Source organism: Pseudomonas putida (genome assembly GCA_041879295.1).
GTDB classification, from domain to species: domain Bacteria; phylum Pseudomonadota; class Gammaproteobacteria; order Pseudomonadales; family Pseudomonadaceae; genus Aquipseudomonas; species Aquipseudomonas putida_Y.
In genome coordinates, this window is the sequence record CP047152.1 from 3,322,275 (window position 1) to 3,379,945 (window position 57,671).

A 57,671-nucleotide genomic window follows, 5' to 3' on the forward strand; every position below is an offset into this window, starting at 1 on the left:
GGGTCCTGGGGCGAAGAAGTCCATGAGCCTGCACCTGCGCACCATTGTCGAGCTGATGGAAAACAACCTGGAGGAAACCCTCAGCCTCGACCAGTTGGCCGCCTACAGCGGGCGCTCGCGCCGGCAGATCGACCGCCTGTTCCAGGCCCAGCTGGGCACGTCGCCACGGCGCTATTACATGGAGCTGCGCATCACCAAGAGCCGCCGGCTGCTGCAGTATTCCGACCTGTCGGTGATGGAAGTGGCAGTGGCCTGCGGGTTTGTCTCGGTGTCGCACTTCAGCAAGTGCTATGCGGCGTATTTCGGCTACCCGCCGTCGCGCGAGCAACGGCTGGGCGAGTGACCGAGGCTCTTTGAGTCAGCCTAGGCGCTCGAGCAGTCTCACGTACGAGGTTCGAGCTGGATATACCGCAACACCGCATCACAGATCATGGCTTTGTGGCGCAGCTTTACCTGCTCATCAGACAGGTCGATCTGGAAGATCTCGCCAAAGGTATGGCGGTTCGACACCCGGTAGAAGCAGAACGAGCTCATCAGCATGTGCAGGTCGATGACCTCGATGCCGGCGCGGAACACGCCTTCCTGCACGCCGCGACGCAGGGTGTTGCCCAAGGCCTCCAACACCAGGCTGCTCATTTCGCGAATGGCCGGTGACTGCTTGACGTACTCGCCATAGTGGATGTTTTCGGTGCAGATGATGCGCACGAAATCGACGTTGCGGTCGTGGTGATCGAAGGTGAACTCCACCAGCCGACGAATCGCCTGCTCAGCCGGCAACGACTCCAGGTCCAGGCTCTGCTCGGTCTTGCGGATATCCCCGTACAACTTCACCAGGCACTCGCAATACAGCTGCTCTTTGCTGCCGAAGTAGTAGTAGATCATGCGCTTGGAAGTGGCGGTGCGTTCGGCAATGGCGTCGACGCGGGCGCCGGCCAGCCCTTGCTGAACGAACTCGTTGATGGCGGCCTGGAGGATGTCCTCGCGTGTTTTCTCAGGGTTGTTCTTGCGCGTTTTGCGCACCCCTTCGGTTTCAGGCTGGCCGAGGCCGACTACGGAATCACTCATACCCACTCACAGGCTGTTTATTGGAATGCCGGGATTATCCGTTAGCGCGACCATGCAGGGAAGCACGCTGTTGGTCGGGTAGCCATGATGCCTTGGGCTCGAGCAGCGCGGTCAGCCTGCGGGCACTGATCATCAGCCAGGCGCACAGTCAGTTACGCTGGGCAGTCGCGGGCGCCGGCGCGGGCGTCAGGCGCAGCACGCGGTTACGCCCACCTTCAGCGAGCAGATAACCCCCGATACCATCGGCGATGATCGCCTGGGGAGCCTTGAGGAAAGTCAGCACCGTTTGCTGGCTACCATCGGCATCGATGCGCAGCAGGCGCGCACGGTGTGTGTTGTCCTCGCTGATCCATAGGCCACGTTGATCACAATACAAGAACGTAGGGTTACGCAGACCGTCGATCACCACCGGGTCGCTGCCATCGTCGGACAGGGAGCGGACCCTGCCATTGGCCTTTTCGGTGTACAGCAGGCGGCCGTCGCTGCAGCGGGTCAGGCCTTCGGTTTCGGTCAGGCCGGACCGCAGTACATCCAGCTGACCGCTGCTCCAGTCATAGCGCATCAGGCGACCATTGCCCTTGCGGTCTTCGATGGCATAAAGATAGTTGCCTTCGTTCCAGAGGCCTTGCACGCTCTCGCCGTCGAACAGCCGGGTGACCTGGCCATCGAGGGACAGGCTGACAGGTGCCAGGCCACCTTCCTGGCTGAACACCCAGCCGCCCTGTGCCGCGACCATACCATCGGGCTTGGACAGGTTATCGATCAGCACGACGCGCTCGCCCGTAGCCGTGATCTTGAGGATGCTGCCCCGGCCGTCATCCAGTTCACGGCTGACCAGCAGGCTGCCATCCGCTTGCGGTAACAGCGAGGCGGCTTTGGTTACGCCGCGATGCAACACCTCAACATCCCAGCCGGTAGCGGCCTGGACCGGGTAGAAACTCTGCCACGCGAAGAAGCCCAAGGTGGCCGCGAGCAGCCCGGAGGTGGCAGTCATGGCGATGCGGGCGCTGCGCTTGCGCAGGATGTGCGGCATGAAGGGGCTCCTCGGAATCGTTGCGGATCCTAGCAAGCGAATGTGAAAAAAATGTCGAAAGCTGCACAAACGGGTGCTGCAGGACCCGCCGATCTCAGCCGATGGCGCCTCCAACAACGATAGGCACCCCGCTACTAAAAACAAAAGGATATAAAAATAACTAAACAATCTAACAAACTGGAATATATAAATTGAAAGCCAAACGCCACCTCCTTAGCCTGGGCAGATCGCCTCTCACCCGATTCAAGGAGCAATGCCCATGCCCAAACATGCCTTCTCCCCACTACGCCGTCTGCTGATCGGCGGTTTACTGGCCAGCGTCGCCAGCGCCCTGCTGCCCTGGTCCGAAGCCATTGCCGACGACGCCAGGACACTGCGCATCGGCTACCAGAAATTCAACAGCATCAACATCCTCAAAGGCAGCGGCGCCCTGGAGAAGGCCCTGGCACCGCAAGGTGTGAAGGTCAGCTGGCATGAGTTCGCCGCCGGCCCCCAGCTACTGGAGGCACTGAGCACCGGCGCCATCGACCTCGGCCACGCAGCCGATGCCCCCTCGGTGTTCGCCCAGGCCGCCGGCAAGCCTGTGGTCTACCTGGCCGCCGAACAACCCTACCCACGCGGCATTGGCCTGGTCGTGCGCGAGCAAGACCACCTGGCCAGTGTGCAGGACCTGAAAGGCAAGCGCGTGGCCACCGGCCGCGGCTGGAATGCCCAATACCTGCTGGCCGTAGCCCTGCAGCAGGCTGGCCTCAGTTACAAGGACATTACCCCCGCCTACGTCAACAATGCCGCCGATGCCGTGGCCGCCCTGCAATCGGGCAGTGTGCAGGCCGTGACCCTTTGGGACCCGTTCCTCGCCGCAGCAGAAAGCCAGCCAGGGTTGAGAAACCTGCGCGACGGCAGCGGCCTGTCCAACAACCGCACCTTCTACCTGTCCACAGCCCGCTATGCCGACGAGCACCGTGCACTGCTGAAAACCTTCTTTGCCGAGCTAGGCAAGGTCAGCCAGTGGGCCAACGCCAAGCCTGCCGAAGTTGCCGCGCTGCTGGCACCGCAGCTGGGGATCAGCACCCAGGTGCTGGAAGTGGCCAGCGAACGGCGCAACTACAACGCCGTCGCTATCACCCCGCAGATCGTTGCCGAACAACAGAAGCTGGCGGACACCTTTCAGGGCCTGGGCCTGATTCCACGCAAGCTACAGGTGGCCGAAGCGGTGTACCCGGCTTCCGTGTTGCCTTGAACGGAGCGCGCTGACCATGCCCCGCCCGATCCGCTTCAACGCCTTCAGCATGAACGCTGCCAGCCACCAGTCCCCTGGACTGTGGCGCCATCCGCGCAACACCAGTATGGCGTTCAACCGCCTGAGCTACTGGACCGACCTGGCCCGCCTGCTCGAACGCGGCCTGTTCGACGCCCTGTTCATCGCCGATGTGCTGGGTATCTACGACGTCTATCAAGGCAGCCCGCAAGCCGCTCTGCGCGGTGGCGTGCAGGTGCCGGTCAATGACCCGCTGCTGCTGGTGCCGGCAATGGCCGGGGTGACCGAGCACTTGGGTTTTGGTGTCACCTTTTCGCTGACCTACGAACACCCCTACCCCTTCGCCCGGCGCATGTCCACGCTCGACCACCTGAGCAATGGCCGGGTCGGCTGGAACATCGTCACCGGGTATCTGGACAGCGCTGCGCGCAACCTCGGCCTGGCGCATCAACTGGGCCACGACCAACGCTACGACCTGGCCGAGGAATACCTGCAGGTGCTGTACAAACTGTGGGAGAAAAGCTGGGACGACGACGCCGTGCTGCTGGAGCGTGAAAGCGGGCGCTATATCGAACCCTCGCGGGTACACCCGATCAACCATGTGGGCGAGCACTTCCAGGTGCCCGGCATGCACCTGTGCCAGCCGTCGCCGCAACGCACCCCGGTGTTGTTCCAGGCCGGTGCGTCGGCACGCGGTCAGCAGTTTGCCGCACGGCATGCCGAATGCGTGTTCATCAGCGGGCCAACGCCGCCGGTGCTGCGCCGCTACGCCGACGGCATCCGCCAGGCCTGCGAAGCGGCCGGGCGTGGCCGTGACGAAGTGCTGATCTACGCCCAGGCGCTGTTGATCGTCGCCCCCACGCGGGAAGAGGCCGAGGCCCGCTTTAACGACTATCGCCGCTATGTTGACCTGGACGCTGCCCTGGCGCTGCTGTCAGGCTGGACCGGTATCGACTTCGCCGGCCTCGACCCCGATGCACCGATCGAGTACGTCGAGAACGATGCTGGCCGTGCCGCCCTCGCAGCCTTTACCGCCGCCGACCCAACTCGCCGCTGGACCGTACGCGAAGCCGCCGAATTCGTTGGCCTGGGCGGCCGCGGCCCCGTGCTGATCGGCACTGTCAGCGAAGTGGCCGACCAGCTGGAAACCTGGCTGGACCATACCGGCATCGACGGTTTCAACCTGACCTACGCCGTGCAACCGGACGACCTGGCCAATGTAGTCGACCTGCTGGTGCCCGAGCTGCAACGGCGTGGCCGCTACCCGCTGAGCTACATCGAGGGTCCCCTGCGCCACAAGCTGTTCGGCCGCGGTAGCCAGCTGCCCGAACGGCACGTTGGGCGTCAGGTCAGTATTCAGCGATCAAATACCGGGTATTCCAACATTTAATTTGTGGATGGCACGCACTCGACCCTATTCTGTGGCCACATCCCCTGCGCCGCACCGGCCGGTGCGGTTCAAGGCATGGGGAGAGAACAACAAGTCGAGATCGTCCATGTCGAACCATTCGTACTTCGCCCCACACGGTGGGCACCCGGCTCAAACCGAGCTGCTGACTGACCGTGCCATGTTCACTGAAGCCTATGCCGTCATCCCTAAAGGCGTGATGCGTGACATCGTCACCAGCCACCTGCCCTTTTGGGACAAGATGCGCATGTGGGTCATCGCCCGCCCGCTGACCGGTTTTGCCGAAACCTTCTCCCAGTACATCGTCGAACTGGCCCCGGAAGGCGGCAGCGAGCGCCCTGAGCTGGACGCTGATGCGGAAGCCGTGGTGTTCATCGTCGAAGGCGAACTGGACATCACCGTCGAAGGCAAGCACCACACCCTGGTACCTGGCGGCTACGCCTTCCTGGCCCCGGGCGCCGAGTGGAGCCTGCGTAACAACAGCAAGTCCAACGTCACCTTCCACTGGCTGCGCAAGCACTATCAGAAGGTTGAAGGCCTGGATGTACCGGAATCCTTCGTCACCCACCGCGACAACGCCACCGTCATCGAAATGCCGGGCACCGAAGGCCGCTGGAAAACCACCCGCTTTGTCGACATGGCCGACATGCGCCACGACATGCACGTGAACATCGTCACCTTCCAGCCGGGCGGTGTGATTCCGTTCGCAGAAACCCACGTGATGGAACACGGCCTGTACGTGCTGGAAGGCAAGGCAGTGTACCGTCTGAACCAGGACTGGGTCGAAGTGGAAGCCGGCGACTTCATGTGGCTGCGCGCCTTCTGCCCGCAAGCCTGCTACGCTGGCGGCCCAGGCAACTTCAGCTACCTGCTGTACAAGGACGTGAACCGTCACGTACACCTGACGCTGAACCCTAAACGCTAAGCCCAGGCTGATGCCCGCAAGCCCGCCAACCTGGCGGGCTTTCTGTTTGCCGCGCATACTGAAACACCCACCCCTGCAGGGTACGGCCATGAACCGCTACCTGCTGATCGCGACCTTGCTGCTGTGCACCTCTGCCCTGGCCACCGATGGCTGGAAACTCGCCTACGACCGCGAAGGCATTCGCGTGTACCTGAAAGACCCAAGCGCCTCGCCCTACCCGCAGTTTCGTGGTGTCAGCACCATGAAAGCCAGCGTGCGCACGCTTACTGACCTGCAGGATAACCTGCGCGTAGCCTGCAAGTGGCTGTACGCCTGTGACCAGCTGCGGCTGCTGGATGTGGAAGGTGATAGCACCTGGGTATACCTGACCACCAACCCACCATGGCCGACGAGGCCGCGAGACATGGTGCTGAAAGTGACCAGCGAACGCCTGGCCGACGGTACCCTGGTGCGCCACCTGAGCGCCGAGCCCGACAGAATCCCCAAGGTTGACGGACTGATCCGGGTACGGCACCTGAGTGGCAAGTGGCGGATGAAGCCGCTGGGTGAGCGGGTGACCGAGGTGACCTACCAGTTGCAGGCCGCCCCTGCCGGGGATGTGCCGAGCTGGCTGGCCAACCGGCTAATGGTGGATATAGCGGTGGTGACGCTGCGTACCTTGCGAGCGGTGGCTGAGCGCCAACCTTGAGTATGCTGGTCGCCGCCATCCGCCGGGCTTCGCTCTGGAAGATCACGCCGTACCACGGTACGTACTACAGAAAATAAAAAACGCGGGATGTGCGCAAGGATCGAGACCTTGAATCAGGTCCGGCGAACAGGGAGCGTGACGGGTGTGGGAGCGGGCTTGCCCGCGATGCAGGCTGCGCGATGGAAGGCAAAGGGCTTCACCTGTATTCGCCGGACAACCTCACAGTGATCGTGCTGGCTTTGAGTGCTGTGCAAGAGCATCTTCCACAGATCGTCAGATCCCACCGCCCGCCAGCAACTGCGCCATCACCTCAGCCAACGCCTTGACCATTGCATCCGCGGTCGGCCGGTGCACGATGACGATCTCATAACTGTCGACCTCCGGCAGCCCTTGCCCGGCCCCCAACACCCTGTGCTCGCCGGTGGCCGCCCTTGGCGGCAGCAGGCTGATACCCATGCCATCGGCGACCGCGGCCTGGATGCCACTGAGGCTGGAACTGGTAAAGCTGATGCGCCAGCGCCGGCCCATGCCTTCGATGGCGTTGATCATGTCCTCGCGATACAGGCCACGTGGCGGAAAGGTGACCAACGGGATCGGGTCCAACTCGAAGGCAGGCGTGCGCGCGCTGTCGATCCACTGCAGACGCTCTGGCCAACAGGCCACGCCCTCACGGCTGTTGCGTCGTTGCTTGAGCAGCACCAGGTCAAGCTCGCCATTGTCGTAGGCCTGGCTCAGGTCGCGGCACAAGCCGCTGGTCACTTCGAGCTTCACCTGTGGGTGCAGCCGGCTGAATGCCGACAGCGCATTGGTGGTACGCCCGCCAACGAAGTCCTCGGGCACGCCAAGCCGTACCGTGGTGCCTACCATCGCCCCGGCCAGGGCTTCAAGCATCTGATCGTTCAGGGCAAGCATGTGTCGGGCATAGCCGAGCAAGGTCTGCCCGGCGTCGGTCGGCAGCACATCACGGTTGCCCCGCACCAACAGGCGGTGGCCGACCATGTCTTCCAGGCGGCGTACCTTCTGGCTGATCGTCGACTGGGTCGAATGCAAACGCGCAGCAGCGGTAGTGAAGCTGCCGCAGTCGGCTACTACGACAATAGCGCGCAGCAGATCGAGGTCGAACAAGGCTCTATTCGATTTCACGCTGATGGACATCTGGATATTCAACTAATGAATGGCAAGTCTGCGTTCTATCACGGCTAGTCACCGAGGGCCACTCCTTCCCGCCGAGGATCGGCACCGCCTGACCAACCCTCGCCGCTGCGCTGGATGATCTGCATGCCGCTGGTCATGGTCATCGGCGTCACCTCATGGCCCCAGGCTGCCAACTGGCGGATCAGCGCCGGGCTGCTCAGCCCTGCTTCCACTTCGGTGCCGGCATTGCGACTGCCGAAGTTGGGCAGGCCAGCGGCCTGTTGCGGGTCGAGCTGCCAATCCAGCAGGCCGACCAGTGCCTTGTTCACGTAACCGATGATCTGCGAACCACCCGGCGAACCTAGGCTCGCGACAAACTCGCTCGTGGCACGCGAGAACACCAATGTCGGCGCCATGGCCGACAGCGGCCGTTTGCCCGGCTGCACCCGATTGGCCACAGGTTTGCCGTGCTCGTCGGGGATGAACGAGAAATCGGTCAGCTGATTGTTGAGCAGGAAGCCCTTGACCATCAGGTGCGAGCCAAATGCGGCCTCCACCGAGGTGGTCATGGCCAGGGCCTGGCCGCTGTCATCCACCGCACTGAGGTGAGAGGTGGAGATACGCAGTGGCGAGCGGTCGGGCGCAAGTGCCAGGTCCGCTCCTTGCGGGTGGCCCGGACGGGCGCGCTTCATGCTGTGCTCGCCGATCAGCGCCGCGCGGCTGGCCAGATAAGCAGAGTCGGTCAGGGCCTTGACCGGGACGGGCACGTAGTCGCTGTCGGCCAGGTACTGAGCGCGGTCGGCGTAGGCCAGGCGCTCGGCCTCGGCGATCAGGTGCACGGCCAAGGGCGGGGCTTCCAGGCGGGCCGGGGACGAAGTGGCCAGCGGTCGCAGCGCTGCCAGGTCGCGTTGCGGCGCGGTGCGCTGCACGGCTTCGAGCAGGCCCAAGGTTTGCAGGACGGTCACCCCACCCGATGAAGGTGGCGGCATGCCGCAGATCTGCCAGGCCTTGTAGGGACCGCACAACGGCTCGCGCTCCTTGGCCTGGTACCGCTGCAAGTCCTGCAACGACAGATAACCGGCATTGGCGTGGCTACGCACCTTGGCGACGATGGCTTCGGCAATTTCACCGCTGTAGAACACCTCGGGCCCCTGTGCGGCGATCTGCTCGAAGGTATGAGCCAACTCAGGGTTGCGCAGGATCGTTCCCACCGCCAGCGGCGTGCCCTGTTCATCGAGGAAGTAACGGGCCATGGCGGGTGAGCGTGCAATATAGGGATCCCCGGCCAGTAGCGTGTGCAGGCGCTCGGAAACCGCGAAGCCGTTGCGTGCCAGGGCGATGGCCGGGGTGAACAGGGCGTGCCAGGGCAACTTGCCATGCTGCTCGTGGACCTGTTTCAGGGCACGCAGCACCCCGGGCACGCCCACCGAACGCCCTCCGATCTGCGCCACCCGGAACGGCATGGGTGTGCCATCGGCTTGCAGGAACAGTTTTTCCGTCACCGCCGCAGGTGCTGCCTCCCGCCCGTCGAATGCCTGCACGCGCTTGCCATCCCAGTACAGGATGAACGCCCCGCCACCGATCCCACTGGACTGCGGCTCGACCAGTGTCAGCACCATTTGCATGGCGATGGCGGCGTCAATCGCACTGCCGCCGGCACGCAGCATCGCCCGCCCCGCTTCACTGGCCAGCGGGTTGGCTGCGGCGACCATGTGCCGGCTGGCGTGCACCGGCTGCAAACCGCTACGGTAGCCAGAGGCCAGTTCCGGTGGTGCGGGCAATACCTGGTCGGCCCCGGCCCAGTCACTGGCAGCCAGCAGGCACAGAACGCAGATCAGCGGGGTGGGATATTTCATCGTCAAGCGTCCTGCCTTCACCTATTCAGCGAAGTACTGTCGGTCATAGGCAGTCTCGACTTCAAGCCTTGGTGCAATTACCGGCAAGCCATTCGCTGACCAATACAGCCTTTGCTCTCTGCGTGAGTGCCAGGTTTGCGCAATGACAGATCAGGTCACTTCTTCGAACGGCAGCCCCACATAGTTCTCGGCAATGTTCACCAGCCCCGCCGGCGAGCTCAGGAAGTACTCGCGGTCAGCTTCCTGCATCTTCTGGTCCCAGGCGTCCTTGTGGCTACCGAAGTCATGCAGCAGTTGGGTCATGAACCAGCTGAAGCGCTCGCCCTTCCACACGCGGCGCAGTGCCAGCGGCGAGTATTGCGCCAGCAGGTCGACGCGCCCTTCGTGGTACACCTTGACCAGAATACGGTACAGGTAGTTGACGTCCGAGGCCGCCAGGTTAAGGCCTTTGGCACCGGTAGGGGGGACGATGTGCGCAGCGTCACCCACCAGGAACAGGTGACCATACTGCATGGGTTCGACCACCAGGCTGCGCAGCGGCGCAATACTTTTTTCCAGGGCTGGGCCGGTAACCAGGTCAGCCGCCACGTCGGCGGGCAAACGGGCTTTCAGTTCGTCCCAGAAACGCTCGTCAGACCATTCCTCAACCCGGTCTTGCAAAGGTACCTGCAGGTAGTAGCGGCTGCGTGTTTGCGAGCGTTGGCTACACAACGCAAAACCGCGCTCATGGTGGGCGTAGATCAGCTCGTGATTGACCGGTGGCGTGTCCGACAGCAGGCCCAACCAGCCAAACGGGTAAACTCGCTCATACTGTTTCAGCACGCCCTCCGGGATGCTCTGCCGCGAGATGCCGTGGAAGCCGTCGCAGCCGGCGATATAGTCGCAGTCAACCCGCTGCACCCGGCCATCCTTTTCGAACGTCAGGTAGGGCTTCTGGCCTTTCAGTTCATGCGGCTGGACATTGCTGGCGGAATAAATGATCGGCGCACCACTGGCTTCACGGGCCTGCATCAGGTCACGGGTGACTTCGGTCTGGCCGTACACCATCACCGTCTTGCCCCCGGTCAGGGCCTTGAGATCCAGACGTTGACGGCGCCCGCCAACCAGCAGTTCGACACCCTCGTGCACCAGGCCTTCACGGTCCATGCGCTCGGCCACGCCGGCCTCACGCAGCAGGTCGACCGTACCTTGCTCCAGCACCCCGGCACGAATGCGGCCCAGTACATATTCTGGGGTCTGGCGTTCGACGATGACGTTATCGATACCGGCCTTGTGCAGCAGCTGGCCCAGCAGCAGGCCAGACGGACCTGCACCAATAATTGCAACCTGAGTTTTCATTGTTGTTGTCTCTGTTCGGACGATACCGGCCCGGAACTGGCAGCGGGGCGGCATCTGCTGTTAGGGTTTGCCATTGCATTTTTAATGGCAAAAAATGCCGCTTAAGTGTGCTATTCCATAAAAAAACTGCACTTTTACGAAAAGCGTTCGATTAACGGACAGGTCAGCCCAGATGAAATCCACCCTCCCCGGCGTCCCGTTGTTCAAGCTGTACGGCGAAAATCAGGCCTGGCCCGGCACCGACCTGCTGCACTGCGAATCAATCCCGGCGCGCAGCCGCCTGCATCACTGGGAGATCAAGCCGCACCAGCATGCCGAGCTGTTCCAGCTGCTGTATGTACAGCGTGGCCAGGCCCAGGTGGAGATCGAGGGGGTGCGCAGTGCCATCGGCGAAGCGGCGATCCAGGTAGTGCCGCCGATGACCGTGCATGGTTTTCGCTTCAGCGCCGATATCCAGGGCTATGTCCTGACCTTTGGTACTGCCCTTGTAGCGAACCTGGAACAGCGCCTGGGCGCGCCACTGACGGTGCTGGCACAACCTGCGTGTTACCCGCTGGGCCATGACCGCGTGCACCTGCGCAGCCTGGTCGACACCTTGCAGCAGGAGTACCAGGGCAATGCCCCGGCTCGCGCAGCGATGCTCGAAGCGTTGGTGACCGCGCTGATGGTGTGGATCAGCCGCCGCCAGCAGCAAGGGCTGGCGCCGCGCAACCGCGATGAACGTGACCGGCTGTTGCTGGGGCAGTACTTGCGCCTGGTCGAAGCGCATTACCGCGAGCATCTATCGGTTGAAGATTATGCCGCGCGGCTGAATGTTCCGAGCTTGCAGCTGAACCAGCTGTGCCGGACGCTGAGTGGCCAGACTGCGTTGCAGGTGGTGCACCAGCGGTTGTTGCTGGAGGCGCGACGCAACCTGATCTACACGCGGATGAGCATCGGGCAGTTGTCGGACAGCCTGGGGTTTACCGACCCGACCTACTTCGCCCGGTGGTTCAAGCGCTTGAGTGGGCAGACACCCAATGGGTATCGCAGATCGGGGCTGTCTGAATAATCCATGCCGGCCTCATCTTGACGTATACGTCAACCTGCCCTCAGGATATCCGCATACCCTACGTCGAGCCCGAGCATGAGCACTCAGACCTACAGCATCTCCGACCTGTCCCGCGAGCTGGACATCACCACCCGCGCAATACGCTTCTATGAAGAACAGGGACTGCTCAGCCCTGAGCGTCGTGGCCTGGAACGTATCTACTCACCGCGCGACAAGGTCAGCCTGAAGCTCATCCTGCGCGGCAAGCGCATCGGCTTTTCCCTGGCCGAGTGCCGTGAGCTGATCGAACTGTACGACCCCACCAGCGGCAACCTCAAGCAGCTCAACAGCATGCTGGCGAAAATCGCCGAGCGCCGTGCCCAGCTGGAGCAGCAGATGCTGGACATTCACCAGATGCAACTGGAACTGGACACCGCCCAGGAGCGCTGCGAACAAGCCCTGGCCGCCACCCTGAACAACAAAGACAACCGCTGAACGCCACAGGAAACCCGCCATGTCCTTGCCCAAACACGTCCGCCTGGTCGAAGTCGGCCCCCGCGACGGCCTGCAGAACGAAGCCCAGCCCATCAGCGTCGCCGACAAGGTACGCCTGGTCAACGACCTCACCGAAGCGGGCCTGGCCTATATAGAAGTGGGCAGTTTCGTGTCCCCCAAGTGGGTGCCACAAATGGCCGGCTCTGCCGAGGTTTTCGCCGGCATCCAGCAGCGCCCCGGTGTGACGTATGCCGCACTGGCGCCGAACCTGCGTGGTTTCGAGGACGCCCTGGCTGCCGGGGTGAAGGAAGTGGCGGTCTTCGCTGCCGCCTCCGAAGCGTTTTCGCAGCGCAACATCAATTGCTCGATCAGCGAAAGCCTCAAGCGTTTCGAACCCATCATGGACGCTGCGCGCAGCCACGGCGTGCGCGTGCGCGGGTATGTGTCTTGCGTGCTGGGCTGCCCTTATGAGGGCAAGGTCAGCGCCGAGCAGGTGGCCCCGGTGGCCCGCGCCCTGCACGACATGGGCTGCTATGAGGTCTCGCTGGGTGACACCATCGGCACCGGAACCGCAGGCGACACCCGGCGCCTGTTCGAGGTGGTGTCGGCCCAGGTACCGCGCGAGCAGCTGGCCGGACACTTCCATGACACTTACGGCCAGGCCCTGGCCAACGTCTATGCCAGCCTGCTTGAAGGCATCAGCGTGTTCGACAGCTCAGTAGCCGGGCTGGGCGGCTGCCCTTACGCCAAGGGTGCTACCGGCAATATCGCCAGTGAAGACGTCGTGTACCTGCTGCAAGGGCTTGGCATTGAAACCGGCATCGACCTGGGCCGGCTGATAGCCGCCGGCCAGCGCATCAGCAGCGTGCTGGGCCGCGAAAACGGGTCGCGGGTAGCACGGGCCTGCAGCGCTCAATAGGTCACACGGGTGTCACATTGGTGTGGGTGAAGTGTTACCTCCCGCACATTTCACAGCAAAAAATCGGGTAACAGGGAAACAAATCGGCAGAATTTCAGGCTGGGCGGTGTCGACCAAAATTCTTAACTCATTGATTTTAAAGGGTTTTCAAAAGTTGGCACGCACCCTGCTATATCTCTGGTACAACAACAAAAAAAACGCGATACCCAATAAAAACAACAGGTAACGGCTCTGACATAACAAGAACAACACGGCAGAGGCGTAGCAAGCAGATTTTTTTGGAGTCGACACGCTTTTCAGGGGTTCGCCCCGCGGTCTGGCACAGAACAATAAAACTACCTCAAGGTAGCGGCAGCCAGGTTCGGATCAGCGATGATGACAGCAGGTCAGCGCTCAAAAAAATACGTTTGCTCTTGACCCCGCATGGGGGTCGCCCGCAGCACCAGGACAAGCCGACAAAAACAACAATAGGCCGGTCCCAATAATAAAAAAAGAGCAGGCAACAACGCTTTGAGGGGAGCTTCGGCTCCCCTCAGTGCTTCCTGCCCTCTTCCTCCTTCTGCTTCTCCTCATCCTTTCCTTCGACCTTCTCCACCAGCAACGGCATCGTGCCCAGTACCAGCAGGGCCAGTACCGTGCTGATCAGCGCCGTGGCTTCGCGTCCCATGCCAGCCGCCATACCGATGGCAGCCGTCATCCATAGCCCGGCAGCGGTCGTCAGCCCCTTCACATGGCTGGTGTTCTGGCCGTTACCCTTCAGAATGGTACCCGCACCGAGAAACCCGATACCGGCAACGATGCCTTGGATCACCCGGCTTAGCGCCTGGTCATCGGCCCCCGCCATGCTGGGTGACAGCATGAACAGGGCAGCGCCCAGCGAGACCAGCATGTGGGTACGCACCCCGGCAGACTTGCCCCTGTGTTCACGCTCGAAGCCCAGTATTGCGCCAAGCACAGCAGCCATCAGCAAGCGCACAAGGATTTGCGTGACCTCGCGCTCATCGGTGACATCGGCGAATTCGGCCTGGATTGCTTGCCAGATGACATCCATCGCGGTGCTCCCCTGCCTGAGCATATGGTTTCAGGGTTGACCTCTTCACGCAGTGCAAAGTGCCGCTCAGCCTACCGATGCAGCAACTGGCCCCTGACCGCGGTCCACCCTGTAACCACCCCAGGAGGATCCCACCATGCCCATTGAAATCGACGAAACCACCCGCCGCTGCACGCTGATTGGCGAAGGCTTGCGCATCGAGGGCGAAGGCCCGGACATCGAGATCATCACCGACGAGCAGTTGCGCATGTCGGTGGCCATTCTGGCCGGCCAACGCGTGCCGATCACGGAAACCGAAGCCGATACACTGACCGTGGCGGGTGCGGTGGATAGCCGCAGGCATCTGAAGGCCAGCGCGCCAGGCTCGGTGATATGAGGCCTGGCGGGGCTATGCGGCAAATCTGATATGGTTTTTATCGTAAAATCTGAACCTGTGCTGATAACAGCTTCAGCGCCATAGTGCTCATGCCTGATCGAGGCCTGATGAGCAGCGAACCATGAACGATAGAATCCCTTTTACAGAGATCGCCACCGCCCCAGCCAGCATCCAAGCGCGACGCACCGACAGCGGCATCCATACCCGCAGCTTTACCGGGCTTTACCGTAACCTGCGCATCGGCTTTGCCGGCGCCCTGTTCGTGCTGTTCTTCGGCACGGCCTGGCTGAACTGGAACGGCCGCCAGGCCGTACTGTGGGACCTGGGGAACAGCAAGTTCCACATCTTCGGCGCCACCTTCTGGCCACAGGACTTCATCCTGCTGTCGGCGCTGCTGATCATCTGTGCCTTTGGCCTCTTCGCCATCACCGTCTACGCCGGGCGTGTCTGGTGCGGTTACAGTTGCCCGCAAAGTACCTGGACCTGGCTGTTCATGTGGTGCGAAAAGGTTACCGAGGGCGACCGCAACCAGCGCATCAAGCTGGCCGCGGCGCCCTGGAGCATGAACAAACTGGCCCGTCGCACGCTCAAGCACAGCCTGTGGTTGGCCATTGGCGTGCTCACGGGGCTGACCTTCGTCGGCTACTTCACCCCGATCCGGCCACTGGCCGCAGAATTGCTCACCTTGCAACTGGGCGGTGTGGCACTGTTCTGGGTGCTGTTCTTCACGGCCGCTACCTACATCAATGCCGGCCTGCTGCGTGAAGCGGTGTGCCTGCACATGTGCCCGTATGCGCGCTTCCAGAGCGTGATGTTCGACAAGGACACCCTGGCGGTCGCTTACGACCCGCGTCGTGGCGAAGCCCGTGGTCCGCGCAAGAAAGGCAGTGATGTCGGTGCCCAGGGACTGGGCGACTGCATCGATTGCACCCTGTGCGTGCAGGTGTGCCCCACCGGCATCGACATCCGTGATGGCTTGCAAATGGCTTGCATCGGCTGTGCCGCGTGCATCGACGCCTGTGATGGGGTAATGGACAAGATGGGTTACGCCCGCGGCCTGATTGGCTACAAGTCCGAGCACAGCCTGCAAGGCGGTACCACGCACTGGCTGCGCCCGCGCCTGTTGGGCTACGCTGCCGCACTGCTGGTCATGATCGGGGCACTGGTGGTGGCCCTGCAGATGCGCCCGATGGTATCGCTGGATGTGATCAAGGACCGCGGCCTGTTCCGTGAAAACGCCCAAGGCCAGATCGAGAACATTTACCTGCTCAAGGTCATCAACAAGACCGAACGTACCCAGCACTATCAATTGCGCCTGCTGGACGCTGACGGTTTCACCCTGCAGGGCAGTAGCGCACTGGTCATCCCTGCTGGCGAAATGAGCGAACTGCCGGTGTCGGTGGCGATGCTCGCCGAGCGCCCGACCAGCAGCTCGCAGACGCTGAGCTTTGAAATCAGCGAGCGTGACGACCCCGCTATCCGCAGCGTGGCGCACAGTCGCTTCGTCGCCCCCATGAACCGCTGATCCCTTACACTCACCCCACCTTGCCTGCCAGGCTGGACAGAAGGCCAGAATGAAACGCTACGAACGCTTCGCCGATGACATTGCCGAACTGATCCGCTCCGGGGTGCTGGGCCCCGGCCAGCGCGTGCCGTCCGTACGCTACGCCAGCCAGACCCACGGGGTCAGCCCGTCTACCGTGTTCCAGGCCTATTACCTGCTGGAACGCCGCGGGCTGATCCGCGCCCGGCCGCGCTCCGGGTATTTCGTCAACGCCCACGTGCCGCGTCAGTTCTGCGAGCCGCAAGCGCTGCAGCCGGTGAGCGAGTCTACCGATGTCGACGTCAGCGCCTTGGTATTTTCGATCCTCGACTCGATCAAGGACCCCAACACCATTGCCTTCGGCTCAGCCTTTCCCAGCCCTGAGCTGTTCCCGCTGCAACGCCTGTCGCGCTCACTGGCCAGTGCCAGCCGCAGCATGGACCCGCGCATGGTGGTGACCGATCTGTCCCCCGGCAACCCGCAGCTGCGCCGGCAGATCGCCCTGCGCTACATGGTCGGTGGGCTGATGCTGCCGATGGAAGAGCTGCTGATCACCAACGGCGCACTGGAGGCCCTGAACCTGTGCCTGCAGGCCGTGACCCAGCCGGGCGACCTGGTCGCCATCGAGGCCCCGGCCTTCTATGCCTGCCTGCAGGTGCTGGAGCGGCTCAAGCTCAAGGCCGTGGAAATCCCCGTGCACCCGCGCGAGGGCATGGACCTGGGGGTGCTGGCGCAGACCCTGGAAAAGCACCCGGTAAAGGCCGTGTGGTGCATGACCAACTTCCAGAACCCGGTGGGTGCAAGCATGCCGGAGGCCAAGAAACAGGCCCTGGTGGAGTTGCTGGCGCGCCATCAGGTGCCGTTGATCGAAGACGACGTGTACGCCGAGCTGTACTACTCGCAACAGGCGCCCAAACCCGCCAAGGCCTTCGACACTCAGGGCCTGGTCATGCACTGCGGTTCGTTCGCCAAAAGCCTGGCACCGGGCTATCGCATTGGCTGGGTGGCCGCCGGGCGCTTTGCGCAGAAGATCGAGCGGTTGAAACTGATGACCTCCCTTTGTGCCTCCATGCCGGCCCAGGCGGCCATCGCTGACTACCTGCAACACGGCGGCTACGACCGCCACCTGCGCAAGCTGCGCTACGCGCTGGAGGGCCAGCAGGCCAACATGCTGGCAGCCATCGCCCGCCACTTCCCGGCGCAGACTCGGGTCAGCCAGCCCTCCGGCGGCTACTTCCTGTGGCTGGAACTGCCCGAGCAGATGGATGCCCTCAAGCTGTTCCACATGGCCCTGGCCCAAGGCATCAGCATCGCCCCTGGGCCGATCTTTTCGCCCACCCGACGCTTTGGCAATTGCATCCGCCTGAACTACGGCAGCCCCTGGCATGACGGCGCCGAACAGGCGATGGAGACCCTCGGGCGGATCATTCGCTCGTTCTGATAGCGAGGGGCCAGAGGGACGACTATAGTTGCTCGGTCCGACCATCAGGCCCTCGTCATGCAGCCAGATACGTCCTTTGCCCGATTGCAAGCGCGTGTCGCAGAACTGGAAGCACGCCTGGCAGAACGCGAAGACAGCGCTCAGGCGCATGACAGGCTGCTTGGAGAACTGCTCGACAACAGCCCGGCCAACGTGTTTGCTGCCGACCGCAGGATGCGCCTGTTGGCCATCAACCGCACGGCGCGCGAAACCTTCGAGCGTTACCGAGGCTTCGTGCCGCAGATTGGTGACTACGTACCCCAGTTCCTGACCGGTCAACCCGACATCATGGGCCGCCTGGCCCCGATATGGCCGCGCATACTGGCAGGGGAAGCGTTCATCGACACCGTCACCTTCGGGCCGGACGACGCACCACGCCACTACGAAATTCGCTATCACCCGTTACTCGATGCTCAGCAGCGAATTCAGGGCGGCTACCTGTTCGCCTATGACATCACGCAGCGCGTGACCGAACAGGAACGCCTGCAGCAGGCCGAAGAAGCACTGCGCCAGGCGCAGAAAATGGAGGCGGTCGGCCAGTTGACCGGCGGGATTGCCCATGATTTCAACAACCTGCTGGCCAGCATCCTTGGCGCCCTGGAACTGGCCGGGCAGCGTCTGGTGCAGCAACGCGTGGCGGACACCGCGCAGCTGCTTGAACTCAGCCGGCACAATGCCCAACGCGCCGCAGCCTTGGTGCAGCGCTTGCTGGCATTCTCACGGCAGCAGACGCTGGTCCCGCACCGGGTCGATGTGCAGCAACTGGCGGCCGGTATGCACGACCTGATCAGCAGCTCCACCGGCCCCTATGTCGACTACCACGACCAGACACATGCCGGGCTATGGCCCATCCGAATAGACGCACAGCAACTGGAAAATGCGCTGCTCAACCTGTGCATCAACGCCCGTGACGCCATGCCGCTTGGCGGCACCTTGAGCATCGGTTGCGCCAATGTCGAAGTGCAAGGCGCCGAAGCCAGACAGCTGGGCCTGGCCGCTGGCCAGTTTCTGCGTATACGCGTTGAAGACACTGGCATGGGCATGTCCAAAGCAGTGATGCAGCGCGCCCCTGAGCCCTTCTTCACCACCAAGCCGCTCGGCCAGGGCACTGGCCTTGGGCTCTCCATGGTCTACGGCTTTGTGCGGCAATCCGGGGGCCAGCTGGTCATCGATAGCACCCCTGGCCAGGGTACGGCCATCAACCTGTATCTGCCCCGCGATGAAAGCGTCGCCGCCGCTTCACCCAGCCCCCACGTCGAGGGGCCTGCGCCTGCGGCCTCGCTTCAGCAGCGCGTATGCAAGGTGATGCTGGTGGAAGACGAGCCGGCCCTGCGCCTGGTCATGCTGGAGGTATTGCTGGACCAGGGCTATGAAGTTCAGGCATTCGAAGATGGCCGCCAGGCATACAAGGCCTTGCAGGAAGCCCCAGCGCCGGACTTGCTGATTACCGATGTCGGCCTGCCCGGGGGAATCGATGGCTACCAACTCGCGGACGCCTGTCGAGCTATTGCGCCGCATGCAGCGGTGCTGCTGATCACAGGGCATGACCCTGCGCACAGTATGGCAAATGCGCGGCCCGACCGGCGCACCGAACTGCTGGCCAAGCCATTCGATCTTCAGGCACTTGCCCAGGCGCTTGAACGGCTGCTGGGGAGCACCGCCCAGTCGCACTGAGCGGCTATTCGCCTACAGGTGAACACGTTAAAGTCAGGACTTTTCATTTGCCGGACGCAGGCATGCCTTCTCGTGATCTGAACTCACTGCGCCAACAAGTCGAAGACCTCCAGCGACAGAACACACTGCTGGAGCAACGGCTTGCAAGCCTCCAGGCGCACGACCAGGACTTCTATCGCTCACTGTTCGACACCATGGACGAAGGCTTCTGCATTATCGAATTCTTCGATGGCCCCCATGGCCCGCTGAGTGACTACGTGCATGTGCTGGCCAACGCAGCCTATACCAAACACGCCGGCATCCCCAACGTGGTCGGGCAAAAACTGCGCGAGATGGTGCCTGATGAGGCAGATGACTGGGTGGCCCGCTATGGCGCGGTGCTTCGCACCGGTGAACCGCTGCACTTCGAGCAGGAACTGGTTGCTACCGGCCGTGTGCTGTCAGTGACCACTTTTCGCATAGAGCCTGCCGAGAAACGCCAGGTAGCGGTATTGTTCAAGGATGTGACCGAACGCCGGCGTGCAGAGCAGGCCCTGCAGCGTCTGAACGAAGAGCTCGAACAACGGGTGAGTGCCGCACTGGCGGAGCGACGCTTGTTTGCCGAGCTTGTCGATCACAGTGTGGTCAATGTGCATGTGGTCGACAAGGACCTGCGCTGGCTGGCTGTCAATCGCCAGGCCAGGCATGACTTCCACCTGCTGTACGGGAGGACACCCGAAATCGGCGACTACCTGCCCGGGTTGTTCGACGATGGCACCGCCGGCCAGACGCCTATTCTGCCGATGTGGCAGCGCGCCCTGGCAGGCGAGCAGTTCATCGAGATCGGTACCTTCGGCAAGCCCCCCGCGCTGCGCCATTACGAGTTGCGGTTCAACGCCTTGCGCGACCCCAAAGGCGAGGTACAGGGCGCGTTTCTGTTCGCCTATGACATCAGTGAACGGGTGCAGGAGCAGGAACGCTTGGCCAAGGCCGAAGCGGCGCTGCGCCAGGCACAGAAAATGGAGGCAGTAGGCCAGCTCAGTGGCGGCATTGCCCATGACTTCAACAATTTGCTGGGCGGCATCCTTGGTGCTCAGGAGCTGATGCGTCAACGCCTGGACCAGTCACGCTTCGACGCCCTGGCACCCTTGCTGGAGCTGTCCAGCAGCGCGGCGCAGCGGGCCTCGTCGCTGGTGCACCGGCTGCTGGCGTTCTCCCGCCAGCAGACCCTGCAACCCTGCTCCACGCAGGTGGCCACTTTGGTGGCTGGCATGGAAGACCTGCTTCGCCGCACCATCGGCCCGGCGATTACCCTGAGCAGCCGCTTCGCCAACCAGCTGTGGCCAACCTTCATCGACCCTCCCCAACTGGAAAGCGCCTTGCTCAACTTGTGCATCAACGCGCGCGATGCCATGCCGGCCGGTGGTGTGATCGAGATCATTGGCGACAACCTGCGGCTTGACGACAAGCAGGCCCTGGCACTGGCACTGCCGGCCAGCGAGTACGTGCGGCTGAGCATCGTCGACAACGGTAGCGGCATGTCGGCTGAAGTCGTTGAGCGCGCAGTCGAGCCGTTCTTCACCACCAAGCCGATGGGCCAGGGCACCGGCCTGGGTCTGTCCATGACCTATGGCTTCGTGCGCCAGTCGGGTGGGCAATTACGGGTGCTGTCGGTGCCTGGCGAGGGTACCCGCATCGAGCTGCTGTTACCCCGCCACCACGCGCAAGCCCAGGCGCCAATCAGCAAACCGCAGCGCGCGCCTTTGCGAAGAAGCAGCGAGACTGCAAAACGCATTCTGTTGGTTGAAGACCAGACCGCCTTGCGCCTGGTGATAGGTGAAGTGCTGGAAGAGCTGGGCTATCGGGTGGACGCCTTCGAGAACGGTCCGTCTGCCCTCACCCACCTGCAAAGTGGCGAACGGCCGGACTTGCTGCTGAGCGATGTCGGCCTGCCTGGCGGCCTGAATGGCCGCCAGGTAGCCGAACGCTGCCGTGAGCGTTACCCGGACCTCAAGGTACTGTTGATGACTGGGTACGATGAGAGCGCGGCGTTCAGCGACGGCCAACCGCTGCAAGGTACGCTGGTGTTGACCAAGCCGTTCGAACTGGACGCACTGGCGGAGCGGGTTCGTGAGCTGCTGGAAACTTGACGGGCGCGTTCAGCGCCCGCCGCCCAGGTCGATGAAGCTGCCGGTGGCATAGGAGGCTTTGTCCGAAAGCAGCCAGAGGATGGCCTCGGCCACTTCCTCGGGACGCCCCCCTCGGCCCATGGGCAAGCCAGGTTCGAGCTTGCTGACGCGGTTTGGGTCACCCGACAGCGCATGGAAACCGGTATGGATATAGCCCGGCCGGACGCCATTGACGCGCACGCCCTCGCCTGCCACTTCTTTGGCCAGGCCGATGGTGAAGGTGTCGAGCGCGCCCTTGGAGGCGGCATAGTCGACATATTCGTTGGGCGAACCCAGGCGTGCGGCTACCGATGATACGTTGACGATGGCCCCGCCTTGCCCGCCATGTCGGCGCGCCATGCGCAGCAGGGCGTGCTTGGCGCAGAGCATGGGGCCGACGACGTTGGTTTTCATGACGTTCAGCAGCCGGAACTCGGACATGTCCTCGACCCTGCTTTGCTGGCCGATGGTGCCGGCGTTGTTGACCAGTGCGGTGACCGGGCCGAGCTCATCGTCGACGCGCAGGAACAGTTGGATGATTTCATCCTCGACGCTGACGTCGGCGCGCACCGCGATGGCCTCGGCGCCCAGGGCGCGGACCTGGCTGAGGATGGTTTCGGCGGCCTGGTCATCGGCGTGATAGTTGATGCAGATGCGGTAGCCCTGGCGGGCGGCCAACAGCGCAGTGGCGGCGCCGATGCCGCGGCTGCCGCCGGTGATGACGATGACGTTCTCCATGGGTTTGCCAATGGTTTTGGGAAGGGAGCATCGACAATAGGCGAAATGGCGCTGCGTTGGAATGACAAAGATCAGCACAGCCAACCCTCTGCTGTTGATGTGGCTGTTGATGTGGCTGTTGATCTGGCTTTTGATCTGGCTTTTGATCTGGCTTTTGATCTTGATCTTCGCGACTTCAGGAGGCCGAACGCAGGCCTTGCGGAGGCAGGTGACGGGCATGGATGCCCGTCAAGCGCTGAGGCCCCAGGATGGGGCCTTCGGCGCGGTCCTGCCGGGAGCAAGGCCGGAGTGAGGGAACCCCGGAGCGCAGCGCAGGGGCCGGATGATGGGAGCGCAGCGTTTTTTGGTTACTTTTTGTCGCGTTTGACAAAAAGTGACTCGCCGTAAGGGCGAAAAGGTGAGTCCGTGTCGCCATCGCGAATGGACTGTTCGCTGAGTCAAAACAGACGAATTTGCTTCTTGCTTCTTGCTTCTTGCTTCTTGCTTCTTGCTTCTTGCTTCTTGCTTCTTGCTTCTTGGATGTGGGCATCCACATCGAGTAGGTATTCATTCGCGCAGGTGGCGCATCATCACCTTTCCGCCCTTACGGCGGGTCACTTTTTGTCAAACGCGACAAAAAGTAACCAAAAAACGCTGCGCTCCTATCATCCGGCCCCTGCGCTACGCTCCGGGGTTCCCTCGCTCCGGCCTTGCTCCCGGGAGGACCGCGCTGCAGGCCCCATCCTGGGGCCCAGCGCTTGACGGGCATCCATGCCCGTCACCTCCCTTCGCAAGCCCTGCGCTCGGCCTCCTGAAGTCGCAATCCGCAGCGCCTGGGCTATCGCGCGCTTAGAAGCAAAATCAAAAGCCGAAGCGAGAGCGAGAGCGAGAGCGAGAGCGAGAGCGAGAGCATCGAGATCTTGCCTTGTGTTTAGATCAACTCTGCTGTTGATCTTGATCTTGATCTTGATCTTGATCTTGATCTTCGCGACTTCAGGAGGCCGAACGCAGGCCTTGCGGAGGCAGGTGACGGGCATGGATGCCCGTCAAGCGCTGAGGCCCCAGGATGGGGCCTTCGGCGCGGTCCTGCCGGGAGCAAGGCCGGAGTGAGGGGACCCCGGAGCGCAGCGCAGGGGCCGGATGATGGGAGCGCAGCGTTTTTTGGTTACTTTTTGTCGCGTTTGACAAAAAGTGACTCGCCGTAAGGGCGAAAAGGTGAGTCAGCGTCGCCATCGCGAATGGACTGTTCGCTGAGTCAAAACAGACGAATTTGCTTCTTGCTTCTTGCTTCTTGCTTCTTGGATGTGGGCATTCACATCGAGTAGGTATTCATTCACGAAGGTGGCGCATAGTCACCTTTCCGCCCTTACGGCGGGTCACTTTTTGTCAAACGCGACAAAAAGTAACCAAAAAACGCTGTGCTCCCATCATCCGGCCCCTGCGCTACGCTCCGGGGTCCCCTCGCTCCGGCCTTGCTCCCGGGAGGACCGCGCTGCAGGCCCCATCCTGGGGCCCAGCGCTTGACGGGCATCCATGCCCGTCACCTCCCTTCGCAAGCCCTGCGCTCGGCCTCCTGAAGTCGCAATCCGCGGCGCCTGGACTATCGCGCGCTTAGAAGCAAGATCAAAAGCCGAAGCAAGACCGAGACCGAGACCGAGACCGAGACCGAGAGCATCGGGATCTTGCCTTGTTTAGCTCAATGCCCCGCCGATGCCGGGCCCGCCTTGGCGGTAAAGGGCGGCTTGGCGAACCACACCAGCAGAATCAACCCGGCAAACACCCAGCTCATCAACGTGAAGTAATCCACCGTCGACATCATGTAAGCCTGCCCGTTGAGTATCTGCTCCAACTGCGCATAACTCTGCGGGCTGGCGCCGCCCAACTGCTCAAGGGTATACCGCGTCGCCGGGTCGAACTGGCTGATGTGCTCGCTCAGATAGGCATGGTGCTGGTCCGCCCGACGAATCCAGATCCAGGTGGTCAACGAAGCCGCAAAACTCCCGCCCAAGGTTCGCAGGAAAGTCGCCAGCCCCGAACCGTCGGCAATCTGGTGCGGCGGCAGATCAGACAGAAGAATGCTCAACGTCGGCATGAAGAACAACGCCACGCCAATCCCCATGAACAACTGCACCAAAGCCACGTGCTGGAAGTCCACCTCGCTGGTGAAACCAGCACGCATGTAGCAACTGGTACCGATCGCCAGGAACGCCAACCCAGCCAGCACCCGCAAGTCGAACCGGTGCGCATATTTACCCACGAACGGCGACATGATCACCGGCAGCAAGCCGATCGGCGCAACCGCCAGGCCTGCCCAAGTCGCGGTATAGCCCATCTGCGTCTGCAACCACTGCGGCAGGATCAGGTTGATACCGAAGAACCCGGCATACCCCCCGACCAGCACAATGGTGCCAATGCGGAAGTTGCGGTGCACGAACAGACGCAAGTTGACCACCGGGTGCCGGTCGGTCAGCTCCCAGATCACGAACACCGCCAGGAACACCACCGAGATCAGGCTGCCGACAATGATGAACGACGATTCGAACCAGTCCAGATCGTTGCCTTTGTCCAGCACTACCTGCAAGGCACCGACGCCGATAATCAGGGTCAGCAGGCCAATGTAATCCATCGGCTGGCGGCTGGTGACCACCGGGCGCGTGCGCATCTGCTGGCGCACCACGGCAGCAGCGAACAGGCCGATGGGCACATTGATGAAGAAGATCCATGGCCAGCTGTAGCTATCGGTAATCCAGCCCCCAAGAATCGGCCCGGCAATCGGCGCCACCACCGTGACCATCGCCAGCAGCGCCAGTGCCATCCCCCGTTTTGCCGGGGGGTAGACAGCAATCAGCAGGGTTTGGGTCATCGGGTAAAGCGGCCCGGCGACCACGCCCTGCAAGACACGAAACCCCACCAGCTCGGGCATCGACTGGGCAATACCACACAGGAACGACGCCAGCACGAACAGCAGCGTGGCCCAAATGAACAGCTTCACTTCACCAAAGCGCCGGCTCAGCCAGCCGGTCAGCGGCAAGGCGATAGCGTTGCTCACCGCGAACGAGGTGATGACCCAGGTACCTTGCTCGTAACTCACCCCCAGGTTGCCGGAAATGGTCGGCAAGGCCACGTTGGCGATGGTGGTGTCCAGCACCTGCATGAACGTCGCGAGCGACAGGCCGATGGTGGTCAGCAGCAGACTCGGCGGCGTGAACTGGGCAGCGGCGTTGTTGCTCATCGTTGCGCCGTCTTGCCGGTTGCGCTGTTCTCGTGAATCAGCCGGGCGATCAGGTTGTCGGCTTCGACCAGCTGGTGGTCATACACCTGGGTGGTGTAGCTGGCCTTCTGCGGAGGCTGCTGGGCCAAAGCCGGGCCGCTCTGGTCATGCAGGTCGACTTCAACCACGGTGGACAGGCCGATACGGAGGGGGTGGTCCTTGAGCTGGTCGGGGCTGAGGTGGATGCGCACGGGTACTCGCTGGACAATCTTGATCCAGTTACCGGTTGCGTTCTGCGCCGGCAGCAAGGCAAAGGCGCTGCCGGTGCCCGCGCCAAGGCTGTCGACCGTGCCGCTGTACTTGACCTCGCTGCCGTACAAATCAGCGGTGACTTCCACCGGCTGGCCAATGCGCATCTCACGCAGCTGGGTTTCCTTGAAGTTGGCATCGATCCACACCTGATCCAGCGGGATTACCGCCATGGTCGCGGTGCCCGGCTGCAGGCGCTGGCCCAACTGGACGGTACGCTTGGCAACGTAGCCGGTGACCGGCGCGACCAACGTGGTGCGGGCGTGGTCGAGGTAGGCCTGGCGCAGGTCGGCAGCAGCAGCCATGACGTCGGGGTGCGAGGACACCACGGTGTCGTCGACCAGCGCGCTGCTGGTGCTGAGCTGTTGGCGCGCACTGTTGACGGCGGCCTGGGCAACGGTCAGGTCGTCGCGGGCATGGGACAGTTCTTCTGCGGCAATCGCACCGCTGTCAGCCAGCACCTTGCGCCGGTTGAAGTCCTGCTGCGCCTTGCGCAGTTCAGCTTGGCGCGTTTCCAGTTGAGCCTTCAGCGAGTCGACGTTGCTGTACAGCCCGCGCACCTGCCGCACGGTGCGTGCCAGCTTGGCTTCGGCGGACTGCAAGGCCACTTCGCTGTCGGCCGGGTCGAATTGCAGCAACACCTGGCCGGCGTGGACCAGGTCGCCGTCATCGGCCCCGATGCTGGTAACGGTGCCAGCGACCAGCGGGGTGATCTCCACCACGTTGCCGTTGACGTAGGCATCGTCGGTGCTTTCGTGCCAACGCCCGACAATGCTGTACCAGGCCCAGGTGCCGACCCCGGCAAGGATCAGCAGCAACAGCAGGCCAAGCAGCCAGGCCTTGCGCTTGCGTGACGACTCGGGCGCGGCGGAGGGAGTCGGGGTGTCTGTGGGAGTGGCCATGACAATACCTTGGATAATTCGTTACAGGGTTCAACGGTCGCCGAAGCGGCGGATCGTCAACGGGTCGCCAGCACTGAGCAGCACCTTGGCCAGCAGGCCTTCCAGGGTCTTGAGCTCCTCTGGTGCCAGCACGCCGCACAACTCGTTCATGGCGGCGGCGCCAATTTCCGGCAGGCGGTTGGCCAGGCGCTGGCCGTCCGCAGTGAGTGCCAGGCGCACTTGGCGCCGGTCGTCGGCGCAGCGGTTGCGCACGATCAGTTCCTTCTGCTCGAGGCGGTCGAGCATGCGGGTCATCGAACCGCTGTCCAGGCCCAGGTACCGGCACAGTTCGGCCGGGGTATCCACCTGGTACTGGGTGACGATGATCAGCACTTTGAACTGCGCGGCGGTGACGCCCTCTGACTCCAGGTGCCAGTCAAGAATGCGGTCTTTGAGAATCGCAGCACGGCCAAGCAACATGCCGATGGCGCAGGTCTGGAAGTTTTCGGGGGAAAAATGGGCCATCGTTGACTGCTCAGTTAAGTGTGTAGAAATATTACTGCCTAGGCAGTGAATGTCAAAGCCTTCATTAGCAAGCTATGAAATATTTCATGACTTCTGCCTGTCTCACCGCTCTCAGCAGGCGCGTATTGCGGCCCATTGCTGCACACAAGGCCGCGCCTGCAAGGGTGTGCGTAAAGGCGGCTAACGCGCTCGCAGGCCCAACGCCTCCACCGCCCCGCAAGCAATCGCCATTCCCACCAGTTCTGCGAGGCTGCCCGCCTGCAACCGCTTCATCACCCGCCCCCGGTACAGGTCCACGGTCTTGACGCTGATGCCCAACTGCTCGGCAATTTCGCGGTTGCTCAACCCTTGGGCCAAGGGTACGAACACGTCCCGCTCACGCGGCGTCAGGCCATCGATACGCGCCTGCACCAAGGCCAGCGCCTGATCGCCTTGTCGCGCCAGCCCGGCGTGCTCCAGCGCAGCCTGAACGCTGTCGAGCAGCAACTGGTCGTTGTAGGGTTTTTCGATGAAGTCGCAGGCACCGGCCTTGAATGCCCGCACCACGATCGGTACATCGGCATGACCGCTGACGAAGATCACCGGCACCATCAGGCCACGCTCACGCATCGCCTGCTGCACAGCCAGCCCGCCCAACCCCGGCATGCGCACATCCAGCAGCACACAGGCGGGCCCATCATCGACGCAGGCGTCGAGAAACGCCTGCCCGCTGGCGAACGGCAAGGCTTGCAGGCCCACCGACTGCAGCAGCCAGACCGTAGAGTCGCGCATCCCCTGGTCGTCATCGACCACATACACTTTTGCTTGCAACACTGCCTCCCCTTATTCCCTGCTGACCGCCAGCCGGCAGCACAGTACCAGACCGCCGTTGTCACCCGCCCGCGCCCACAGGCTGCCACCAAAGCCTTCGATCAGGCTGCGGCTCATGCTCAAGCCCAAGCCCAGGCCGTCGGCCTTGCTGGTGGTGAACGGCGTAAAGATTTCATCCAGCCGCTCCGGTGCCACGCCCGGGCCCTGGTCGGCTACCTCGACCAGCACCCCATCGCCATCGCGCGCAGCGCAGAGCAGGATACGTGACGGCCGCTCCCCCTGCCGCTCGCGATTGGCATCGATGGCATTGCGCAGCAGGTTGAGCAGCACCTGCTCCAGCAGCACCCGGTCGGCATACACCAAGGGCAGTTGAGCGCTCATGCGAAGTTCCACCTGCACTTGGTCCCGCGCGGCTTCCCAGGCGCACAGGCGCATGGCTTCGCCAGTCAGCTCGGCCACATCCAGCGCCTCCAGGCGGCGCGGCCCCTTGCGCAGGAAGGCACGCAGGCGGCGGATCACTTCGGCGGCATGGGTGGCCTGTTCGCTGATACGCTGCAGGCCCTGGCCTACCCGATCGCGAGCCTGGGGGTCACGTTCCAGGCCCTGCAGGTAACGCTGACTGGCGTTGGCATAGTTGACCACGGCGGCCAGTGGCTGATTGATTTCATGGGCGATGCCCGAGGCCAGCTCGCCCAGGGTCGCGAGGCGGGCACTGTGAGCCAGGCTTTCCTGCGCTTCGATGCGCAAGGTGATGTCGCGGGACACGCTGACCACCTCCACCACCGCGCCCGTGTAGGTCTCGCGGATCGCCCGGCTGGCGATTTCGAACCAGCGGTAGTCGCCTGTCGCCTGGCGTACCCGGCAGGTCATGGTGTGGTAGCCATCCTGGTCCAGCGCGGCAGCGGCCTGGCGCAGTACCTGACGCCGTTCGCGCGGATGCAGCAGGGTATGTACAGGCATGCCACGCAGTTGTTCGGGCCACAGGCCGAGCAGGCGGTAGGCTGCCGGTGAGGCATCGAGAAAGCGGCCATCGGGGCTGTGCCGGGAAATCAGGTCGGTGGTGTTTTCGATGATCAACCGATACAGGCGCCGGGCGCGGCTGGCTTCGCGTGCGCCGAGGCGCTCTTCGCTGGCATCACGGCAGCGGCCCAGCACCTGCTGGCCGTGGTTGTCCGGCATGAACGTCCACAGCACGATACGTTCGCCGACCTGCACTTCGACCTCGCTGATCGCCCGGTGCTGGCGCAGACAGGCACGCACCAGGGCAGCGCAATTGGCCGGCAGCCAGCAAGCCAGCTCAGGCCCTTCGGCGACCCAGGCCTGCAGTGCCGGGTTGAGTGCCAGCGGGCTTGCATCACTGGCCAGCAACAGACTGGGTTGTGGGTCTTTGGCGAGCAAGGGGTAAGCAGTGTCATCCACGGTAGGCGGCCTGTTTTTATAGTAGTTTTACTATATTGCTATAGTCGATATTCCTAATACCATAGCGACTCGCGTAAAACTGCGACAGAGGGGGCGGCCCACCGTCCGCCCCTACTGCACCCTGAACAGAGCTAACAATCAGCCATCGGGGGCCAGGTGCACAGGCTGCGTCTGCCTCCCTTACAGGATTACCGCATGTCGATCTATGCCCAGGGCCTGATGCCCGCTGCCGTCAACCATGTCGCCCTCACCCCGCTGAGCTTCATCGAACGCACCGCTGCCGTTTACGGCAACTACCCGGCCGTCATCCACGGCGCCATCCGCCGCAACTGGCAAGAAACCTACCAACGCTGTCGGCGCCTGGCCAGCGCCCTGGCCGGCCGTGGCATTGGGCGCGGCGACACCGTGGCAGTGATGCTGCCCAACACCCCGACCATGCTCGAGGCGCATTTTGGCGTACCCATGACCGGTGCTGTGCTCAATACCCTGAACGTGCGCCTGGATGCCGAGGCTATCGCCTTCATGCTGCAGCATGGCGAGGCCAAGGTGCTGATCACCGACCGCGAGTTCCATGCGGTCATCGAAGGTGCTCTGGCACTGCTTGAACACCCGCCGCTGGTGGTTGATGTGGATGACCCGGAGTACGGCGAAGGCCGCGCGGTCAGCCAGCTGGACTATGAGGCCCTGCTCAACGAAGGCGACCCGGAATTTGCCTGGGAATGGCCCGATGACGAATGGCAGGCCATATCACTGAACTACACCTCCGGCACCACCGGCAACCCCAAGGGCGTGGTCTACCACCACCGTGGCGCCTACCTGAACGCACTGGGCAACCAGATGACCTGGGCCATGGGCCACCGCCCGGTGTACCTGTGGACGCTGCCGATGTTCCACTGCAACGGCTGGTGCTACCCCTGGACCATCACCGCGCTGGCCGGCACCCATGTGTTCCTGCGCCGGGTCGACCCGCAGAAAATCCTGACCCTGATCCGCGAGCACAAAGTCAGCCACCTGTGCGGTGCGCCGATCGTGCTCAACGCGCTGGTCAACATGCCCGAGGCGGCCAAGGCAGCCATCGAGCACCCGGTGCAGGCCATGGTCGCCGGCGCTGCACCACCGGCCAAGGTCATCGGCGCTGTGGAGCAAATGGGCATCAAGGTCACCCACACCTATGGGCTGACCGAGGTCTACGGCCCGGTGACCGTGTGTGCCTGGCATGACGAATGGGACGCGCTTTCGCTGGAAGAGCGTGCCCGGATCAAGTCTCGCCAAGGCGTGCGCTACCCGACCCTCGATGGCCTGATGGTCGCCGACCCGCAAACCCTTCAGCCGGTGCCCCGCGACGGCGATACCCTGGGCGAAATCTTCATGCGCGGCAACACGGTGATGAAGGGCTACCTGAAAAACCCTGAAGCCACCGCCGAAGCCTTCCGTGGCGGCTGGTTCCACACCGGCGACCTGGCCGTGTGGCATGCCGACGGCTATATCGAGATCAAGGACCGGCTAAAGGACATCATCATTTCCGGTGGCGAGAACATCTCCACCATCGAGGTCGAAGACGCCCTGTACAAGCATCCGGCAGTGCTGGAAGCCGCCGTGGTGGCGCGCCCGGATGAAAAATGGGGGGAAACCCCGTGCGCCTTCGTTGCCCTGAAGCCAGGCCGGGAGGACACCCGTGAAGCCGACATCACCAGTTGGTGCCGCGAGCACCTGGCCGGGTTCAAGGTGCCGAAGACCGTGGTGTTCGGCGAGCTGCCCAAGACCTCGACCGGCAAGATCCAGAAGTACGTGTTGCGCGACCGGGCCAAGGCCCTCTGATGCCGTAGCCGCTCCCCTTCAGGCGCAGTACACGGCTGCGCCTGAAGGTTCAGCGCACGCCCAACCATCCCCCACTATTGCAAGAGCTGCCGATGACCACCTATTCCGCCCCCCTGCGCGACATGCGCTTCGTCCTGCATGACGTGTTCAACGCTTCGGACCTGTGGGCCCGCCTGCCCGCCCTGGCCGAACGCATCGATGCCGACACTGCCGACGCCATTCTCGAAGAAGCTGCCAAAGTCACCGGCCAGCTGATTGCCCCGCTCAGCCGCAACGGTGACGAGCAAGGTGTGTGCTTCGACGCAGGCCAGGTCACCACCCCTGATGGCTTCCGCGAGGCCTGGAACACCTACCGCGAAGGTGGCTGGGTTGGCTTGGGCGGCAACCCGGAACACGGCGGCATGGGCATGCCAAAGATGCTCGGCGTGCTGTTCGAAGAGATGCTCTACGCCGCTGACTGCAGCTTCAGCCTGTATTCGGCGTTGAGCGCCGGCAGTTGCCTGGCGATCGATGCCCACGCCAGCGAAACCCTCAAGGCCACTTACCTGCCACCGCTGTATGAAGGCCGCTGGGCCGGTACCATGTGCCTGACCGAACCCCATGCCGGCACTGACCTGGGGCTGATCCGCACCCGCGCCGAGCCCCAGGCCGATGGCAGCGTGCGCATCAGTGGCAGCAAGATCTTCATTACCGGCGGCGAGCAGGACCTGACCGAGAACATCGTCCACCTGGTGTTGGCCAAACTGCCGGATGCGCCCGCCGGTGCCAAAGGTATATCGCTGTTCCTGGTGCCCAAATTCCTGGTCGAGGCCGATGGCCGTCTGGGCGCGCGCAACGCTGTCCACTGTGGCTCGATCGAACACAAGATGGGCATCAAGGCCTCGGCGACCTGTGTCATGAACTTTGATGGTGCCATCGGTTACCTGGTGGGCGAGCCGAACAAGGGCCTGGCAGCGATGTTCACCATGATGAACTACGAACGCCTGTCCATCGGCATACAAGGCATCGGTTGTGCCGAAGCCTCCTACCAGAGCGCCGCCCGCTACGCCAACGAGCGCCTGCAGAGCCGCGCAGCGACTGGCCCGCGGGCACACGACAAGGCGGCCGACCCGATCATCCACCATGGCGATGTCCGGCGCATGCTGCTGACCATGCGCACCCTCACCGAAGCAGGTCGGGCGTTCGCCGTCTACGTTGGCCAGCAACTGGACGTGGCACGCTATGCCGAGGACGCCGGCGAGCGCGAGCATGCCCAGCGCCTGGTGGCACTGCTGACACCGGTGGCCAAGGCATTCTTCACCGATAACGGTCTGGAAAGCTGCGTGCTTGGCCAGCAGGTGTATGGCGGTCATGGCTACATCCGCGAATGGGGCCAGGAGCAACGGGTGCGAGACGTGCGCATTGCACAGATCTATGAAGGCACCAACGGCATCCAGGCCCTTGATCTGCTGGGGCGCAAGGTGCTGGCCGACGATGGTCAGGCGTTGGCCAGCTTTGCCAGCGAAGTGCGAGCCTTCAGTGTGGATGCGCCCTTGTACCGCGAGGACCTGCAGGCGAGCCTGGCGCGGCTGGAGGCCACCAGCAGCTGGCTGCGGGAGCAGGCAGGCGAAGATGCCAACCTGGTCAGCGCGGTGGCGGTTGAGTACCTGCAGCTGTTCGGGCTGACTGCGTACGCATATATGTGGGCGCGGATGGCTGCGGTGGCGTTGGCCAAACGTGAGGAGGATGAGGCGTTTCATGGCGCGAAGCTTGCGTGTGCGGCGTTCTATTTCCAGCGGGTCTTGCCGCGAGGGCTGGGGCTGGAGGCGAGTATTCGGGCCGGCAGTGGCAGCCTTTATGGGCTAGAGGCTGCACAGTTCTGAGCGATGTGTCACTGACGCGCTTTTTGCAGGCGCAGCCGTGTGCTGCGAAGAGGCCGGTGCAGGCTAACGAATCTGTACTCACTGACCTCTTCGCAGCATCAGCCCGTTCCAGAAGCGATTGCAGACATCGTCTTGTGCCCGCGAAGGGTTCTCAAACGCTGAAAAACCATGGCTAATCCGACGAAAAACCGGCACAACTGATAGTCATTCGCCATTACATTGGTTCTCGGGAGCCCTCCCGCAAGGGTAGAATGCGCAAAACCCGGAGCCGCAATGAACCACGACCGCCTCAATCCCAACCCAGACGATGCCATCACCGACGCCGCAGCGCATTGGTGCATGCGCCTTCACGCCGAAGATTGCACGCAGGCCGAGCATGAAGAATTCGCTGACTGGTTGGCGGCCGACCCGCGGCATACCGAAGAGTACCAGGCGATGCTGGAAATCTGGCAAACCGCCGACCTGCTGCCGCGCAGCGCCACCGTCATCGACTTCAACCCACCCGTCAAACACGCCGCCCGCCCTCGCAACTGGCGGCCACTGGCGTCTGCTGCAGCCATCGCCCTGGCAGTGCTGCCGCTGGCCGGCTGGATGGGGTGGGAACAGGGCTGGTTGCCCAACCACTACCAGCACTTCGAAGCCAGTGACCGCATGCAGACCGTGGAGCTCAGCGACGGCAGCACGGTACAGCTCAACCTCCACACCGAGCTCACCTTCCTCAACTACAAGGACCAGCGCCAGGTCACGCTCAAACGCGGCGAGGCGTTCTTCAAGGTGCGACACGACAGCAGCCACCCGTTCATCGTGCGTGCCGGCAGTGGCCAGACCCGGGTCACCGGCACCCAGTTCAACGTGTGGAAGTACCAAGACCAGGTGAAGGTCACCCTGGTGGAAGGTTCAGTGCTGGTGTCCAGTGAGGGCAGTGCCGGTGGCTACCGCCTTGGCCCTGGCATGCAGGCCAGTTACCACAAGGGCGACTTCGAGCCGCAGCTGGAGCAGAGCGAAGACTATGGCAACAGCCTGGCATGGCGCAGCGGCAAGCTGGTGCTCGACAACCTGAGCCTGGAACAGGCACTGCCGGTGATCAACCGCTACCTCGACGCCCCGCTGCTGCTGGCCGATGCCAGCACCGGCCGTATCCGCATCAGCGGCATCTACAACACCCGTGACGTGGGGCGCCTGGTCAACAACCTGCCCAAAGTCCTACCGGTCTACCTGACCCGCAGCAAGGACGGCAGCACCGTGCTCAATCGCATCTCGCCGCCGCCCGACAAGGGCTGACGCCCTCCCCGCCTTACAAGGTCATCGCTGCCAACCAGCCGAACGCCATCAACGGCAAGTTGTAATGGATGAAGGTCGGCACCACGGTGTCCCAGATGTGGTGATGCTGGCCATCCACGTTCAGGCCCGAGGTTGGGCCCAGGGTCGAGTCAGAGGCCGGCGAACCCGCATCGCCCAATGCACCGGCAGTACCGATGATGCACACCGTGGCCAACGGGTCGAAGCCCAGTTGCACGCACAGTGGCACGAAGATCGCGGCCAGGATCGGCACGGTGGAGAACGACGAGCCGATCCCCATCGTCACCAAAAGGCCTACCAGCAGCATCAGCAAGGCACCGATGCCCTTGCTGTGGTCGATCCACTGCGCCGAGGTTTCCACCAGGCTCATCACCTCACCGGTGGCCTTCATCACCTCGGCAAAGCCGGACGCGGTAATCATGATGAAGCCGATCATGGCCATCATTTTCATGCCTTCGGTGAACAGGTCGTCGGTATCTTTCCACTTGACGATGCCCGACAGCGAGAAGATCAGGAAACCGACCATGGCGCCGATGATCATCGAGTCCAGCAACAGCTGAACGATGAAGGCTGAAGCGATCGCCAGCCCGGCCACCAGCAAGGTCAGCGGGTTGTACTGCACGCTCACCTGCTCCACCTGCTGGATGCGCGTCAGGTCGTAGTCGCGCTTCTTGCGGTAGCTGATGAACACCGCCACCAGAAGGCCGACGAGCATGCCGGCTGCCGGGATGGCCATGGCGTGGGTGACGTTGACGCCGCTCACATCGACACCTGCGCGGGCAACGTTGGCCAGCAGGATCTCGTTGAGGAAGATATTGCCGAAGCCCGCCGGCAGGAACATGTACGGGGTGATCAGGCCAAAGGTGATTACACAGGCGATCAGCCGGCGGTCGATGCGCAGGCGCGTCAACACGTACAACAGAGGCGGCACCAGCAGCGGGATGAAGGCAATGTGGATAGGCAGGATGTTCTGGGACGACACGGCCACCACCAGCATCAGGCCGATCATCAGCCACTTGACCTTGCCACCCTTGGCGTCCCCTCGCCGGTCGATCATGGCCAGGGCGCGGTCGGCCAGCGCATGAGCCAGGCCAGACTTGGCGATTGCCACGGCAAAGGCACCCAGCAGTGCATAAGACAAAGCCACCGTGGCACCACCACCTAGGCCACCGTTGAAGGCTTTGAGCGTGCCTTCGATACCCAGGCCGCCCACCAGCCCACCGACCAGGGCGCCGATGATCAGGGCGATGACCACGTGCACGCGGGACAGGCTGAGTATCAGCATGATGCCGACCGCGGCGATCACTGCATTCATGGTTGGCTTACCTCATTACGACAGAAAAAAGCGCGAACTCTGAAGCAGTAGGCGGCAGATGTCAAAAGCGCCTTGATGCAGCGCGTCAACGGGTGGCCGAATTTAAATTGAATGTTTGAATAAAGAAAAAACGGCATAGGCCGATACTGTGGGAGGCAGCGAGGTGCCTGGCTGGAGAGCTTTGGCGCCTCCCCGCCCCACCGCAAATAAAGCCATAACCCTTACTGCCAAAAAGGGATCCGCCCCCATGCCTTTGCGACAACTTTCCATCCAGTGGAAAATCACCCTGCTCGCCGGTCTCTGTCTGGCCGGTATCGTCACCTTGCTCGTCGGCCTGTCGCTGTACCGCATGGATCACAGTTCGGACCTGGTCAAGGCCAGCAGCATGCAGATGCTGACCGAGGCGGCGCAGTCACGTATCGAATCACAAGGTGAAGTGCAAGCGCTGAACATTCGCCGCCAGTTCATGGATGCCTACCAGTACGGCGCCGGCTTCGCCCGCCAGGTACTGTTCCTCCGCGAGCAGGCCGAAAAGCGCTTTCTCGATGCCTTCGACCTGCGCGAGGACATGACCCGCCAGGTGCGCGCCGCACTGCAAGCCAACCCCGACCTGCTCGGCCTGTCACTGGTGTTCGAGCCCAATGCCCTGGACGACAAGGACAGCCTGTTTGCCGGCAAGGCAGAACTGGGCAGCAACGAAACCGGGCGCTTTGCCCTGTACTGGTCGCAGCCACGCGCTGGCCAGCTGACCTCGATGGCCCTGCCCGAACATGACATGGCCAACACCGAGATCGGCCCCAGCGGCCAGCCGGCCAACACCTGGTGGGTGTGCCCTCGCACATCCGGCAAGGTGTGTGTGGTGGAGCCCTACTTCTACGACATCGACGGCCAGCAGGTGCTGATGACCAGCATCGTGTTCCCGCTGGCGGTCAACGGCAAGATCATTGCCACCCTGTCCATCGACATCAACCTCAACAGCCTGCAGGCACTGAGCCAGGAGGCCAGCCACAGCCTTTACGAAGGCCGCACCACGGTCGGCATTCTTACCCCGGTCGGCCTGCTGGCAGGCTACAGCGCCGATGCCAGCAAGCTTGCCCAGCGCTTCGACCAGGTAGACCCGACCAAAGGCGCCGAGCTGGTGCGCAAGCTGGCCGATGGCAAACTGACTATCCTCCACGACCGCCAGCGCTTGAAAGTGCTGGCGGCATTCCGGCCAATCCCGGACGCCCAGCCCTGGGGCGTGTTGCTGGATGTGCCGGAAAACGCCCTGACCGGGCCGGCCGAAACCCTGAAGCAGGAACTTGACGCGCTCAACACCAGTGGCACCCTGCTGGAACTGAGCCTGGGCCTGGCCGCAGCCATTGCCGGCCTGCTGCTGGTGTGGCTGATGGCCCGCGGCGTTACCCGGCCAATCCTTGGCGTGGCCGCCATGCTCAAGGACATTGCCAGCGGCGAAGGCGACCTGACCCGTCGCCTGACCTACCAGAAACAAGACGAACTGGGCGAACTGGCCGGCTGGTTCAACCGCTTCCTCGACAAATTGCAGCCAACCATCGCCGAGGTCAAAAGCTCGGTGCAGGCCGCCCGAGGCACGGCCGACCAATCCTCGGCGATTGCCACTGAAACCAGCGCCGGCATGGAGCAGCAGTACCGCCAAGTCGACCAGGTGGCCACCGCCTCGCATGAAATGAGCGCCACCGCCCAGGACGTTGCCCGCAGCGCCGCCCAGGCGGCACAGGCGGCACGCGATGCCGACCAGGCCACCCGCGAGGGCTTGGCGGTAATCGACCGCACCACCAGCAGCATTGGTGCACTGGCCGCCAACATGAGCGACACCATGGCCGAAATAGAAGGCCTGGCGCAGAACAGCGAGAAGATCGGCTCGGTACTGGAAGTGATCCGCTCGATCGCCGAACAGACCAACCTGCTGGCGCTCAACGCTGCCATCGAAGCTGCCCGCGCCGGTGAGGCCGGCCGTGGCTTTGCCGTGGTCGCCGATGAGGTGCGCAACCTGGCCCAGCGCACTCAGGAGTCGGTGGAAGAAACTCGTCAGGTCATCGAAGCACTGCAGAACGGCACCCGCGAAGTGGTCGGCGCCATGGACCACAGCCACCGCCAGGCCCAAGGTGGCGTGGAGCAGGTCGGCCAAGCCGTCACGGCATTGCAGCGCATTGGCCAGGCGGTGACGGTGATCACCGACATGAACCTGCAGATTGCCTCTGCCGCCGAGGAGCAAAGCGCGGTAGCCGAGGAAATCAACAGCAACGTGGCGACCATTCGTGATGTCACTGAATCACTGTCTGGCCAGGCCAACGAGTCGGCGCGGGTCAGCCAGTCGCTGAACAGCCTGGCCAACCAGCAGCAAGCGCTGATGGACCAGTTCCGCGTCTGAAGCAAACGGGGCCACGCCAGTGGCCCTGAAACCGACAAAACCTCGTCGTCTACACTTGCCCCCACTGCCAAGGGGTGGCGAACGACGAGGTTTACATGAAGAGAATTCCAGCGCTGCTGGCCGGGCTGCTGTTGACGGTGGGCCTGGCCAGCACCGACAGCGCCGCATCGGCAGAACAGCCTTCACCTATCCATTTTGGTGCCATCGGCTGGGAAAGCGGCGCCCTCACGACCGAGATCCTGCGGCTGATCGTTGAGCGCGGCTACGGCTACCGTACCGACACCCTGCCTGGCAGCACGGTCAGCATGGAGGTGGCCCTGGCGCGCAATGACCTGCAAGTGATCGCCGAGGAATGGGCCGGGCGCAGCCCTGCCTGGGTCAAGGCCGAACAGGCCGGCCAGGTGTTCGCACTGGGCGATACGGTCAAAAACGCAGAGGAAGGTTGGTGGGTACCGGCCTATGTGATCGAGGGCGATGCCGCACGCAATCTGAAACCCGTGGCGCCGGAGCTGCACAGTGTCGAGGACCTCAAGCGTTACCCGCAGGTTTTTTCTGACCCCGAATCGCCCGGTAAAGGGCGCTTTCTCAACAGCCCGAGCGGCTGGACGTCTGAAACCGTCAACAGCCAGAAGCTCAAGGCCTATGGCCTGGATGGGCTCTACAGCAACTTCCGCAGTGGCTCCGGTGCCGCGATGGACGCCGAGATCGGTTCGGCAATCCGCCGTGGCAAACCCGTGCTGTTCTACTACTGGAACCCGACCCCGCTGATGGGGCGCTACAAGCTCATCCGGCTGGAAGAGCCACCGTTCGATGCCCAGGCCTGGGCCACCCTCACCGACCCCGCCAATCCCAACCCGAAGGGCAGCCGCTCGCTGCCGGCAAAGTTGTCGATTGGCGTGTCCAAAGCCTTCCGCGAAAACTACCCAGACCTGGTCAGCGTGTTCGAACAGGTCAACCTGCCCATCGATCGCCTGAACAAGGCCCTGGCCGTCATGAGCGAAAAACGCACGCCCCCGCGCAAAGCCGCCCTCACCTTCCTGCGCGATAACCGCGAGGTGTGGAAAGCCTGGCTGCCGGCGGACATCGCCGCCAAGGTCGAGGCCAGCCTGTGAGCAGCGGTTTCCCGCAAACCCTGCAGTTTTCCTTTGCCGACAGCGTCAACCGCCTGGTCGACTGGTTGGTATTGAACTACGGCGACCACCTGCGCGGTTTTTCTGACCAGTTGCTGCAACTGCTGGTCGGCCTGGAGAACCTGCTGCGTCTGTTGCCTTGGTGGCTGCTGTTGCTGCTGGTGGGGCTGCTGGCCTGGCACGCCAGCCGCAGCCTGCTGCGCAGCGCCGTGCTGGTCGCGCTGCTGGCCCTGATCGGTATGCTCGGGCTCTGGGACAAGCTGCTGCAGACCCTGGCTCTGGTGCTGGTCAGTACCGGCCTGTGCGTACTGGTGGGGGTACCGCTGGGCATCCTGCTGGCCACCCGCCCGCTGGCCAGACGGCTGCTGTTGCCAGTACTCGATGTGATGCAGACGCTACCTGCGTTCGTTTACCTGATCCCGGTGCTGATGCTGTTTGGCCTGGGCAAGGTGCCTGCCGTGTTCGCCACGCTGATCTACGCCCTGCCGCCGCTGGTGCGGTTGACCGAACTGGGCTTGAGCCAGATCGACCCCTCGCTGTTACAGGCGGCACACGGCCTTGGCGCCAGCCGTTGGCAGCGGTTGCGGCGCATCGCCCTGCCCTTGGCGCTGCCAAGTATCATGGCCGGGCTTAACCAGTCGGTGATGATGGCCTTGTCGATGGTAGTCGTGGCGTCGATGATCGGCGCCCGTGGGTTGGGCGAGGATGTGCTGGCGGGGATCCAGACCTTGAATGTTGGCCAAGGGGTGGAGGCCGGGCTGGCAATTGTCGCCCTGGCGATGGTGATCGACAGGATCAGCCAGGCCTATGGGCGTAGCAATCGCTGAGCCGTGTCGCCAGTGCCTGGGAGCAGCCTTGTGCTGCGAGAGGGCCGGGCCTGACAATACGTTTCTGTCAGCTGAGAACCGGACCTCAACCGCATGTCCCTGAAAGCCCTGCGCACCTTGGTGACCATCGCCCGCCACGGCACCTTTGCCCGCGCCGCCGACCTGCTCAGCCTCACCCCTTCGGCGGTCAGCCTGCACATCAAAACCCTCGAAGACGAACTGAAGGTGGCCTTGTTCGACCGTAGCCGCAGGCAGGTGGTGCTGACCGAAGCCGGCCAGTTGGCGGTGGCCCGCGCCGAGAGCCTTCTGGCTGCCTATGACGAACTGGCCGATGCCCTGGCCAGCGGCCCGAGCCTGCGCGGCCGCTTGCGCCTGGGGGCGATCCACACGGTGCTGGCGCGGCGTTTGCCCAAGGCGCTGGTGTGGATCAAGGCTCACCACCCGCAGCTACACATCAGCGTAGCCTCGGGCATGTCGGCGGAGCTGGCGCGGCGCGTGGAAGACGGTGAGCTCGATGCAGCGATCACCACCGAACCGGTCAGCCCTTACCCGCAGAACCTGGACTTTACACCGCTGTTCGAGGACCGTTTCTGGGCCATTGCCAGCCCTGAACTGGCCGGGTATAGCGTGCCGCAGTTGCTGGCCAGCCAGCCTTTCCTGCGCTTCGACAAGCGTGCCTGGGCTGGCCGCCAGATCGAGCAGGAGCTACGCCGCCAGCATATGCAGGTGAGCGAACTGATGGAACTGGACAGCCAGGAAGCCCTGGCGCGCATGGCGGTGATGGGCCTGGGTGTGGCGGTTATCCCCATGGCGGACGATGACCTGCAACGCTTGCCACCCGCCACCTGCCTGCCGTTCGGCGAGCCGCAGCTGACCCGGCGGGTGGTGTTGCTGGAGCATGAAAAAAGCCAGCGGCGGCATTTGAGTGCGGTGTTGAAGACCGCCCTGGAAGCCTGAAGCCAGGCTGCTCGAAAGCGCGGTATGCGCCCACCAACATGCATTTTTCCTCAATGGTCACTGAAGAAAACAACGTTTTTACCGATTGATCCGCACCCGTAGTCTATGCCCGTACCCGACTACGGAATGCTGACCATGCTGCACTTGCTGCTGACCACCCTGCTACCCATCATCCTGCTCATTGCCCTGGGTACCTTCCTGCGTATTCGCGGTTTTCTTGCCGAGAGCTTCTGGCCTGGCGCCGAGCGCCTGAGCTACTACGTCCTGCTGCCGTCGCTGTTCCTTCATGGGCTGGCCACCGCCAACCTCGATGGCATACCGGTGCTGGGCATGGCAGGTGCCCTGATGCTCTCAACCTTGGTCGGTGCCTTATTGCTGGTGCTGTATCAGGGCACGGCAAATCATGATGGTGCCGATTTCACCTCGGTGTTTCAGGGCGGTATCCGCTTCAACAACTACATTGGTGCCACCCTGGCTGCGGGCATCTATGGCAGCGCCGGTATTGCCCTGGCGGCGGTGGCCAACGCAGCCATCGTGCCCTTGGTCAACCTGCTCTGCGTGCTGGTGTTTGCCCGCTTCAGCGCCCGTCACAGTTCCCCTGCCACAGTGCTTCGGGCGATCTTCGCCAACCCGTTGATCGTCGGCTGCGCTGGCGGGCTGATGCTACGGGTCTCGGGGCTGGGCTTGCCAGCCGGTATCGACGCCACGGTCAAGGCCTTGGGCCACGCCGCCCTGCCTCTGGGTTTGCTGTGTGTCGGCGCAGCACTGGGTGGCGCCAGCCTCGGCCAGCAGGTGCGGCCGCTGATGGCAGCATCGGCGTTCAAGTTCCTGGTCATGCCACTGACCACCTGGGGCCTTTGCCGGCTGCTCGGCCTGAGTGGCCAGGCTGCGGTGGTGGCGGTGTTGTTCCAGGCGCTGCCCACCGCTTCGTCATCTTATGTCATGGCCCGGCAAATGGGCGGCAATGCGCCACTGATGGCCACCATCATCGCCCTGCAGACCGTGGCCGCCGCCGCTACCCTGCCTTTGGTGTTAATGCTTACGCTTGGCTAGACTGAAATTCTGCCCACCGCCTGGTAGTTCGCCCATGCGCCTTTACTGCATGCTGATCGGCTTGACCTCGGCCCTGCTCGCAGGCCCCCTGCATGCCGCTGACCCGGCCAAAGCCGCCGTTGCCGAGGACAAGGCCGAAATGCTTGAAGAAAAGGTCGTTGAAGATGCACCTCCCCCCAAAAAAGCGGAGAAACTGACCCCCGGCGAAGCGCAGGCAGTGGACCCGGCTGGCAAGGCGCCGCTGGATGACAGCATCACCTGCCTGGCACGTACCATCTACTGGGAAGCCAAAGGCGCCGACGCCAAAGACATGACCGCAGTGGCCAGTGTGGTGCTCAACCGCCTGGGCCACGATGGCTTTCCCGACACCATCTGCGCGGTAGTCAAACAGGGTGTGGAGACCAAGGCCTGTCAGTTCTCATGGTGGTGTGACGGGCGCCCGGACCAGGTCGAGGAACCGCAACGCTACGACGTTGCCAAAGAGATCGCACGCAAGGCGCTGAACCAGCAGTTGAAAGACCCCACCGGCGGTGCGTTGTACTTCCACGACCGCACGGTGCGCCCCGACTGGGCCAAGGCTTATCGCAAGACCGCGCAGACCACCCACTTCCTGTTCTACAAGCCGAACCAGGCATTGGCCCATTGACGCGTAAACGGCTGACAACGCTGGCCCGATGCGAATGACTGGCAACTGACCGCACTTTTCCACCGGCCAGGGGTCTACTCCCTCTTTTGCCGCCAGTAACGATTGCCGGCGTTTTCATTGCCTTGCACGACCTCGGGCCAAAAGCCGCGGGCTTGTGTAGGATGAGCAGCGCACACCACGACGCTGCCAGTCATAGGGAGATCCACATGCGCGTCCTGACATCCGTTGTCGCCTTGTCACTGGGCCTGGTCGTTTCGACCGGGGCGCTGGCAGCCACCGGCGAAGAGGCGCAGTTGATCGATTCGATCAATGTCTACCGCAGCAAGGCCCAGCCCTGCGGTGGCGGGGCGTCGCTGGAACTGCCGCCGCTCAACAGCGACACACGCCTGGCGCTGTCGCCAGAGGGCACCCGCGACCTGCAACAGGCCATGACCCGCGCCGCCTACCCAATGGTCAGCGTCCAGGCCATCAGCCTGTCGGGGCCACGCGATGCACGCGCCGCCATGCATGCCATTGAGGAAAGCTTCTGCCAGGTGGTGCTCGATCCGCAATTCGTCGATATCGGCGTCAGCCAGGAGGGCCGCGACTGGCGCATCGTGCTGGCACGGCCGCTGCTCACCGGCCGCCTGGGCGACTGGCAAGCCGAGGGGCAGAAGGTGCTGCAGGAGGTCAACGCCGCGCGCAAGGTGCCACGGCAATGCGGCGGCCAGCCGTTTGCCGCCGCCCCGGCACTCAGCTGGAGCACAGTGCTGGCCGGGGTCGCCGCCAACCACACACGGGCGATGGCCAACCAGAACTTCTTCGACCACATCGATAAAGATGGCCGCACACCCGGTGACCGGGCGGAACTGGCCGGATACCTGTACCAGCAGATCGGCGAAAATATCACTGCCGGGCGTGACACAGCGCAAAAGGTCGTCAACGGCTGGCTGGACAGCCCGGGGCACTGCGCCACGCTGATGAATCCGGCTTTCCGTGAACTGGGCGCTGCCTATGCGGTGGACCCCAAGAGTGATGCCGGGATCTACTGGACAGGCGTGTTCGGGACGCCGCAGTAGGTCACGTGAAGGGGCAATTGCCTGCACGCAACTGCAAGGCCGTACAACCAAACCGACGCCGCACGCATTTGCCAAGGTAGCTGGCATCCCCCAGGCCCACCTCATCGGCAATCTGCGCCAGGCTGTGGCTGGAGTTGAGTAAACGCCAGCGCGCCTGCTGCAAGCGCATCTCCAGCCACCAGGCCTTGGTGCTCATGCCGTGGCTGGCCTGGAACTGCCGGTCCAGTTGACGCCGGCTGATGCCCAGTTCCGCAGCCAGTTGCTCCACGGCCAACGGCGTGCCCAGGTGATGACGCATCAGTGCTTGCGCCCGCTGCACCTGGCGCCCCTGACCGGCACCCAGCTCCAGCGAGCGCAAGGCGTGACGGCTGTCGCGGGTCTCGTCCACCAGCATGTCAGCCAGCCCTTTGAGCGCACGCGTTCGCCCGCAAGCGCGTGAAAGTAGGGCAACGGCCAGGTCTATGGCGGCAGTGCCACCGGCGCAGGTGATGCGATTGCCATCGATGCAGTACAACTGCTCGCTCAGCAGCTGCAACTGCGGAAAAGCAGCACGAAACTCGGCTTCGTGACGCCAGTGCACCACCACCTTGTGCCCCTGCAGCAGGCCGCAGGCCGCCAGCAGGAAGGCGCCATTGTCGACCCCCACCAGCTTGACACCCGCCTTGGCGGCCTGCCTGAGCAAAGCCTGGTAACGTGGCGCCAGCGCTGCGGTGGCCATGGCACTGCGGCCGCCAAACACCACCAGGTAGTCGAAACAGTTCAGCTCGAGCTGATCAGCAATGGCCTCGACCTGCAGTACCGCGCCACTGCTCGACGGTATCGGCTCAAGGCTGAGCCCCGCCACCGTCCAGCTGCAATAGCGTTGCTGGCTGTAGTCCTCGTCGTCGGCGCTGAAGCGCAATTTGTCGAGAAAGGCGCCAAACGGCAGCAAGGCAAAATCCGGTAACGGCATGATCAGCAAGCGGATGTCGGGCGGCATGAAACCACGTCCAGAAAAGACCCTTTTATGACCAGATAATACTCTTCCAGCTTGAGCGTTGCGCCATAGACTGGCGCCCTCTCTCGAACAAGGTATTTTTCAGCATGGCACTGGACACCTGGCTCATCTACCTGCTGGCCAGCATCGGTCTGTCGCTGACCCCGGGGCCTAACAGCCTGTTGGCGTTGACCCATGGCGCGCTATATGGCGCACGACGAACGCTGTTCACCATCGTGGGCGGGGTATTGGGTTTCAGCGCCCTCATCGCCTTGGCCATGTTCGGCCTCAGCGCACTGCTCCAAACCTCGGCGTCGGTGCTGGGCGTACTGAAGTGGGTGGGTGGGGCTTATTTGATCTGGCTGGGCATTCAACTGTGGCGCAGCCCAGGCCTGCAGCTGGAACTGACCGAGCAAAGCGCGCGGCGCGGCAATGCCGGGCTGTTTCGCCAGGGCCTGCTTTCGGCCATGGCCAACCCCAAGGTTTTGCTGTTCTATGGTGCCTTCCTGCCGCAGTTCATCGACCCACAGCGAGGGCTACTGCTGCAGTTCGCTGTGATGGCCGCGACCTTTGCCAGCGTCGAGTTCCTGGTCGAGTATTTGCTGGCACGCCTGGCGTTTCGCATTCGCCCTTGGCTGGCCAAGGGAGGTAAAGGTTTCAATCGCTGCTGCGGCAGCCTGTTTGCCTTGATTGGCCTGGCGCTGCCGCTTGGCCGATAGCGGGCCCGCGAACACGGGCGAAGCCCGTGCCCTCCATCGCGTACCGGTTCAACCCCGGCGTGCCTTGAGTAGAAACACAACCAGCGCTACACCCGGCAACCCCGCCCCCACCAGTGCCACACCCTGCCAGCCAAACTGGCTGAACAGCGCACTGGCCACCGCCGACCCCAGCGCCCCGCCAAGGAAAATGCTGGTCATGTACACCGCATTCAGCCGCCCGCGGCTGGCAGGGTCCAGTGCGTACACTTCGCGCTGGCCGATGACCATGTTCATCTGCACCGCAAAGTCCAGCAACACGCCGGTAAGGCCCAGGCCAATCACGCTGTAACCCGGCACTGTCAGCCCCAGCAACAAGGCCGCTGGCGCCAGCAACAGCGCCAGCAGCGAGCCGGCCCGGGCATGCCCGGCATCGGCCAGGCGGCCGGCCATGGGCGCAGCAACGGCACCCACCGCGCCGACAAGGGCGAACACAGCGATCTGGCTTTGTGACAGGCCATGCTCACCGGCAAGCGCCATCGGCACCGCCGTCCAGTAAAGGCTGAACGCTGCAAACATCAGTGCCTGGTAAAACGAACGCTGGCGCAACAGCGGATAACGACGCAGCAGTGTGAGCAGCGACAGCATCAACCCGGCATAGCTGGCTTTGTGCTCGGGACGCCGCTGCGGCAAGGTCAACACCAGCAGCAGGATGATCGCCAGCATTACCCCTGCGGCGCCAATGAACACCGCACGCCAGCCGAAGTGGTCGGCCACCAGGCTCGACAGCGGTCGCGCCAGCAGGATGCCCAGCAGCAAGCCGCCCATGATGTTACCAACCACACGACCACGCTGCTGCTCCGGCGCCAGATGCGCTGCCAGCGGGATGAGCATCTGCACCGACACTGAACTGAAGCCGATCAGCAGTGCGTAACCCAGGAACAGCTGGCCCTGGCCGCTGCTGCTGGTACCCGCCAGCAGCAGGCTGACGCAGGCCAGGACCGCGGTGCCCACCATCAGGCGGCGGTTTTCCAGCAGGTCGGCCAGCGGTACCAGCAACAACAGGCCCAGGGCATATCCCAGCTGAGTGAGAGAAACGATCAGGCTGGCATGCTCGGTGGACAACCCCAGGTCCGGGGCGATCAGCCCGACGATGGGCTGGGCGTAGTAGATGTTGGCGACGATCGCGCCGCAGCAGAACGCCAGCAGCACTACCAGAGCCCGGCTCAGGCTGGCGGCTGCCGGTTGCGCTGTCGCAAGGGAGGGGTTCATGCGAAGTTCCTCGACAAGGGATGGGGAGATGCTGGCCACCTTACCCATGCACGACATCGCCGAGAATCCGGCGGTGGCGCAATGCGGCTTTGCGCACAGCGCAACACTAGTTGCCGCGTATGAGCAAATTTTCGCAAAAGTCGATGAATGCGTTTACCCGCCGTGAGCCCCGGTGGTTGGGCATGTACAAGGCGTTGATGCTGCTATTGGCCGTGCCAGGGCTGGCCTGCCAGTCGGGGAAAACCCGCTGCAGGCGCCCCGCCAGCACATCCTCGCGTACCAGCCAGTCGGCCAGCAGTGCGATACCACTGCCTGCCAGTGCCGTTTCACGCAACATGTCGGCATTGGCGCTGCGCAATGGCCCGCTTACATCCAGCTCCAGGCTGTCCTGGCCACAGGTCAGGCGCCAGGGGCGCGCTTTCTGCCCATAGCGAAAGCGCAGGCAGGCATGGTCAAGCAACTCCCGGGGATGCTGCAGAGGCTCACGCCCGGCCAGGTAGGCCGGGCTGGCCACCAGCCAACGCTGAAAACCGCCGAGCCGGCGGCACACCAGCTCGTCATTGGGCGAGGGGTCGCCCAGGCGAATCGACAGGTCATAGCGCCCGTCAAGCAAGTCGTCCAGGCGGTCGCTGAGGTCGATGTCCAGTTCCAGTGCCGGGTGCTTCGCCAGAAACGGCCCCAGGTGCGGGGCGATGACCCGCCTGCCGAACTCCACGGGCAGGCTCAGGCGCAGTACACCAACAGGCTCCTCGCCGCGATCGGCGATGCTGGCATCAGCCTCGTCCAGTGCTTCAAAAATGCCCCGTGCCCGCTCGTAGTAACGGGCGCCGGCTTCGGTCAGGCTGACCTGGCGCGTCGAACGGTTGAGCAAGGTGGCGCCCAACGACGCTTCCAGGGCATCGACCAGACGTGTCACCGACGATGTCGCCAGCCCTAGCCTGCGCGCGGCAGCAGAAAAGCCTTGGGCATCGACAGTGGCCACGAACATTTTCATCGCCAGCAGCTTGTCCATGTTCAGCCCGTCTTCCAAAAACCGGAAAGTTCTTACAAACAGCCGGGCGGGTCAAGCAGCGCGCGCCAAGGCGATTGCGTCCATAGTGAAATCAACCCAATTCCAAGGAGGCTTGCCATGACCCTGAACAACCTGCTGACCGCCCTGCCGCCCTGCGATCCCGCCAGCGCCGAACGTGTCGACGAATTGCTCAGCCGCCCGGGCATACGCGTGGAGCGTATCGTCTCCAGCGGGCAGGCAAGCCCACCCGGCTTCTGGTACGACCAGGCCGAAGGCGAGTGGATCATGTTGCTCAGGGGGGCTGCCGCCCTGCGTTTCGAGCACGAGCGCCACACCCGCCTGCTGGCGCCGGGCGATTGCCTGGACATCCCCCCGCACCACCGCCACCGCGTGGAATGGACCGCGCCCGGCACAGCCACCATCTGGCTCGCGGTGTTCTATAGCAGCAGCACCCCATGGCCGGCATGAAGGGGCCATGCCTGCCCGTGCACAAGGCGCAGTTGCCCCGTCGCCGTGCAAGGTTGGGCTTACCACCAAAGCATGAATACAAATCGAAGAGGCCTCATAAACGCCCCGTTCAATGCGCTTTTCAGCACCTTATCTATACTTTTAGCCACATCTTCGTAAGTTCAGCCCTGCGACAATCAGCCTCGCTCAATTATGTACCAACTTGTTAATTAGCAAGCTAAGGGCTTAAACTGCGCGCATTCCACCTGCTGAGATCCCTGGCATGAAAGAAACACCGCGCGCCTCTGGCGCCACACACTTCATCCTGGTCGGCCTGGGCGTGATCATCGCCCTGCTCGGCCTCCTCCTGGCTGCTGGCGGCGTCAAGCTCGCCGGTCTGGGCGGTTCCTGGTACTTCCTGATCGGCGGCTTGGCCATGGCCATCGCCGGTGTCCTCATTGCTCGGCGCAAGAGGGCTGGCGCCTGGCTGTATGCCGTGTTCTTGATCGGCACTGCCATCTGGGCACTGATCGATGCGGGCCTGGTGTTCTGGCCGCTGTTCTCGCGCCTGTTCATGTTCGGCGCAATCGGCATGGTCGTGGCGCTGGTCTACCCGCTGCTGGCGCGTGCCAATGGCGCCAGCGCCGGGCGCGGTGCCTACGGCGTCGCCGGGGTAATGGCCGTGGTGCTGGTGGTCGCTGTCGGCAACATGTTCGTTGCCCACCCAAGCGTTGCTCCCAACGGCAAAGGCCCTGGCATGACCCCAGTCGAAACCGGCAAGGAACAGAAAGACTGGGCCCACTACGGCAACACCGAAGGTGGCAGCCGCTTCGCCGCGCTTGACCAGATCAACCGTGACAACGTCAACAAGCTGAAGGTAGCGTGGACCTACCACACCGGCGACGTCGCGATCAGTGACGGCAACGGTGCCGAAGACCAGCTCACCCCGCTGCAGATCGGCAGCAAGGTGTTCATCTGCACCCCGCACAACAACCTGATCGCACTCGATGCCGACACCGGCAAAGAACTGTGGAAGAACGAAATCAACGCCCAGTCCAAGGTCTGGCAGCGTTGCCGTGGCATGGCCTACTTCGACGCCACTGCCGCCATCGCCCAGCCAACCCAGCCGAACAGCTCGCCGATCACCAGCGTTAGCGTAGCGGCCGGTGCCAACTGCCAGCGTCGCCTGCTGACCAACACCATCGACGGCCGCCTGATTGCCGTCGACGCCGACAACGGCGAGTTCTGCCAGGGCTTCGGCAACAATGGCCAGGTTGACCTCAAGGCCGGCCTGGGTGATGTACCGGACTCCTACTACCAGCTGTCCTCGGCACCACTGATGGCCGGCACTACCGTAGTGGTCGGCGGCCGTGTTGCCGACAACGTCCAGACCGACATGCCAGGTGGCGTGATCCGTGGTTTTGACGTGATCACCGGTGAAATGCGCTGGGCCTTCGACCCGGGCAACCCGGAAGATCGCCAGGCACCACAGGCCGACAGCACCTACGTGCGCAGCACCCCGAACAGCTGGGCGCCGATGTCCTACGACCCGGCGATGAACACCGTGTTCCTGCCGATGGGTTCGTCGTCCACTGACATCTACGGCGTAGAGCGCAGCAAACTGGACCACACTTACGGCGCTTCGGTGCTGGCCCTGGACGCCACCACCGGCAACCAGAAGTGGGTGTTCCAGACCGTGCACAACGACCTCTGGGACTTCGACCTGCCCATGCAGCCAAGCCTGATCGACTTCACCAAGGACGACGGCCAGTCGGTACCTGCCGTGGTGATCGGCACCAAGGCCGGGCAGATCTACGTGCTCGACCGCGCCACCGGCAAACCGCTGACCCAGGTCGACGAAGTACCGGTCAAGCCAAGCAACATCCCGAACGAGCCGTACTCCGCTACCCAGCCCAAGTCGGTGGGCATGCCGCAGATTGGCGCGCAGACCCTGACCGAATCGGACATGTGGGGTGCCACCCCTTACGACCAGCTGCTGTGCCGCATCGACTTCAAGAAGATGCGCTACGACGGCCTGTACACCGCGCCGGGCACCGACCTGTCGCTGAGCTTCCCGGGTTCGCTGGGTGGCATGAACTGGGGCAGCATTTCTACCGACCCGGTACATGGCTTCATCTTCGTCAACGACATGCGTCTGGGCCTGTGGATCCAGATGATTCCTTCGCAGAACAAAGGTGGTGCAGCATCCGGTGGCGAAGCACTGAACACTGGCATGGGCGCGGTACCGCTCAAGGGCACCCCGTATGCCGTGAACAAGAACCGCTTCCTGTCGGTCGCAGGCATTCCATGCCAGGCACCGCCGTTCGGCACCCTGACCGCCATCGACATGAAGACCCGCCAGGTAGCCTGGCAGGTACCGGTCGGCACCGTTGAAGACACCGGCCCGCTCGGCATCCGCATGCACCTGCCGATCAAGATCGGCCTGCCAACGCTGGGCGGCACCCTGTCGACCCAAGGCGGCCTGGTGTTCATCGCCGGCACCCAGGACTTCTACCTGCGCGCCTACGACAGCAGCAATGGCAAGGAAATCTGGAAGGCTCGCCTGCCCGTTGGCAGCCAGGGCGGCCCGATGACCTACGTCTCGCCGAAAACCGGCAAGCAATACGTGGTGATCACTGCTGGCGGTGCACGCCAGTCGACTGATCGTGGCGACTACGTGATTTCTTACGCTCTGCCGTAAGACCGCGTCGCCTGCTTCGCGGGCAAGCCCGCTCCTACAAGGCCCCTGTAGGAGCGGGCTTGCCCGCGAATGCCCCTCAAAGACAATCCGAGATTCTGTAATGCCATCCGCAATTCGCATCACCCCCACCCTGCTGCTGGCCCTGGCCAGCACCACTGCCCTTGCCAACGACGACCTGCTGACCCGCAGCACCCTGACCGGTGACTGGGGCGGCCTGCGCCATCAACTCGAAGAAGACGGCGTCAAGATCACCGGCGACTACAGCGGTGAAACCGCCTACAACGCCCATGGTGGCCTGCACCGCTCGGCGCGCTATTCGCAGAACGTCAAGCTGGGCGTGCAGTTCGACCTGTCGAAACTGTACGGCCTGGACAACGGCGGCAAGGTCCAGCTGACCATCAACGACCGCCGCGGTAACAGCGCCTCGGAAGACCTGGTAGGCAACCGCCTGCCGATCCAGGAAAACTACGGCGGCCTCTACACCCGCCTGACCGAGCTGAGCTACGAGCGCACGCTGTTCACCCCGGCGCTCAACGTCAAGCTCGGCTACATGGCCATGGGCAACGACCTCGGCGGCCTGGACAGCGGCATCCTGTGCAATTTCATGAACGCCGGCTTTTGCGGCCACCCGCTGAACATGTCCGGCGGCAGTGGCTGGGCCAACTACCCCAACGCCCACCTCGGTGTGCGGGTGAAGTACGACCTGTCGCCTGCCTGGCAACTGCGCGTGGCGGCGTTCAACGTTGACCCCGAAAGCAACGGCAACTCCAGCCGCGCCTGGCACCTGGGGCCCAAGCACACCACCGGCACCGTGGTACCGGTAGAGCTTATCTACAAGCTGCAAGGTGAACTGCCAGGTGAGTACAAGCTGGGCTACTACTACGACAGCTCCGATGTGAAACGCATCGGCAGCGACGATGAAGTGTCCGGCCGAGGTGGCCATTACCTGTTGGTCGACCAGGCAGTGTGGAACGACCAGGCCTCCCCAGGCCGAAGCCTGCACGCCTTCGGCCAGTACTCGGCGTCGAGCAAGGCCGCTTCGCCGTTCACCAAGTGGTATGGCGCCGGCGTGGTGCTGTACAAACCGTTCGAAGGCCGCCCGAAGGATACCGTGGCACTGGGTTACGGCCGGGCCGTGCCCAACCCGCGTAGCCGCGACGTGCTGGAAGATGCCGCTTTCAACGCGGGCCAGCAGTTCCCGGATATCGACAGCGCCGAGCAGTTGATCGAACTGAGCTACGGCTACCAGGCCACGCCATGGCTGAACCTGCGCCCGGATGTGCAATACATCATCGAGCCAGGGGCGTTTTCGGGCAAAGACATCGACAACGCACTGGTGGTTGGCCTGCAGGTCAAGGCGACCTTCTGAGTCACCGGGGCCGCGCTGCGGCCCATCCACCGTCGCAACCCTCAAGCCTGCTTGAGGTAGTCCACCAGCCTCAGCAGCATGGCATCGCAGCCCCGCAACTGCTCGACACTGACAAACTCATCCGGCTTGTGGCCCTGGTCCATGCTGCCAGGCCCGCACACCACGGTGGGGATGCCCGCCTGGTCAAACAGGCCACCTTCGGTACCAAACGCTACCGTACCGAACGTATCCGAGCCACTGAGCAACGCCACCAACCTCGCAGCCTCGCTGTCCTCCGGTGTCGCCAGCCCCGGATAGGCACTCAGCGGCTCCAGGCGAATGGCGCTGGCGATGTTGACCTTGCGCATACGTGGCAGCAACTCGGTTTCAGCATAGGTTTGTAACTGGTCGGCCACCGCCTGCGCCTCGAACCCAGGGAGCGCGCGTACTTCGAAATCGAACTCGCACTCGGCCGGCACGATGTTCAGCGCCCTGCCCCCTTTGACCACGCCGGTCTGCACCGTGGAGAACGGCGGATCGAAGCGCTCGTCGTGATAAGCCGGCAGTGCCAGGGCATCGCCGATGTCACCCAACTTGCCAATCAGTTTCGCCGCATACTCGATGGCATTCACCCCATACGGCGCGTACGCCGAATGGCACGCCGCCCCCTGTACCTGGCAACGCATTGCCAGCTTGCCCTTGTGCCCCAGCACCGGTTTGAGTTCGGTAGGTTCACCGATCAGGCACAGCCGTGGTTTACACGGGCGCTGTTCGAGGGCAGCCAGCATCGAGCGCACGCCCAGGCAACCGACTTCTTCGTCATAGGAAAATGCCAGGTGTACCGGCATGCGCAACGGCTGGGCGAGAAAAGCGGGTACAGCAGCCAACACCGAGGCGATAAAGCCTTTCATGTCGGCCGTGCCGCGGCCATACAGGCGGCCTTCACACTCACTCAGGGCAAACGGCTCGACCGTCCAGGCCTGGCCATCCACTGGCACCACATCGGTATGGCCAGACAGCACCACACCGCCAACATCCTTGGGGCCGATGGTGGCGAACAGGTTGGCCTTGGTGCCCTCCGGGTTATGGAACAGCTCGCATTCCACTCCCAACTCGGCCAGGTAGTCACGGATAAAACCGATCAGCGCCAGGTTGGAGTCGCGGCTCACCGTGGCAAAGCCGATCAGCCGGGCCAGCAGCGCGCGGCTGGCAAATTCACTCATCGCCCGGCACCCCATAGCTTGGCGCGGCGGTCGGGTTGAGGGCGCGGGTAACGTAATCCTGCATCTGGGGGCGATAGGCTTGCCACAGGCCATCAAGCACGCCGATCGGGTCACTATCGGCCCAGTCGACGCGCAGGTCCACCAGCGGCCAGGTCAGCTCGCCCGCAATCTTCAGCGCCGCCGAGTGCACGGGCCCGGCTTCGCCACCCGCTGCCATCGCCGCGTGCATGGCTGCCAGCAGGCGATCGGCCAGATGGCCGCCGGCCTGCTCGAAGGCCAGCACCATGGCTTCGATCACCTGGGTCGAGGACAGCAGGTTGCCAGCCGCCGCGCATTGTTCGCCGGCCACTGCATGGTGTGTGCCCAGTGCTTCCCGCCCGGTGAACAATGCCACCTGGCCGTGACTGTCGATCACCGTGACCTGGCGGTACTCACTCCAGCCATTGGCACTGAGCACCCTGTCCAGCGCAGCGGCAGGCGGTAACTGGCCATGCTCAAGGGCATCGAGAATCTGCGGGCCTAGCGCCGGCAGGGTGATGTTCTGGGTAGAGACCGCGCCCACACCGGCACGCACCCAGGGGCAACGGGCACCCACGGCGATGCTCGACGAGCTGATGGCGATACCGACCTGGCCGGTTTCCTGGCAACGACCGATGATGGAGAACGTCATGTCATGGTTCCTGTTGTGCTGTGCGATACACGGCATTCTGAGTGGAACCTTCTGGCGGGCGAAACGACCTTTTTCCGAGGGGGTAGGCAGGAAAAAACTATGCTCAAGGCGCCGCTCTCTGCACCCGCTCGAAAAACCACCTCACCCACCCGGGCAACCCACCCCGCAGGCCAGAGAACTCAAGGCCTTCGCCGTTTTATCGGCAAGCACCAGCTAAATACTATTTTCGCCATTTCCACGGCATCCCTAGTCTGGCTCCAGGCAACGGCGGTCCTCCAAACCGACCTGACAAAAACCGCCTGAACAAGGGCTCGGACATGACACTGAACAACCTCGAAATCGACACCCTCGTCGTCGGCGCCGGCCAGGCCGGCGTGGCCATGAGCGAACACCTGAGCAAGCTTGGCGTGCCGCACCTGGTACTGGAGCGCAACCGCATCGCGCAGGCCTGGCGTACCGGCCGCTGGGACTCGCTGGTCGCCAACGGCCCGGCCTGGCACGACCGCTTCCCGGGGCTGGAATTCAACCTCGACGCCGATGCGTTCGCCGGCAAGGACCAGGTGGCCGACTACTTCGAGCAGTACGTACGCAAGTACAACCTGCCCGTGCGCACCGGCATTGAAGTGAAGCGCGTGGTGCGTAACAGCGACCGCCCAGGCTTCACCATCGAAACCAATGAAGGCGTGATTCGCGCCAACCGCGTAGTCGCCGCCACCGGCCCGTTCCAGAAGCCGGTGATCCCGGCCATCGCGCCGAAAGACAGCAACCTGCACCAGATTCATTCCGCCGCTTACTTCAACCCAGAGCAGCTGCCTGAAGGCGCGGTACTGGTGGTCGGTGCCGGTTCCTCCGGCGTGCAGATTGCCGAGGAATTGATGCGTGCCGGACGCCAGGTGTACCTGTCGGTCGGCGCCCACGACCGCCCGCCGCGTGCCTACCGCAACCGCGACTTCTGCTGGTGGCTGGGCGTACTGGGCGAGTGGGACGCAGAAATTGCCAAGCCCGGTCGCGAGCATGTGACCATCGCGGTCAGCGGCGCCCGCGGTGGCCACACCGTGGACTTCCGCGCCCTCGCCCACCAGGGCATGACCCTGGTCGGCCTGACCCAGTCGTTTGAAAACGGCGTAGCACGCTTCCAGGACAACCTGGTCGAGAACATCAACCGCGGCGACGAAAACTACCTGGCCCTACTGGATGCGGCCGATGCCTACATCGAACGCAACGGCCTGGACCTGCCGCAAGAGCCCGAAGCCCGCCAGCGCCTGGCCGACCCGGAGTGCATGCGCAACCCGCTGCAGCAACTGGACCTGGCCAAGGCCGGCGTCAGCAGCATCATCTGGGCCACCGGTTACGGCGTGGACTTCAGCTGGCTGCAGGTAGACACCTTCGATGCCAACGGCAAGCCCCAGCACCAGCGTGGTGTGGCCCGCGAACCGGGCGTGTACTTCCTCGGCCTGCCGTGGTTGTCGCGCCGTGGTTCATCGTTCATCTGGGGGGTGTGGCACGACGCCAAGCACGTAGCCGGCCACATTGCCACGCAGCGTACCTACACCGCCTACCGCGACCGCGAGCAACGCGCAGCGGATGAGCAGCAAACTGCCAAGATCAGCAATGTCAGCACCCTCGGAGCCCACTGATGCCTACCCATACTCGCATCCGCATGTTCAACACCAAGGAAACCTACCCCAACCAGACCCTGGACAACGACTTGTGCCAGGCCGTACGGGCGGGCAATACCATCTACGTGCGCGGTCAGGTCGGTACCGACTTCGAAGGCAAACTGGTCGGCCTGGGTGACCCGCGCGCACAAACCGAACAGGCGATGAAGAACGTCAAGCAACTGCTTGAAGAAGCCGGCTCGGACCTGTCGCACATCGTCAAGACCACCACCTACATCACCGACCCGCGCTTCCGCGAGCCGGTGTACAAGGAGGTGGGCAAGTGGCTCAAGGGCGTGTTCCCGATTTCCACCGGGTTGGTGGTGGCCGGGTTGGCCCAGGCCGAGTGGCTGATGGAGATCGACGTGATCGCCGTGGTGCCCGATCAGGAATGACCACAGGCCTGAATGACGGCGGGTGACTGCCACCTGCCCGTCCAGCCACGCCTGGGTTGCCCGTGCCGCTGCTTGCAAGCGTTGAGGTACGGGCACGCCAACGGACGACACTTCCACGCTGACACGTCGCCCGCAGTTCGCGCGCGGCTGGCTACCCGCCGCCAGCTCCAACGCCGTCAGGTGTGCCAAGTCCTGCCCATTCAATAGGTCGCCCTCCCGCCGCCGAGGCCGAACACAAAACCCGTGGTAAAGGCTGTCGCCAGGCCGATGCCACACAGGCCACCGGCTAGGCAAACCCGAACAATCGCCGAGGGGTCTCCCACATCACCGTGCGGCGCAGCCGGGCATCCGGCATCAGGCGCTCGGCCAGCTTCAGCAGCGGGCCGTAGTCCACCCGCGCGGGTTGGCGAATGAACGGCCAGTCCGAACCCCACACACAGGCTTGGGCGCCAAAGGCTTCGAGCAGGGCCTGCACGTATGCACTGCTTTGCTCGAACAAGGCATCCGCTGCGGCAAACTTCTGCATACCTGACAGCTTCACGCAGGCGCGGCCACTGTCGGCCAGCCGCAGCAACGCCTGGAAGCCGGCTTGCTGCACACCGGCAGCGACATCCGGGCGGCCGCAATGGTCAATCAACAGACGAGCCTGCGAGCCTTGCAGCAGGCCGTGCAGGTCCAGCAACTGGTCGTCACACACCTGCAGCTGGGCGAACATGCCAAGCTCGGCGAGCTTGCCGAACAGCCCGTCAACGCCCTTTAGGCTGGCTACCCCGTACAGCGCGGGGTTGAAGGCGATACCCACCACGCCTTGCGCCTGCAACGCCGCCAGCGCATCGAGGTTGATGTCCGCCTTGACCACCGCCACCCCCTTGAGCCGCCCCTGCCCGCTGGCCAAGGCATGCAGCAGGCAGCGGTTGTCGGTGTGGTAGCCGCTGTTGGGGCCCACCAGCAAGGCATGTTGTACGCCGTAAGCGTCCATCACCCGAGTGAACTGCGCCTGGGTGGCGACCTCCTGGCCGGAGGGCGCATAGGGTGCATCGGGGTGATAGGGGAAACGGGCAGGGTCAAACAAATGGTTATGGCAATCGATCTTCGCTTCGTCAAATATGTTCACGCAGCACTCCCGTCAAGCGCCACTGCGCTTGTCTGCAGATCTTGTTATTGTGCGCCGCAAGGGCGATTAGGCTGGGGTTCACGATACTGTGTGGCCGGCTTTGACGCTCATACCCAGATGGCGAAAACCATAACCGAAGGTAATACACATGCTGCTTGGCAACGAAGGCGCGGACGCAAGCCCCATGGTGTTCAAACTTCGGCACATGGAAGTGTTCAGGGCGGTGATGCTGACGGGCTCGATCAGCGCGGCGGCCAAATTGCTGTATGTGTCGCAGCCGGCGGTGAGCAAGCTGATCCAGTACATCGAAGCGCGCCTGGCCTACCCGCTGTTCGAGCGCGTCAATAACCGCCTGGTGCCGACGGCCGAAGCGCAGGTGCTGTTTCGCGAGGTCGAGCGGGTGTACCAGGCAGCGTTGCAGGTCAACGAATGCGCCCTCGCGCTGGGCGCTGGCGGCCAGCGCAAGTTGCGTATCTCGTGCAGTGCATCGTTGTCCACGGTGGTGATCCCG

At 63.3% G+C, this 57,671-nt stretch carries 49 protein-coding genes (2 of these 49 cut by a window edge); 30 read left to right on the plus strand and 19 right to left on the minus strand.

What is annotated here, in order from left to right:
- On the plus strand, window positions 1-343 hold the 3' end of the coding sequence (locus GST84_15300; GenBank protein ID XGB13618.1) for a helix-turn-helix domain-containing protein. 665 nt of this gene lie to the left of the window's left edge; only the last 343 of its 1,008 coding nucleotides appear in the window; its start codon lies beyond the left edge, outside the window; its stop codon occupies window positions 341-343.
- A gap of 38 nt (window positions 344-381) precedes the next feature.
- Here the strand turns inward: GST84_15300 and GST84_15305 are convergent, their stop codons facing one another.
- Both GST84_15305 and GST84_15310 read right to left on the minus strand, forming a co-directional pair.
- Window positions 382-1,065 (minus strand): TetR family transcriptional regulator, encoded by a 684-nt coding sequence (locus tag GST84_15305; protein ID XGB13619.1) that lies wholly within the window; start codon window positions 1,063-1,065, stop codon window positions 382-384.
- Between the two features lie 148 nt (window positions 1,066-1,213).
- Entirely contained in the window at window positions 1,214-2,098 is an 885-nt protein-coding gene (locus GST84_15310; GenBank protein ID XGB13620.1) for a hypothetical protein, read from the minus strand.
- Window positions 2,099-2,357: 259 nt separating this feature from the next.
- On the opposite strand from GST84_15310, the gene GST84_15315 reads away from it, so the two are divergent.
- The 4 genes from GST84_15315 (at window position 2,358) to GST84_15330 (ending at window position 6,377) form a co-directional block, all read left to right on the plus strand.
- Entirely contained in the window at window positions 2,358-3,338 is a 981-nt protein-coding gene (locus GST84_15315) for an aliphatic sulfonate ABC transporter substrate-binding protein (GenBank protein XGB13621.1), read from the plus strand.
- A gap of 16 nt (window positions 3,339-3,354) precedes the next feature.
- Window positions 3,355-4,746, plus strand: coding sequence for an NtaA/DmoA family FMN-dependent monooxygenase (locus tag GST84_15320; protein ID XGB13622.1), 1,392 nt, complete (start codon window positions 3,355-3,357; stop codon window positions 4,744-4,746).
- A 106-nt stretch (window positions 4,747-4,852) separates the two neighbouring features.
- Window positions 4,853-5,689 carry a (S)-ureidoglycine aminohydrolase gene (locus tag GST84_15325; GenBank protein XGB13623.1) on the plus strand — a complete coding sequence of 279 codons (837 nt, stop codon included), beginning with the start codon at window positions 4,853-4,855 and terminating at the stop codon, window positions 5,687-5,689.
- A gap of 88 nt (window positions 5,690-5,777) precedes the next feature.
- Window positions 5,778-6,377 (plus strand): lipid-binding protein, encoded by a 600-nt coding sequence (locus GST84_15330; protein XGB13624.1) that lies wholly within the window; start codon window positions 5,778-5,780, stop codon window positions 6,375-6,377.
- A gap of 273 nt (window positions 6,378-6,650) precedes the next feature.
- Here GST84_15330 and GST84_15335 read toward each other — a convergent pair whose 3' ends face one another.
- From GST84_15335 to pobA, 3 genes are all read right to left on the minus strand, one after another.
- Window positions 6,651-7,532, minus strand: coding sequence for a LysR family transcriptional regulator (locus GST84_15335; protein ID XGB13625.1), 882 nt, complete (start codon window positions 7,530-7,532; stop codon window positions 6,651-6,653).
- A 44-nt stretch (window positions 7,533-7,576) separates the two neighbouring features.
- Window positions 7,577-9,367, minus strand: a complete 1,791-nt coding sequence (ggt, locus tag GST84_15340) for a gamma-glutamyltransferase (protein ID XGB13626.1) — start codon at window positions 9,365-9,367, stop codon at window positions 7,577-7,579.
- Between the two features lie 150 nt (window positions 9,368-9,517).
- Window positions 9,518-10,705 carry a 4-hydroxybenzoate 3-monooxygenase gene (gene pobA / locus GST84_15345; GenBank protein ID XGB13627.1) on the minus strand — a complete coding sequence of 396 codons (1,188 nt, stop codon included), beginning with the start codon at window positions 10,703-10,705 and terminating at the stop codon, window positions 9,518-9,520.
- Between the two features lie 172 nt (window positions 10,706-10,877).
- Here pobA and GST84_15350 point away from each other — a divergent pair, with 172 nt between their 5' ends.
- From GST84_15350 to GST84_15360, 3 genes are all read left to right on the plus strand, one after another.
- Window positions 10,878-11,756: a helix-turn-helix domain-containing protein gene (locus GST84_15350; GenBank protein ID XGB13628.1), complete on the plus strand. Its 879-nt coding sequence runs from the start codon at window positions 10,878-10,880 to the stop codon at window positions 11,754-11,756.
- 75 nt (window positions 11,757-11,831) lie between these two features.
- On the plus strand, window positions 11,832-12,230 hold the full coding sequence (locus tag GST84_15355; GenBank protein XGB13629.1) for a MerR family transcriptional regulator: 399 nt from the start codon (window positions 11,832-11,834) through the stop codon (window positions 12,228-12,230).
- A 19-nt stretch (window positions 12,231-12,249) separates the two neighbouring features.
- Window positions 12,250-13,149 carry a hydroxymethylglutaryl-CoA lyase gene (locus GST84_15360; GenBank protein XGB13630.1) on the plus strand — a complete coding sequence of 300 codons (900 nt, stop codon included), beginning with the start codon at window positions 12,250-12,252 and terminating at the stop codon, window positions 13,147-13,149.
- Between the two features lie 532 nt (window positions 13,150-13,681).
- On the opposite strand, the gene GST84_15365 is transcribed toward GST84_15360, so the two are convergent.
- Window positions 13,682-14,200 (minus strand): MgtC/SapB family protein, encoded by a 519-nt coding sequence (locus GST84_15365; GenBank protein ID XGB13631.1) that lies wholly within the window; start codon window positions 14,198-14,200, stop codon window positions 13,682-13,684.
- Window positions 14,201-14,336: 136 nt separating this feature from the next.
- On the opposite strand from GST84_15365, the gene GST84_15370 reads away from it, so the two are divergent.
- The 5 genes from GST84_15370 to GST84_15390 all read left to right on the plus strand — a co-directional run bounded on the left by GST84_15370 (window position 14,337) and on the right by GST84_15390 (window position 21,402).
- Window positions 14,337-14,576 (plus strand): DUF3203 family protein, encoded by a 240-nt coding sequence (locus tag GST84_15370; GenBank protein XGB13632.1) that lies wholly within the window; start codon window positions 14,337-14,339, stop codon window positions 14,574-14,576.
- Window positions 14,577-14,697: 121 nt separating this feature from the next.
- The gene (gene ccoG, locus GST84_15375) at window positions 14,698-16,101 is read left to right on the plus strand and encodes a cytochrome c oxidase accessory protein CcoG (protein XGB13633.1); all 1,404 of its coding nucleotides are present in this window, start codon (window positions 14,698-14,700) and stop codon (window positions 16,099-16,101) included.
- Window positions 16,102-16,150: 49 nt separating this feature from the next.
- Window positions 16,151-17,560, plus strand: coding sequence for an aminotransferase class I/II-fold pyridoxal phosphate-dependent enzyme (locus GST84_15380; GenBank protein ID XGB13634.1), 1,410 nt, complete (start codon window positions 16,151-16,153; stop codon window positions 17,558-17,560).
- A gap of 57 nt (window positions 17,561-17,617) precedes the next feature.
- Complete coding sequence (locus tag GST84_15385; GenBank protein ID XGB13635.1) at window positions 17,618-19,273, plus strand: PAS domain-containing protein; 1,656 nt, start codon at window positions 17,618-17,620, stop codon at window positions 19,271-19,273.
- A 62-nt stretch (window positions 19,274-19,335) separates the two neighbouring features.
- Complete coding sequence (locus GST84_15390; GenBank protein ID XGB13636.1) at window positions 19,336-21,402, plus strand: PAS domain-containing protein; 2,067 nt, start codon at window positions 19,336-19,338, stop codon at window positions 21,400-21,402.
- 9 nt (window positions 21,403-21,411) lie between these two features.
- On the opposite strand, the gene GST84_15395 is transcribed toward GST84_15390, so the two are convergent.
- The 6 genes from GST84_15395 to GST84_15420 all read right to left on the minus strand — a co-directional run bounded on the left by GST84_15395 (window position 21,412) and on the right by GST84_15420 (window position 29,292).
- Entirely contained in the window at window positions 21,412-22,158 is a 747-nt protein-coding gene (locus tag GST84_15395) for an SDR family oxidoreductase (GenBank protein XGB15783.1), read from the minus strand.
- Between the two features lie 1,675 nt (window positions 22,159-23,833).
- On the minus strand, window positions 23,834-25,369 hold the full coding sequence (locus tag GST84_15400) for a DHA2 family efflux MFS transporter permease subunit (protein ID XGB13637.1): 1,536 nt from the start codon (window positions 25,367-25,369) through the stop codon (window positions 23,834-23,836).
- Window positions 25,366-26,559, minus strand: coding sequence for an HlyD family efflux transporter periplasmic adaptor subunit (locus GST84_15405; GenBank protein ID XGB13638.1), 1,194 nt, complete (start codon window positions 26,557-26,559; stop codon window positions 25,366-25,368). Before GST84_15405 ends, GST84_15400 begins: the two co-directional genes overlap by 4 nt.
- 30 nt (window positions 26,560-26,589) lie before the next feature.
- Window positions 26,590-27,063 (minus strand): MarR family transcriptional regulator, encoded by a 474-nt coding sequence (locus GST84_15410; protein ID XGB13639.1) that lies wholly within the window; start codon window positions 27,061-27,063, stop codon window positions 26,590-26,592.
- A 180-nt stretch (window positions 27,064-27,243) separates the two neighbouring features.
- Window positions 27,244-27,876, minus strand: coding sequence for a response regulator (locus tag GST84_15415; protein XGB13640.1), 633 nt, complete (start codon window positions 27,874-27,876; stop codon window positions 27,244-27,246).
- Window positions 27,877-27,885: 9 nt separating this feature from the next.
- Window positions 27,886-29,292 carry a PAS domain S-box protein gene (locus tag GST84_15420; protein ID XGB13641.1) on the minus strand — a complete coding sequence of 469 codons (1,407 nt, stop codon included), beginning with the start codon at window positions 29,290-29,292 and terminating at the stop codon, window positions 27,886-27,888.
- Between the two features lie 195 nt (window positions 29,293-29,487).
- Between GST84_15420 and GST84_15425 the strand changes: the two genes are divergently transcribed.
- The 3 genes from GST84_15425 to GST84_15435 all read left to right on the plus strand — a co-directional run bounded on the left by GST84_15425 (window position 29,488) and on the right by GST84_15435 (window position 34,253).
- Entirely contained in the window at window positions 29,488-31,110 is a 1,623-nt protein-coding gene (locus GST84_15425; protein XGB13642.1) for an AMP-binding protein, read from the plus strand.
- A 92-nt stretch (window positions 31,111-31,202) separates the two neighbouring features.
- The gene (locus GST84_15430; GenBank protein ID XGB13643.1) at window positions 31,203-32,972 is read left to right on the plus strand and encodes an acyl-CoA dehydrogenase; all 1,770 of its coding nucleotides are present in this window, start codon (window positions 31,203-31,205) and stop codon (window positions 32,970-32,972) included.
- Between the two features lie 273 nt (window positions 32,973-33,245).
- The gene (locus tag GST84_15435; protein XGB13644.1) at window positions 33,246-34,253 is read left to right on the plus strand and encodes a DUF4880 domain-containing protein; all 1,008 of its coding nucleotides are present in this window, start codon (window positions 33,246-33,248) and stop codon (window positions 34,251-34,253) included.
- A gap of 13 nt (window positions 34,254-34,266) precedes the next feature.
- On the opposite strand, the gene GST84_15440 is transcribed toward GST84_15435, so the two are convergent.
- Window positions 34,267-35,586, minus strand: coding sequence for a TRAP transporter large permease subunit (locus GST84_15440; GenBank protein XGB13645.1), 1,320 nt, complete (start codon window positions 35,584-35,586; stop codon window positions 34,267-34,269).
- Window positions 35,587-35,833: 247 nt separating this feature from the next.
- Here GST84_15440 and GST84_15445 point away from each other — a divergent pair, with 247 nt between their 5' ends.
- The 7 genes from GST84_15445 (at window position 35,834) to GST84_15475 (ending at window position 43,649) form a co-directional block, all read left to right on the plus strand.
- Window positions 35,834-37,978 carry a HAMP domain-containing protein gene (locus GST84_15445; protein ID XGB13646.1) on the plus strand — a complete coding sequence of 715 codons (2,145 nt, stop codon included), beginning with the start codon at window positions 35,834-35,836 and terminating at the stop codon, window positions 37,976-37,978.
- Window positions 37,979-38,073: 95 nt separating this feature from the next.
- Complete coding sequence (locus tag GST84_15450) at window positions 38,074-39,090, plus strand: ABC transporter substrate-binding protein (protein XGB13647.1); 1,017 nt, start codon at window positions 38,074-38,076, stop codon at window positions 39,088-39,090.
- Window positions 39,087-39,935, plus strand: a complete 849-nt coding sequence (locus GST84_15455; GenBank protein ID XGB13648.1) for an ABC transporter permease subunit — start codon at window positions 39,087-39,089, stop codon at window positions 39,933-39,935. The genes GST84_15450 and GST84_15455 overlap by 4 nt, the downstream gene beginning before the upstream one ends.
- A gap of 93 nt (window positions 39,936-40,028) precedes the next feature.
- The gene (locus GST84_15460; GenBank protein XGB13649.1) at window positions 40,029-40,892 is read left to right on the plus strand and encodes a LysR family transcriptional regulator; all 864 of its coding nucleotides are present in this window, start codon (window positions 40,029-40,031) and stop codon (window positions 40,890-40,892) included.
- A gap of 135 nt (window positions 40,893-41,027) precedes the next feature.
- A complete protein-coding gene (locus tag GST84_15465; GenBank protein ID XGB13650.1) occupies window positions 41,028-41,945 on the plus strand; it encodes an AEC family transporter in 918 nt (305 codons plus the stop codon).
- A gap of 34 nt (window positions 41,946-41,979) precedes the next feature.
- A complete protein-coding gene (locus GST84_15470) occupies window positions 41,980-42,591 on the plus strand; it encodes a cell wall hydrolase (GenBank protein ID XGB13651.1) in 612 nt (203 codons plus the stop codon).
- A gap of 206 nt (window positions 42,592-42,797) precedes the next feature.
- On the plus strand, window positions 42,798-43,649 hold the full coding sequence (locus GST84_15475; protein ID XGB13652.1) for a CAP domain-containing protein: 852 nt from the start codon (window positions 42,798-42,800) through the stop codon (window positions 43,647-43,649).
- A 1-nt stretch (window position 43,650) separates the two neighbouring features.
- On the opposite strand, the gene GST84_15480 is transcribed toward GST84_15475, so the two are convergent.
- Window positions 43,651-44,628, minus strand: a complete 978-nt coding sequence (locus GST84_15480) for a helix-turn-helix domain-containing protein (GenBank protein ID XGB13653.1) — start codon at window positions 44,626-44,628, stop codon at window positions 43,651-43,653.
- Window positions 44,629-44,732: 104 nt separating this feature from the next.
- On the opposite strand from GST84_15480, the gene GST84_15485 reads away from it, so the two are divergent.
- Window positions 44,733-45,344 (plus strand): LysE family transporter, encoded by a 612-nt coding sequence (locus GST84_15485; GenBank protein ID XGB13654.1) that lies wholly within the window; start codon window positions 44,733-44,735, stop codon window positions 45,342-45,344.
- 48 nt (window positions 45,345-45,392) lie between these two features.
- Here the strand turns inward: GST84_15485 and GST84_15490 are convergent, their stop codons facing one another.
- Both GST84_15490 and GST84_15495 read right to left on the minus strand, forming a co-directional pair.
- Window positions 45,393-46,592 carry an MFS transporter gene (locus tag GST84_15490; protein XGB13655.1) on the minus strand — a complete coding sequence of 400 codons (1,200 nt, stop codon included), beginning with the start codon at window positions 46,590-46,592 and terminating at the stop codon, window positions 45,393-45,395.
- Between the two features lie 106 nt (window positions 46,593-46,698).
- The gene (locus GST84_15495; protein XGB13656.1) at window positions 46,699-47,604 is read right to left on the minus strand and encodes a LysR family transcriptional regulator; all 906 of its coding nucleotides are present in this window, start codon (window positions 47,602-47,604) and stop codon (window positions 46,699-46,701) included.
- Window positions 47,605-47,721: 117 nt separating this feature from the next.
- Here GST84_15495 and GST84_15500 point away from each other — a divergent pair, with 117 nt between their 5' ends.
- The 3 genes from GST84_15500 to GST84_15510 all read left to right on the plus strand — a co-directional run bounded on the left by GST84_15500 (window position 47,722) and on the right by GST84_15510 (window position 52,121).
- Window positions 47,722-48,072 carry a cupin gene (locus GST84_15500; GenBank protein ID XGB13657.1) on the plus strand — a complete coding sequence of 117 codons (351 nt, stop codon included), beginning with the start codon at window positions 47,722-47,724 and terminating at the stop codon, window positions 48,070-48,072.
- Window positions 48,073-48,334: 262 nt separating this feature from the next.
- Window positions 48,335-50,752 carry a membrane-bound PQQ-dependent dehydrogenase, glucose/quinate/shikimate family gene (locus GST84_15505; GenBank protein XGB13658.1) on the plus strand — a complete coding sequence of 806 codons (2,418 nt, stop codon included), beginning with the start codon at window positions 48,335-48,337 and terminating at the stop codon, window positions 50,750-50,752.
- Window positions 50,753-50,852: 100 nt separating this feature from the next.
- Entirely contained in the window at window positions 50,853-52,121 is a 1,269-nt protein-coding gene (locus tag GST84_15510) for a carbohydrate porin (protein XGB13659.1), read from the plus strand.
- A 41-nt stretch (window positions 52,122-52,162) separates the two neighbouring features.
- Here GST84_15510 and argE read toward each other — a convergent pair whose 3' ends face one another.
- Window positions 52,163-53,323 carry an acetylornithine deacetylase gene (gene argE, locus GST84_15515; GenBank protein XGB13660.1) on the minus strand — a complete coding sequence of 387 codons (1,161 nt, stop codon included), beginning with the start codon at window positions 53,321-53,323 and terminating at the stop codon, window positions 52,163-52,165.
- Entirely contained in the window at window positions 53,316-53,993 is a 678-nt protein-coding gene (locus tag GST84_15520) for a DUF1028 domain-containing protein (protein ID XGB13661.1), read from the minus strand. The genes argE and GST84_15520 overlap by 8 nt, the downstream gene beginning before the upstream one ends.
- A gap of 317 nt (window positions 53,994-54,310) precedes the next feature.
- Between GST84_15520 and GST84_15525 the strand changes: the two genes are divergently transcribed.
- The gene (locus GST84_15525) at window positions 54,311-55,630 is read left to right on the plus strand and encodes an NAD(P)-binding domain-containing protein (GenBank protein ID XGB13662.1); all 1,320 of its coding nucleotides are present in this window, start codon (window positions 54,311-54,313) and stop codon (window positions 55,628-55,630) included.
- Window positions 55,630-56,046: a RidA family protein gene (locus GST84_15530; GenBank protein XGB13663.1), complete on the plus strand. Its 417-nt coding sequence runs from the start codon at window positions 55,630-55,632 to the stop codon at window positions 56,044-56,046. Before GST84_15525 ends, GST84_15530 begins: the two co-directional genes overlap by 1 nt.
- 286 nt (window positions 56,047-56,332) lie before the next feature.
- On the opposite strand, the gene GST84_15535 is transcribed toward GST84_15530, so the two are convergent.
- Window positions 56,333-57,160: an amidohydrolase family protein gene (locus GST84_15535; GenBank protein XGB13664.1), complete on the minus strand. Its 828-nt coding sequence runs from the start codon at window positions 57,158-57,160 to the stop codon at window positions 56,333-56,335.
- A gap of 148 nt (window positions 57,161-57,308) precedes the next feature.
- Between GST84_15535 and GST84_15540 the strand changes: the two genes are divergently transcribed.
- A protein-coding gene (locus GST84_15540) for a LysR family transcriptional regulator (protein XGB13665.1) crosses the window boundary here: on the plus strand, window positions 57,309-57,671 show its 5' end (the start). 576 nt of this gene lie beyond the right edge of the window; 363 of the gene's 939 nt are visible here — the first part of the coding sequence; it begins with the start codon at window positions 57,309-57,311; the stop codon falls past the right edge of the window.

Bases quoted from the DNA above. Each gene is read 5' to 3' on its own strand.
- GST84_15305 (XGB13619.1), bottom strand. From the start codon at position 1,065: ATGAGTGATTCCGTAGTCGGCCTCGGCCAGCCTGAAACCGAAGGGGTG.
- GST84_15310 (XGB13620.1), bottom strand. From the start codon at position 2,098: ATGCCGCACATCCTGCGCAAGCGCAGCGCCCGCATCGCCATGACTGCC.
- GST84_15315 (XGB13621.1), top strand. From the start codon at position 2,358: ATGCCCAAACATGCCTTCTCCCCACTACGCCGTCTGCTGATCGGCGGT.
- GST84_15320 (XGB13622.1), top strand. From the start codon at position 3,355: ATGCCCCGCCCGATCCGCTTCAACGCCTTCAGCATGAACGCTGCCAGC.
- GST84_15325 (XGB13623.1), top strand. From the start codon at position 4,853: ATGTCGAACCATTCGTACTTCGCCCCACACGGTGGGCACCCGGCTCAA.
- GST84_15330 (XGB13624.1), top strand. From the start codon at position 5,778: ATGAACCGCTACCTGCTGATCGCGACCTTGCTGCTGTGCACCTCTGCC.
- GST84_15335 (XGB13625.1), bottom strand. From the start codon at position 7,532: ATGTCCATCAGCGTGAAATCGAATAGAGCCTTGTTCGACCTCGATCTG.
- ggt (XGB13626.1), bottom strand. From the start codon at position 9,367: ATGAAATATCCCACCCCGCTGATCTGCGTTCTGTGCCTGCTGGCTGCC.
- pobA (XGB13627.1), bottom strand. From the start codon at position 10,705: ATGAAAACTCAGGTTGCAATTATTGGTGCAGGTCCGTCTGGCCTGCTG.
- GST84_15350 (XGB13628.1), top strand. From the start codon at position 10,878: ATGAAATCCACCCTCCCCGGCGTCCCGTTGTTCAAGCTGTACGGCGAA.
- GST84_15355 (XGB13629.1), top strand. From the start codon at position 11,832: ATGAGCACTCAGACCTACAGCATCTCCGACCTGTCCCGCGAGCTGGAC.
- GST84_15360 (XGB13630.1), top strand. From the start codon at position 12,250: ATGTCCTTGCCCAAACACGTCCGCCTGGTCGAAGTCGGCCCCCGCGAC.
- GST84_15365 (XGB13631.1), bottom strand. From the start codon at position 14,200: ATGGATGTCATCTGGCAAGCAATCCAGGCCGAATTCGCCGATGTCACC.
- GST84_15370 (XGB13632.1), top strand. From the start codon at position 14,337: ATGCCCATTGAAATCGACGAAACCACCCGCCGCTGCACGCTGATTGGC.
- ccoG (XGB13633.1), top strand. From the start codon at position 14,698: ATGAACGATAGAATCCCTTTTACAGAGATCGCCACCGCCCCAGCCAGC.
- GST84_15380 (XGB13634.1), top strand. From the start codon at position 16,151: ATGAAACGCTACGAACGCTTCGCCGATGACATTGCCGAACTGATCCGC.
- GST84_15385 (XGB13635.1), top strand. From the start codon at position 17,618: ATGCAGCCAGATACGTCCTTTGCCCGATTGCAAGCGCGTGTCGCAGAA.
- GST84_15390 (XGB13636.1), top strand. From the start codon at position 19,336: ATGCCTTCTCGTGATCTGAACTCACTGCGCCAACAAGTCGAAGACCTC.
- GST84_15395 (XGB15783.1), bottom strand. From the start codon at position 22,158: ATGGAGAACGTCATCGTCATCACCGGCGGCAGCCGCGGCATCGGCGCC.
- GST84_15400 (XGB13637.1), bottom strand. From the start codon at position 25,369: ATGAGCAACAACGCCGCTGCCCAGTTCACGCCGCCGAGTCTGCTGCTG.
- GST84_15405 (XGB13638.1), bottom strand. From the start codon at position 26,559: ATGGCCACTCCCACAGACACCCCGACTCCCTCCGCCGCGCCCGAGTCG.
- GST84_15410 (XGB13639.1), bottom strand. From the start codon at position 27,063: ATGGCCCATTTTTCCCCCGAAAACTTCCAGACCTGCGCCATCGGCATG.
- GST84_15425 (XGB13642.1), top strand. From the start codon at position 29,488: ATGTCGATCTATGCCCAGGGCCTGATGCCCGCTGCCGTCAACCATGTC.
- GST84_15430 (XGB13643.1), top strand. From the start codon at position 31,203: ATGACCACCTATTCCGCCCCCCTGCGCGACATGCGCTTCGTCCTGCAT.
- GST84_15435 (XGB13644.1), top strand. From the start codon at position 33,246: ATGAACCACGACCGCCTCAATCCCAACCCAGACGATGCCATCACCGAC.
- GST84_15440 (XGB13645.1), bottom strand. From the start codon at position 35,586: ATGAATGCAGTGATCGCCGCGGTCGGCATCATGCTGATACTCAGCCTG.
- GST84_15445 (XGB13646.1), top strand. From the start codon at position 35,834: ATGCCTTTGCGACAACTTTCCATCCAGTGGAAAATCACCCTGCTCGCC.
- GST84_15450 (XGB13647.1), top strand. From the start codon at position 38,074: ATGAAGAGAATTCCAGCGCTGCTGGCCGGGCTGCTGTTGACGGTGGGC.
- GST84_15460 (XGB13649.1), top strand. From the start codon at position 40,029: ATGTCCCTGAAAGCCCTGCGCACCTTGGTGACCATCGCCCGCCACGGC.
- GST84_15465 (XGB13650.1), top strand. From the start codon at position 41,028: ATGCTGCACTTGCTGCTGACCACCCTGCTACCCATCATCCTGCTCATT.
- GST84_15470 (XGB13651.1), top strand. From the start codon at position 41,980: ATGCGCCTTTACTGCATGCTGATCGGCTTGACCTCGGCCCTGCTCGCA.
- GST84_15475 (XGB13652.1), top strand. From the start codon at position 42,798: ATGCGCGTCCTGACATCCGTTGTCGCCTTGTCACTGGGCCTGGTCGTT.
- GST84_15480 (XGB13653.1), bottom strand. From the start codon at position 44,628: ATGCCGCCCGACATCCGCTTGCTGATCATGCCGTTACCGGATTTTGCC.
- GST84_15485 (XGB13654.1), top strand. From the start codon at position 44,733: ATGGCACTGGACACCTGGCTCATCTACCTGCTGGCCAGCATCGGTCTG.
- GST84_15490 (XGB13655.1), bottom strand. From the start codon at position 46,592: ATGAACCCCTCCCTTGCGACAGCGCAACCGGCAGCCGCCAGCCTGAGC.
- GST84_15495 (XGB13656.1), bottom strand. From the start codon at position 47,604: ATGGACAAGCTGCTGGCGATGAAAATGTTCGTGGCCACTGTCGATGCC.
- GST84_15500 (XGB13657.1), top strand. From the start codon at position 47,722: ATGACCCTGAACAACCTGCTGACCGCCCTGCCGCCCTGCGATCCCGCC.
- GST84_15505 (XGB13658.1), top strand. From the start codon at position 48,335: ATGAAAGAAACACCGCGCGCCTCTGGCGCCACACACTTCATCCTGGTC.
- GST84_15510 (XGB13659.1), top strand. From the start codon at position 50,853: ATGCCATCCGCAATTCGCATCACCCCCACCCTGCTGCTGGCCCTGGCC.
- argE (XGB13660.1), bottom strand. From the start codon at position 53,323: ATGAGTGAATTTGCCAGCCGCGCGCTGCTGGCCCGGCTGATCGGCTTT.
- GST84_15520 (XGB13661.1), bottom strand. From the start codon at position 53,993: ATGACGTTCTCCATCATCGGTCGTTGCCAGGAAACCGGCCAGGTCGGT.
- GST84_15525 (XGB13662.1), top strand. From the start codon at position 54,311: ATGACACTGAACAACCTCGAAATCGACACCCTCGTCGTCGGCGCCGGC.
- GST84_15530 (XGB13663.1), top strand. From the start codon at position 55,630: ATGCCTACCCATACTCGCATCCGCATGTTCAACACCAAGGAAACCTAC.